Annotated in this window: 41 protein-coding genes and 2 pseudogenes; 22 read left to right on the forward strand and 21 right to left on the reverse strand. The window is 44.8% G+C overall.

The features are described from left to right. The 3 genes and pseudogenes from QUA33_RS17525 to QUA33_RS17535 form a co-directional block, all read right to left on the reverse strand. Positions 1-267: pseudogene (locus tag QUA33_RS17525) on the reverse strand (hydrolase); the annotation flags it as partial. 117 nt (positions 268-384) lie between these two features. Continuing rightward, entirely contained in the window at positions 385-591 is a 207-nt protein-coding gene (locus tag QUA33_RS17530) for a ribbon-helix-helix domain-containing protein (protein ID WP_006633396.1), read from the reverse strand. Positions 592-597: 6 nt separating this feature from the next. Beyond that, complete coding sequence (locus tag QUA33_RS17535; protein WP_333149833.1) at positions 598-801, reverse strand: ribbon-helix-helix domain-containing protein; 204 nt, start codon at positions 799-801, stop codon at positions 598-600. Positions 802-989: 188 nt separating this feature from the next. On the opposite strand from QUA33_RS17535, the gene QUA33_RS17540 reads away from it, so the two are divergent. The 3 genes from QUA33_RS17540 to QUA33_RS17550 all read left to right on the forward strand — a co-directional run bounded on the left by QUA33_RS17540 (position 990) and on the right by QUA33_RS17550 (position 2,044). Beyond that, complete coding sequence (locus QUA33_RS17540) at positions 990-1,223, forward strand: hypothetical protein (protein WP_190733091.1); 234 nt, start codon at positions 990-992, stop codon at positions 1,221-1,223. A gap of 348 nt (positions 1,224-1,571) precedes the next feature. Beyond that, positions 1,572-1,781: a hypothetical protein gene (locus QUA33_RS17545; protein ID WP_006633400.1), complete on the forward strand. Its 210-nt coding sequence runs from the start codon at positions 1,572-1,574 to the stop codon at positions 1,779-1,781. Beyond that, positions 1,778-2,044: a type II toxin-antitoxin system RelE/ParE family toxin gene (locus QUA33_RS17550; protein WP_333149835.1), complete on the forward strand. Its 267-nt coding sequence runs from the start codon at positions 1,778-1,780 to the stop codon at positions 2,042-2,044. The genes QUA33_RS17545 and QUA33_RS17550 overlap by 4 nt, the downstream gene beginning before the upstream one ends. A 52-nt stretch (positions 2,045-2,096) precedes the next feature. Here QUA33_RS17550 and vapC read toward each other — a convergent pair whose 3' ends face one another. From vapC to QUA33_RS17575, 5 genes are all read right to left on the reverse strand, one after another. After that, positions 2,097-2,537, reverse strand: a complete 441-nt coding sequence (gene vapC, locus QUA33_RS17555) for a type II toxin-antitoxin system VapC family toxin (RefSeq protein WP_333149890.1) — start codon at positions 2,535-2,537, stop codon at positions 2,097-2,099. Next, on the reverse strand, positions 2,488-2,700 hold the full coding sequence (locus tag QUA33_RS17560) for a type II toxin-antitoxin system VapB family antitoxin (protein WP_333149837.1): 213 nt from the start codon (positions 2,698-2,700) through the stop codon (positions 2,488-2,490). Before QUA33_RS17560 ends, vapC begins: the two co-directional genes overlap by 50 nt. 229 nt (positions 2,701-2,929) lie before the next feature. Next, a complete protein-coding gene (gene aspS, locus QUA33_RS17565) occupies positions 2,930-4,717 on the reverse strand; it encodes an aspartate--tRNA ligase (protein WP_333149839.1) in 1,788 nt (595 codons plus the stop codon). Between the two features lie 163 nt (positions 4,718-4,880). Beyond that, entirely contained in the window at positions 4,881-5,486 is a 606-nt protein-coding gene (locus tag QUA33_RS17570) for a hypothetical protein (RefSeq protein ID WP_333149842.1), read from the reverse strand. Between the two features lie 372 nt (positions 5,487-5,858). Further along, entirely contained in the window at positions 5,859-6,497 is a 639-nt protein-coding gene (locus QUA33_RS17575; protein WP_333149844.1) for a macro domain-containing protein, read from the reverse strand. A 128-nt stretch (positions 6,498-6,625) separates the two neighbouring features. Between QUA33_RS17575 and crcB the strand changes: the two genes are divergently transcribed. Then, positions 6,626-7,024, forward strand: a complete 399-nt coding sequence (gene crcB / locus QUA33_RS17580; RefSeq protein ID WP_333100375.1) for a fluoride efflux transporter CrcB — start codon at positions 6,626-6,628, stop codon at positions 7,022-7,024. A gap of 332 nt (positions 7,025-7,356) precedes the next feature. Here the strand turns inward: crcB and QUA33_RS17585 are convergent, their stop codons facing one another. The 4 genes from QUA33_RS17585 to QUA33_RS17600 form a co-directional block, all read right to left on the reverse strand. Continuing rightward, entirely contained in the window at positions 7,357-8,331 is a 975-nt protein-coding gene (locus tag QUA33_RS17585) for a diguanylate cyclase (protein WP_333100374.1), read from the reverse strand. A 10-nt stretch (positions 8,332-8,341) separates the two neighbouring features. Continuing rightward, the gene (locus tag QUA33_RS17590; RefSeq protein ID WP_333149846.1) at positions 8,342-11,437 is read right to left on the reverse strand and encodes a response regulator; all 3,096 of its coding nucleotides are present in this window, start codon (positions 11,435-11,437) and stop codon (positions 8,342-8,344) included. Positions 11,438-11,561: 124 nt separating this feature from the next. Continuing rightward, entirely contained in the window at positions 11,562-17,054 is a 5,493-nt protein-coding gene (locus tag QUA33_RS17595) for a PAS domain S-box protein (RefSeq protein ID WP_333149848.1), read from the reverse strand. Between the two features lie 1,321 nt (positions 17,055-18,375). Continuing rightward, entirely contained in the window at positions 18,376-18,690 is a 315-nt protein-coding gene (locus tag QUA33_RS17600) for a hypothetical protein (protein ID WP_333100371.1), read from the reverse strand. Between the two features lie 400 nt (positions 18,691-19,090). Between QUA33_RS17600 and QUA33_RS17605 the strand changes: the two genes are divergently transcribed. From QUA33_RS17605 to QUA33_RS17620, 4 genes are all read left to right on the forward strand, one after another. Continuing rightward, positions 19,091-20,455 (forward strand): nitrate/sulfonate/bicarbonate ABC transporter ATP-binding protein, encoded by a 1,365-nt coding sequence (locus tag QUA33_RS17605; protein ID WP_333100370.1) that lies wholly within the window; start codon positions 19,091-19,093, stop codon positions 20,453-20,455. A gap of 151 nt (positions 20,456-20,606) precedes the next feature. Beyond that, positions 20,607-22,343, forward strand: coding sequence for an ABC transporter permease subunit (locus tag QUA33_RS17610; RefSeq protein WP_333149850.1), 1,737 nt, complete (start codon positions 20,607-20,609; stop codon positions 22,341-22,343). A gap of 193 nt (positions 22,344-22,536) precedes the next feature. Beyond that, positions 22,537-23,934: a magnesium transporter gene (mgtE, locus tag QUA33_RS17615; protein WP_333068369.1), complete on the forward strand. Its 1,398-nt coding sequence runs from the start codon at positions 22,537-22,539 to the stop codon at positions 23,932-23,934. Between the two features lie 240 nt (positions 23,935-24,174). Beyond that, positions 24,175-25,098: a hypothetical protein gene (locus QUA33_RS17620; RefSeq protein WP_333149852.1), complete on the forward strand. Its 924-nt coding sequence runs from the start codon at positions 24,175-24,177 to the stop codon at positions 25,096-25,098. A 239-nt stretch (positions 25,099-25,337) separates the two neighbouring features. Here QUA33_RS17620 and QUA33_RS17625 read toward each other — a convergent pair whose 3' ends face one another. After that, the gene (locus QUA33_RS17625; protein WP_333068371.1) at positions 25,338-25,856 is read right to left on the reverse strand and encodes a hypothetical protein; all 519 of its coding nucleotides are present in this window, start codon (positions 25,854-25,856) and stop codon (positions 25,338-25,340) included. A 20-nt stretch (positions 25,857-25,876) separates the two neighbouring features. Next, positions 25,877-26,959 (reverse strand): ParM/StbA family protein, encoded by a 1,083-nt coding sequence (locus QUA33_RS17630; protein WP_333041971.1) that lies wholly within the window; start codon positions 26,957-26,959, stop codon positions 25,877-25,879. Between the two features lie 323 nt (positions 26,960-27,282). Here QUA33_RS17630 and ftsH2 point away from each other — a divergent pair, with 323 nt between their 5' ends. The 6 genes from ftsH2 to QUA33_RS17660 all read left to right on the forward strand — a co-directional run bounded on the left by ftsH2 (position 27,283) and on the right by QUA33_RS17660 (position 35,029). Continuing rightward, positions 27,283-29,169 (forward strand): ATP-dependent zinc metalloprotease FtsH2, encoded by a 1,887-nt coding sequence (gene ftsH2 / locus QUA33_RS17635; protein ID WP_333149854.1) that lies wholly within the window; start codon positions 27,283-27,285, stop codon positions 29,167-29,169. Between the two features lie 133 nt (positions 29,170-29,302). Further along, the gene (locus QUA33_RS17640) at positions 29,303-29,452 is read left to right on the forward strand and encodes a hypothetical protein (protein WP_333149856.1); all 150 of its coding nucleotides are present in this window, start codon (positions 29,303-29,305) and stop codon (positions 29,450-29,452) included. Between the two features lie 90 nt (positions 29,453-29,542). Further along, positions 29,543-29,686 (forward strand): hypothetical protein, encoded by a 144-nt coding sequence (locus QUA33_RS17645; RefSeq protein ID WP_333149858.1) that lies wholly within the window; start codon positions 29,543-29,545, stop codon positions 29,684-29,686. A gap of 142 nt (positions 29,687-29,828) precedes the next feature. Continuing rightward, positions 29,829-31,118: an aminopeptidase P N-terminal domain-containing protein gene (locus tag QUA33_RS17650; protein ID WP_333149860.1), complete on the forward strand. Its 1,290-nt coding sequence runs from the start codon at positions 29,829-29,831 to the stop codon at positions 31,116-31,118. Positions 31,119-31,246: 128 nt separating this feature from the next. Then, a complete protein-coding gene (locus tag QUA33_RS17655) occupies positions 31,247-33,793 on the forward strand; it encodes a PAS domain S-box protein (protein WP_333149862.1) in 2,547 nt (848 codons plus the stop codon). A 6-nt stretch (positions 33,794-33,799) separates the two neighbouring features. Next, entirely contained in the window at positions 33,800-35,029 is a 1,230-nt protein-coding gene (locus QUA33_RS17660; protein ID WP_333149864.1) for an ATP-binding protein, read from the forward strand. 15 nt (positions 35,030-35,044) lie between these two features. Here the strand turns inward: QUA33_RS17660 and QUA33_RS17665 are convergent, their stop codons facing one another. From QUA33_RS17665 to QUA33_RS17685, 5 genes are all read right to left on the reverse strand, one after another. Beyond that, positions 35,045-35,626: an HAD family hydrolase gene (locus QUA33_RS17665; protein WP_333149866.1), complete on the reverse strand. Its 582-nt coding sequence runs from the start codon at positions 35,624-35,626 to the stop codon at positions 35,045-35,047. Positions 35,627-35,908: 282 nt separating this feature from the next. Continuing rightward, positions 35,909-37,033: an ATP-binding protein gene (locus QUA33_RS17670; RefSeq protein ID WP_333149867.1), complete on the reverse strand. Its 1,125-nt coding sequence runs from the start codon at positions 37,031-37,033 to the stop codon at positions 35,909-35,911. Then, positions 37,030-39,252: a WD40 repeat domain-containing protein gene (locus tag QUA33_RS17675; protein WP_333149869.1), complete on the reverse strand. Its 2,223-nt coding sequence runs from the start codon at positions 39,250-39,252 to the stop codon at positions 37,030-37,032. Before QUA33_RS17675 ends, QUA33_RS17670 begins: the two co-directional genes overlap by 4 nt. A gap of 1 nt (position 39,253) precedes the next feature. Next, positions 39,254-41,497 carry a WD40 repeat domain-containing protein gene (locus QUA33_RS17680; protein ID WP_333149871.1) on the reverse strand — a complete coding sequence of 748 codons (2,244 nt, stop codon included), beginning with the start codon at positions 41,495-41,497 and terminating at the stop codon, positions 39,254-39,256. A 1-nt stretch (position 41,498) separates the two neighbouring features. Beyond that, a complete protein-coding gene (locus tag QUA33_RS17685; RefSeq protein ID WP_333149873.1) occupies positions 41,499-42,935 on the reverse strand; it encodes an NACHT domain-containing protein in 1,437 nt (478 codons plus the stop codon). 293 nt (positions 42,936-43,228) lie between these two features. On the opposite strand from QUA33_RS17685, the gene QUA33_RS17690 reads away from it, so the two are divergent. The 3 genes and pseudogenes from QUA33_RS17690 to QUA33_RS17700 form a co-directional block, all read left to right on the forward strand. Continuing rightward, positions 43,229-43,855 carry an ATP-binding protein gene (locus QUA33_RS17690; RefSeq protein WP_333149875.1) on the forward strand — a complete coding sequence of 209 codons (627 nt, stop codon included), beginning with the start codon at positions 43,229-43,231 and terminating at the stop codon, positions 43,853-43,855. A gap of 205 nt (positions 43,856-44,060) precedes the next feature. Next, on the forward strand, positions 44,061-44,696 hold the full coding sequence (locus tag QUA33_RS17695) for an ATP-binding protein (protein ID WP_333149877.1): 636 nt from the start codon (positions 44,061-44,063) through the stop codon (positions 44,694-44,696). Positions 44,697-44,750: 54 nt separating this feature from the next. Further along, a pseudogene (locus QUA33_RS17700) lies at positions 44,751-44,939 on the forward strand (response regulator transcription factor); the annotation flags it as partial. A 247-nt stretch (positions 44,940-45,186) separates the two neighbouring features. Here QUA33_RS17700 and QUA33_RS17705 read toward each other — a convergent pair. After that, positions 45,187-46,149, reverse strand: coding sequence for a glycosyltransferase family 9 protein (locus QUA33_RS17705; protein WP_333149892.1), 963 nt, complete (start codon positions 46,147-46,149; stop codon positions 45,187-45,189). 170 nt (positions 46,150-46,319) lie between these two features. Between QUA33_RS17705 and ispD the strand changes: the two genes are divergently transcribed. The 3 genes from ispD (at position 46,320) to QUA33_RS17720 (ending at position 48,185) form a co-directional block, all read left to right on the forward strand. Next, entirely contained in the window at positions 46,320-47,012 is a 693-nt protein-coding gene (gene ispD, locus QUA33_RS17710; protein WP_333149879.1) for a 2-C-methyl-D-erythritol 4-phosphate cytidylyltransferase, read from the forward strand. 178 nt (positions 47,013-47,190) lie between these two features. Beyond that, on the forward strand, positions 47,191-47,856 hold the full coding sequence (locus QUA33_RS17715; RefSeq protein WP_333149881.1) for a Uma2 family endonuclease: 666 nt from the start codon (positions 47,191-47,193) through the stop codon (positions 47,854-47,856). After that, on the forward strand, positions 47,853-48,185 hold the full coding sequence (locus tag QUA33_RS17720) for a hypothetical protein (protein ID WP_333149882.1): 333 nt from the start codon (positions 47,853-47,855) through the stop codon (positions 48,183-48,185). The genes QUA33_RS17715 and QUA33_RS17720 overlap by 4 nt, the downstream gene beginning before the upstream one ends. A 132-nt stretch (positions 48,186-48,317) precedes the next feature. On the opposite strand, the gene QUA33_RS17725 is transcribed toward QUA33_RS17720, so the two are convergent. Beyond that, a complete protein-coding gene (locus QUA33_RS17725; protein WP_333149884.1) occupies positions 48,318-49,250 on the reverse strand; it encodes a LysR family transcriptional regulator in 933 nt (310 codons plus the stop codon). Between the two features lie 300 nt (positions 49,251-49,550). Here QUA33_RS17725 and QUA33_RS17730 point away from each other — a divergent pair, with 300 nt between their 5' ends. Both QUA33_RS17730 and QUA33_RS17735 read left to right on the forward strand, forming a co-directional pair. Next, positions 49,551-49,808 carry a hypothetical protein gene (locus tag QUA33_RS17730; RefSeq protein ID WP_333149886.1) on the forward strand — a complete coding sequence of 86 codons (258 nt, stop codon included), beginning with the start codon at positions 49,551-49,553 and terminating at the stop codon, positions 49,806-49,808. 105 nt (positions 49,809-49,913) lie between these two features. After that, a partial coding sequence (locus tag QUA33_RS17735) for a hypothetical protein (RefSeq protein WP_333149888.1) occupies positions 49,914-50,259 on the forward strand: 346 nt, incomplete at its 3' end.

A 50,259-nucleotide genomic window follows, 5' to 3' on the forward strand; every position in this document is an offset into this window, starting at 1 on the left:
TGTGCGTTCTTGAATCGGCAAAGCGTCCATATCGGTGCGAATTGCCAGCCACCGGGACTCGCTGCTGTGGCCTTTGATTTCGCCGAGCACCCCTGTTTTGCCGATTCCTTCGATCGCGCGGACTCCGCTGGAAGCGAGAACTCCGGCTACGTAGGCGGCGGTTTGATATTCTTGGCCGCTGAGTTCGGGGTGGGAGTGGATGTGGCGGCGAATTTCGATTAAGCGGGGTGCTAGGGTGGCGGCTAATTCTTTGATGCGGGAAAGCATGAATTTAGTTGGGGAGTGCGGTACAAGCTGTAGTCAACTAGGTTAACGCATATGTTTGGGGGTGAACCCACATCAAGCACCATTTTCCAGAACAGGCATCCTGCCTGTTCCAGCGGCTCAATCGTCTTTGGATTCATTGAACCTCCCTTCCTTCTGCGCTCTTTCGAGCCCTTCCTCCACCAAAAGTAATGCCATTTGGGACATCGAACGACGCTCAATGCTCGCCAGCTTCTCTAATTTCTCCTTAATTTCGGGCGGCGGGTAAAAGGCAACTCTGGGAGATTTTGCAGGACTCACATTGTTTGGGGGTAGCGTGTTCACCATGTCATTTTACTCGTCGCTGTCGATTTTCTGTGGTGGCGATCGATCTTCGCTGGGAATTCTTCCCTCAGATTTAGCCTCATCTACTGCTTCTTGAATTAATGTCAACACCATATTCGAGACCGGTCGATAATGCGATTTGGCTAACCGCTCTAGGTCTGCTTTAAGTTCTTCTGGAAGGTACACAACAATTCTGGGAAGTTTGGCTGGCAAGGCTGTTCTTTGTGCTTTGACTGCCCTATTGTACCTTTTTTGACCTCTACAGTATCAAGTTCACCCTCAAGGGTTGACTCGGAGTGCCTACCGTGATACTTTAGAGTTGACACAAAACCAAACCCCCACCGCTCAGACTCACGATCGTTCGGTGGGGGCTTGAACTCCCATATTTAGGAGGAAACTCTATGATATCACCGCCAAAGTCGGTTCCCGAACTGCTCCGGGAAGAAATTCCTGACGTACCTCAAGGTAAGCAACCGATTCGTTTGCTGTTGTGTGGCGTTCCCAAAGCGGTAGACAGTATCGTTAATCTGTTGCACGTTTTAGGTTTTGCAGAAGTTGGGGAATGGAGCCCGCCTCTACCATCGCCTCTAGCGGGTGAGGTAATTCGGATTTTAACCCGTTACTGGAAAGAGTAATTGTTGAGGGCGATCGCACTTTTTTTGTGAAGTGCGATCGGCCTTTCTGTCTCATTTAGGGCTTACCCATAAATACCAAAGAAACCGGGTTTTTCACGACTGTTAAAGGCGCGGATGCAATATTTCGGTGAAAAACCCGGTTTCTGACTACCCGCAAACCAAAGAAACCGGGTTTTTGGCCGCTTCTACAAGGTGTAGCGAAGTATTCTCGAAAAAACCCGGTTTCTGACTACCCGCAAACCAAAGTTAGCTAGAATAAATTTAATTAAATTTAACCTCAAAATCAAAATGAATCTGCTTTATTTCGTGATATAATGAAAACCTTAAGTAAATACCACAAAAAAAGCAATGTCGGAAATTACTCTAGACGAAACCAAACTTAAAGAATTGCTCAAAGCAGCGATTTTTGAGTTATTAAAAGAACAAAAAGAAGTATTTTCTGAAATTTTAACAGAAGCCCTAGAAGATATAGGGATGGAAAATGCTATCAAAGAAGGCGAAAATACTGAAACAGTCAGCCGCGAGCAAATTTTCAAAATCCTGAAGAGACAACCATGAATGTGGAGTTTAAAAAGAGCTTTGAAAAGGATTTACTCAAGATTCTTGATGCCGACTTGTTCCAAAGAATTCAGGAAGCGATAGAAGAAGTTGAGAACGCCGAAAAATTAAATGAAGTCAGCAATGTTAAAAAACTAAAAGGTGATGCAGACTACTATCGCCTGAGAGTGGGTGATTACCGAATCGGTATTAAAGTTAATGATGCCGTAGTCTATTTCGTCAGGATACTCCACCGCAAAGAGATTTACAGATACTTTCCGTAATCATTTCAGCCTTCAACCCATCCTCACCAACTCAAACTCAAATTAATCTTCATTAATTTTCAGGCCGGAAGCGCAAGCAATTGAGCGATCGCACTCTCTGAATAGTTTCAAAATCGCGATCGTTATGAACTAAAATAAGTTGGTGTTCGATCGCCAGTTGGGCAATGCAGCAGTCGATACTACTTCTAACCGTTAACCCCTGTCGTTGCAAATCGTAATAAATCCGAGCAGCCGCTACCCAAGTATTAGGCGTAGACTCGATATAGTCTTGTTCTTGGAGATAAGTTTCTAATAGTGTCCACTCCCGTTCATCTCGACAACCTTGCAAAAGTTCCATCTGAGTAAATCGGTTCAGAAAAATACTTTCATCATTGATTATTGCTTCCAGGGATTGGCGTACTACACCTGTCCTGTCACGGAAAACGCTGCTCCAAACTGATGTATCAATCAGAAAGATTTCGGTTTTCCCGCAAAGCTTTGTAGTCGTACTCAGTCGAAAATTGAATTTGTCCGCTTAAATCAAGTAAGTTCCGCTTTTTCCGAGTGCGAATTAATTCTTGCAAAGCAAAGTCAATCAGTTCTTTTTCTGTCTTGAAATTGGTTAAGCGAAAGGCTTCTTTAACCAATTCTTCGTTAAGTTCAACGGTGGTTGTCATGGTTAATGGTTGATCTCATTCTCTCATTCATTATGGCATAGCCACACCCAACCCTTAACCTAGCCCAACTTCCCCCAATCCAGGTTTCCCCAACTCACCGAAACCAACCTCAACCAAACTCTCCAACTCCTCTGCATCAACGACACCAAACTCGAACTACCCAGATTCCCGACTTCTTAAAGAAGTCAGGAATTTACAAATGGTTAAATTGTCAAGGTATTTTACATAATTATGACTTGGGCGTATAAGTCGATCGCACTTGCAACTCCTTCAACTGCTTCTCATCCACACCAGCCGGCGCATTAGTCAGCAAACAACCAGCCTGCTGCGTCTTCGGAAACGCAATCACATCGCGAATAGATTCCTCACCAGCCAACAGCATCACCAAGCGATCCAAACCGTAAGCAATACCTCCGTGGGGCGGAGTTCCATACTCAAACGCATCCAACAAAAAGCCAAACTTATTGTAAGCTTCCTCAGTCGATAAGCCGATCGCCTCAAACACCTTTTCCTGAACTTCCCGCTGATAAATCCGCAGAGAACCGCCGCCGACTTCTGTACCGTTTAACACCAAATCGTAAGCTTGAGCTCTCGCAGTTTTCAAATCGTTAATATCGTCGGGATGCGGCGCAGTAAACGGGTGGTGCAATGCTTCCAAACGCTTCTCGTCAGCGTTCCATTCAAACATGGGGAAATCTGTCACCCACAGCAGATTCATCTTGTCTTTATCAATCAATCCCAATTCGTTACCCACAAACAAACGCAATCTATCTAAAGTCTTATTGACAGTTGTCGCGTCAGCCGCAGCGAATAACAACAAATGACCTGGTTGCGCGCCCGTGCGATCGAGCAATTCCTGTTTTTGCGCTTCCGTCAAATTATCCTTAATAGCGCCGATCGTATCAATTTCGCCGTTATCCCGCACCCGAATGTAAGCCAATCCCTTCGCACCCGCTTCGCTGGCTTCCTTAAACAAATCGCCGCCCGGTTTAATCCGCACGTTAGAAATCGCATCATTCCCGCCGGGAATCGGCAAAACTTTCACAATTCCGCCCGCAGCAACCGCCCCGGAAAATACTTTAAATCCCGAATCTTTCATCAAATCGGAAACATCGACTAATTCCATACCGAAGCGAGTATCCGGTTTGTCGCTACCGTAGCGATCCATTGCTTCAGCGTAAGTCAAGCGCGGAAAAGGACGAGGTAATTCTACGCCTTTGACACTTTGGAAAATCTGGGAGACTAAACCTTCGTTTAATTCAATAACTTCTTCTAAAGACATGAAACTCATTTCCATGTCTAATTGTGTGAATTCCGGCTGTCTGTCCGCACGCAAATCTTCATCGCGGAAACAGCGGGCAATTTGATAATATCTGTCTAAACCCGAAACCATTAACAATTGTTTGAACAACTGCGGCGACTGCGGCAAAGCGTACCATTCGCCCAAATTGACGCGGCTGGGCACTAAATAATCTCTCGCACCTTCAGGAGTCGATCGCGTTAAAATCGGTGTTTCAACTTCAATAAAACCTCCCACATCTTCCAGGTGGCGGCGCATAGCTTTCACTACTTGGTGGCGAAGCTGCAAATTCCGACTCATGCGATCGCGCCGCAAGTCCAAATAGCGATATTTCAGCCGCAAATCTTCCCGCACACTTTCATTTTCCGCCGTCGCCACCTGAAACGGTAACTGTTTGCGAACCGCATTTAACAACTCAATTTCGTCAGCATAAATTTCTACTTCACCCGTAGGCAATTTCGGGTTGAGGGAATCTGCAGGGCGGCTGGTGACTCGCCCGGTAATTTTAACCACGTATTCGCTGCGTAAAGCCTCAGCCCCGTGATAGGAATCGGGGGTGCGTTCAGGATCGCTGACAATTTGCACGATACCCGATCGATCGCGCACATCGAGAAAAATCACCCCGCCATGATCGCGGCGGCGATCCACCCAGCCGTAAAGGGTGACAGTCTCTCCGATGTGTTCGCTTCGCAGTTCGCCGCAGTAGTAACTTCTCATAATTGGGGGTTGTGGACTAAAAATAAAGCTTTTTAATTATGCAGTATGCCTGAAACTTCTGCTGAATGCAAATGCACGCACGATCGGCATTAGCTTTGGAATTAATTCCAAAGCTAACTACCCTAACAACCCGCTGGGAGTTCCAAACCCCCGGCTGGCCATTCTAGGAATCTGGGCGATCGCTGTGAGACTTGTCAAAAAACGCCGTCAGCGCGTTCCATGCAGACTTAGCCGCATCCGTCAAGCGAGTGCCGATCGACTCAATTTGCTTGACAATAACGTGCCAATTCTTTTCAGCTTCCGTCTGAATGTGGTCAACAGCTTGTTCGATGCGATCGCGTTCGATCAATTTATTTTGTTCCACCGCTTCTCGCGCTTGTCGCACTGCTTTCAAATAAGCTTCGCGACTGACTTCGCCGGCATCTTGCACCTGCGCTTGCGCCCGCGTTTTAATCGCATCTACCACCAGCCAGTTTTTCTCAGTTTCTTGTTTAATCAGCTTGACTGCTTCTGTGAATCTCTCGTGGGCGAGATCCTTATTTTGTTCGATCGCCCCGGAGGCCTTATTCACAGCTTTTAAATAAGCTTCGCGGGTGAGTTCGCCCGCTGCTTGCACTTCGGCGGTGGCGCGTTTTTTAATTGCTTCAAACAGCGCCGCAGTTTCTGCGATCGCCTCATCAGTCGCGTCGGGCATCTCTTTTTTGACGAGCTCCGTCGTTTCGACAGTTGCCTCTAAAATTGGTTCCTCGGTTACTTTTGGATCTGTCATATCAATCTTCTCCTGTGGTAGTAAACATTTTCAAAAAATCTCACAGTCCCTGGATGCAGACTTTGTAGGTGTAGCGCCAGAAGAATTGTGGTCTTTTATACCGACTTTGTACGTGTAGCGCCAGAAGGAATTCTGGCATTTAATAAGAACTAGGCAATTCTTGTTCCAGCTTTATCAACTTTTGTATCCGCGCTTACCTAGTTGGAATGATCTCAGTTCTATTACATTATATCTACCAAACTTGCTCTCATGTGTAGGATACCGCCAATTTGTAGGTACGGTTTAGCGCACTTAAATTTGTGATAAGTCTCTATACCTAAAAAAAACACACATTAATAAAGTTGGTTTCTGAATACTATAAAACGGACAAATTTAGTAGTTTCCATTTTCCAACTCCAAATCTTCGCTTTCGTCTCTATATAACAAGTGGTGACATCTTTGAGCGTGCAGTAAAGATTGAGGAAATTCGTATTGAGATAACAGTATCTCTTCGAGCGCAACTTTCATTTGAGTGGCGCAGATATGTGGCGGCACTTTGCCCGTTCCCATACCCATGCCTGGAATAGCGATAGTTTCAATGATATGTTTGACTGGAGTTCCATCTGGGACTGAGCCAAATTTTACGAGATTCAAAATAGCGCGGGTTGCTAGATAAACATTTACTGTTTCTCTTAAAACTGTGGGAACCCGCATGATTGGTGCAGCTATTAAATAGGGAATTTCAGCATGATCGGTGTCTACAATTTCTGCCAGTCCTACTAAGAGTTCGCCGTGATGTCGAGCCTGAATTAGTTTTTGCAAGCGTTCAAGAACCTGCCCTCCAAAATATTCCGAAATTTCTAAATCTAAGCCGTCGTCCATGAAACCAAAACTATTCCCCGGACTAACAATAGCATCGCATTTTACATCAAATATTGAACCGTGATGTATCTTTACATTTTCCATACTGCCGCAAGTGCTTTCCCACGCTCTAACTAAACTATCGTCTAAGGTAGCCAGCACAATTTGCATAAATACTCTCTCTTAATTTTAATTGCGAACAGCTAGAGCGATCGCCAATTTAATCCTACAATACTTTACATAAGTCCGCTGAATCTAAAATTCATCTCTATATCAAGTAGCAAATATTTAATAGCTGTATGCTGCAAGACCCGAATCTTCGCAATCCGATCGCAATTAGTTTAGGTGCCGTTGCCGGCGCTTTGAGTCGGTATTATATCACCTTGTGGTTTGCCAATCGTTTCGGGACGGCTTTTCCCTACGGAACTTTTTTTATTAACATCACGGGTTGCTTGGCTATGGGATTTTTTATCACCCTCGCTTTTGAACGGGTGGTGACTATTCCGTCGGAAGTCCGGTTAATTGTAGCAACGGGCTTTTTGGGTGCTTATACTACTTTTTCAACTTACGGTTTAGAAACGAATGTCTTGTGGCGCGATCGAGCTTACAGCATCGCCGCTTTTTACTGGGCAGGCAGTGCCATACTCGGAGTAATCGCTGTTCAGCTTGGTGTCATTTTAGCACGAATTGGTAAATAGATAACATCGATTTATGAAAATAATACCACTTAAAAAGAATGCCATTGTAGGCAAACACCGAACCCATACAGCATCAGTCAGTCGATTTTAGCTCAGGATTGTGGACAATACCTACGACATCTTTTTCTCACACCCTTAACCTAATACAGGCACAGATTTTAACTGGGTTGCTACCCTGTCAGGTTTAGGTGTAATGATGTGTACTGCATCGTGTTTTCTGGCTGACGGGCTAAACTTTTCAAGCTGTTTCCCTACCTTGTTTTCAGTTTACTCTTTCTCGGTTGAACTCGCGTTTAATAAATAATGCTTATGGCGCTCCGATACCGTTGTTCTCAAAAGAACGGTTGAGGATTTAAACAGCGTTTGTTGCGTTTATGCTCGTACATGAGTTTGTCAGCCTTTGCCAGCAATTGTTCTAATAAAACTTCATTCTTTAAATCCCCCAACTCTACACCAAGACTTATTGATATATAAGCTCGCTCCGACTGTTGATTAAAGCGATCTATATTTTCTTGCAGTCGAAAATGAAAATTAGTAGATGAAGCACCTAAAAAATTAGGAATAAATAAAGCGAATTCATCTCCTCCCAGTCGAGCTATAATATCGGCATCACGAAAGGTTTGCTTCAATATTTTAGCTGCGTCAACTATTACTCTGTCTCCCATTTCGTGTCCTAAAGTATCGTTAATCTTTTTCAAACCATCTAAATCAGCGAACAAAATAAAATAGGATGTTTGCGTGCGAAGAGCAATTTTTAGTTGTTGTTCTGCTAGTAAAAAGAAGCCGCGTCGGTTATATAATCCAGTTAATTCATCGGTCACTGAGAGCTGCCTTACTTCTGCTTCTGCCCTCAGACGTTCCTGGATTTCGTGTTCTAAACGTTGATTTTGTTCGATCAGTTGTTGGCGTTGCTGTTGGATGAGTAATTGATTTTTTACTCGCATCAGCACTTCCTGCTCTTGAAAGGGTTTGGTAATATAGTCTACACCACCGAGCTCAAAGGCTCGTACCTTGTTTTCCAGTCGTTCGAGCGCACTGATAAAAATAACCGGTATCTGAGCACTGGCTTCAGATGCTTTTAACTTTTGGCAGACTTCGTACCCATTCATATCTGGCATATTAATGTCAAGTAAAATCAGAGCAGGTGGGTCGCGATGAATACCTTGGAGTGCCATCCTGCCGTTGAGGGCTTTACGCACAATATAGCCCTGTGACTCTAAAATTTTGGCTAACAAGCGCAGATTGTCTGGGGTATCATCCACGATGAGAATATTCCTTTCGGCCGCAAGTTTGAATAGAGTTGTCATGGGCTTGTTCCTAAATCTGGGTGAGAGTTGCGATCGTTTCAAGCTGAAAGTTATCGACCAAAGATGTCATCGCAGCGATGAAATCTTGTTTCTCCTTGGGAATTTGAGCAATAAGTTCATAAAGCTTATTATCACTAAGATCTAGTGCTGCTTCATGAACTTCTGCAATCCACTTGGCTGGCATGGTTTTAAAGTCTGGAGTAAATATCTTTGGTGGCGAAGCTGATGATTTTGGCGGAAGTTTTTCGGCGTAGCAGTAGCGGACGCCCAAGTGATGAGCTATTTTCTCGAAAAGTGTGTCTTCAGTAAACGGCTTGGCAATGTAGTCATCGCAACCGACTTGCAGGCTGGCGATACGATCGTCTTCAAAAGCATAGGCAGTGAGGGCAATGATGCGTGTAATTTGTCTTTTGTCCTGTGACATTTGCCCTGAGTTATCTGCTGATGACTCATGACTCATGACTAATGACTGTTGTGATCGAATCTGTCTCGTCGCTTCATAACCATCCATGACAGGCATTTGAATGTCCATCAAAATCAGGTCAGGGTTCCATGTTTGCCAACGAGCGATCGCCTCTACTCCATTTTCCACCGCACACACATCAAACCCAAATGACTCCAGCAGTGTCACCAGCAGTTGCCGATTTTCTGGCACGTCTTCTACTACTAGAATTCGGTAGATAGGTTGCCCAGGTGCGAGTCCGATAATCCGATCGCTAATTTCAGGTTCCTCTAAATCAAGGGACTCTGGTAGTTCTAAAACAACTTGGCAGGTAAAAGTCGATCCTCGATTCAGGGTGCTTCGCACGGTGATATCGCCTCCCATCAGACGCGCAAACTCACGACTGATAGACAGTCCCAAACCTGTTCCTCGATCGTTGCGACCGCGATTGGTTTGCATGAAAGCGTCAAAAATTGATTCTAAATCAGAGGGAGAAATGCCAGATCCGGTATCCTCAACTTCGAGACACAGGGTAATAGTTGGTTTAATATCAGGTGGATTAGTGGCGCGATCGCGAACTGTACCGGATGGCATATCATCTGATGAAAAAGCTCGTCCGCGCAGGGCTATGCTTCCTGTTGTTGTAAATTTGATCGCATTCCCCAGCAGATTAATCAAGATTTGGCGAAGTTTTGCTTGATCCCCACAGACATAACGGGGAACAGCAGCATCCCACTCGCTGCTCAGATGTAACCCTTTCTCAGGCGCTTTGATGCTGAACATCTCGTTGATAGAACCCAGCAGTCGATGCAGATTAAAACAGCTTCGACTCAGTACCAATTGCCCTGCTTCAATCCTAGACATTTGCAAAACATCGTCGATCAATGTTAGCAGGTGTTCTCCACTACGGGTAATGATCCCTAAATGCTCTTGAAATTCTTCTGGGATATAGGGGCTGCGGTTCATAAGCTGGGTAAATCCCAGAATGGCGTTGAGAGGCGTTCTGAGTTCGTGGCTCATGTTCGCAAGGAACTGGCTTTTGGCACGGTTGGCTATTGCTGCCTTTTGTGCAGCGTGTTCTAGGGCAGCTTGCGAAAATTCTAACACCGCCAGCATGAGGATATGCCTCATTTCGGCGGCAGCTTCTAACTCTGCAATCTGCCACGGATAAGACATCTCCCGCACTGTCTCTTGCCACAGTTCAAAGGATTTGCGGGGACACAGGTGCATTTTTCCAATTTCGTCGATCGACACAGCATCGTGTGGATTTCCTGCCCAGTTTATGGTTTGAATTTGTTCTGGTCTGAACCAAAGGATGTGGTATGACTTTTGTATGGCGTAGGATAGGAAGATTGAGATTGCTAAAACACCGCTAGCTCGCTCTTTGAATTGCTTCGCTTGGGGATACAACTGAGACAAAGAAGCTGTTGCAAACACTCGTTCTTTGTTCTGTTGCAGCAACCATTGCAGGAGTTCGTCAACCTCAGCTTCAGATGGTGTTTGACCCACCAATGTCAGACGACCATCGAGCATAATTGCAGCTCCCTGAGCATGAACTAAATCTAGCAATTGAGAAGCATTTTCGGTCAATACTTGTTCGATAAAATTAGAATCTCGCCGGAACGCCTGCTGAAGTTGATCCTGAATAGTTTTCGCTTGCGATCGGTAAACGTTCAATTCTCGCTCTTGCTGATGCAGCAGTTCGATCGAGGCAAATTGTCCTAGAAATTCACAGGTTTTGCGAGTTTCGTAATCTAGCAATCGCGGGCTGTAATGGTGACAGGCAATTAATCCCCAGAGACGCCGATCGTCAATTAACGAAATCGTCAGTGTCCCAGCAACTCCCATATTCTGCAAATATTCAATGTGGCAGGGAGATACTCCCCTTAACACACAAGCACTTAGATCCAGGGGTGTATCGGTTAGGGGATGGTTGGTGGGAATTAGGCGGGCCGGGGTGTAATTGATATTGGGAATTTGGCGCACCCACTTGCTGTAAAACAATTTGCGGGCGGGTACGGGAATATCGATCGCCGGGTAATGCAATCCCAGGTAGCTTTCTAGAGAACTTTCTTTCTCTTCGGCAATCACCACCCCATGGTCATCGGCTTCAAAGCGATAGACCATTACGCGATCGAACCCGGTCATGGCTTTCACTTCTCTAGCAATGGTTTGAGCTAAATCCGAAATATCGATCGCACTGCGAAAGTTGAGGATAACTGTTTGCAGACGCTGATAAAAATCGATTGAATGATTATTTTCAATAGTCAAGTGGGGTTCCAGCTCCAGAATCAACTCATCTGGTAGCTGATGCAGCGTGCTTCTATATCTTTGAATCGTGCCGTCTTTGAGAGGGATTTCTAGATCGAAAACCTTATGAATTTCTAGTTGTTCTCGCTCTAGACACCTAACAATTTCTTGTACTCGATCGTGACCCAATAACCCTGGCAATGGCTGACCTAGCAATTCTTCTGCCGAAATGCCAAATAACTGTTCTACATTTTCACTTACTTGTAAAATATTGAGGCTTTTTTCTTGCATCAATAAAACGATTCCGTGTGGCTGAATATGACCGGGAGCATACACTGATTCTTCGCTGCATTCCTCTAAATTATTTAAACTAACAGGAGTAAACTGGTCAACTTTGGGTGTTTTATTAGGCATCTTATAGCAGTAATTATCAATAAAAATTAAGAAGGTTTTGCACTAATTACCAACAATTAAATTTAATTACTGTTGGCTGTTTCTAATTCCCTAGTCATAATTAAACGTTTAACTGCACAACAGCTTATAAATCCAATGGAGGAATTCCAATTGGAAAATGGTCTTGAATTAGATTAAGAATTTTTTCAAATTGATACTGGTTGGCGAGTTCCGTCAGATAAGTACCGAATTGAGCGAGTTCTGAGGAAAGTTGAGCTACCAGTTCAATTATCGCAAAATCATCCCCACATAAAGCAGCATCTTCCAACTGAACAACCCATACTCTTGGTAATGTCGCCAAAAGCATTGGATCGAAGGAATCTGAAACGGAAGAGGCAACAGAACAGAGGTAAGAAGGAAAACAATCTGTTCCCCGTTCCCCCTTTTCTATTTCCTTTTCCTCATATACATACTCTAACCCCAGGTATTCGGCCATCTTAAGAAATAGGGTTTGTTCCCGGAAGGGCTTGCTGATGTAGTCGTTGCAGCCAGCAGCCAAGGCGAGGGCGCGATCGCTCTGGGAAGCCTGGGCCGTAAGTGCAATAATGATACTGTTGTGTCCGTCTTCCATTGCCCGAATTTGCTTCGTAGCCTCGTATCCATCTAACACGGGCATCCGAATGTCCATCCAGGTTAGGTCGGGTTGCCATTGTTGCCAAATCTGCACAGCTTGCTGTCCGTTGGTAGCTTCTTTTACCTCTAATCCTAATTGTGTCAGTAATCTGACCATTAGCAAGCGATTTTCTGCTTGATCGTCAACCACCAAAATGCGACGATCCCCTTGACTTGGAGCCAGCCCAATCACGAGGCGATTATTCTCTTCGGGTGTAACATTAACTCCACTGATGGGGCTGACGGGAAGGGTAAATGTGAAGGTACTCCCCTGTCCCACAGTGCTGCTGACAGAAATTTTTCCGCCCATGAGTTCCAACAATTTGCGGCTAATGGTTAGACCTAGCCCCGTACCGCCGATCGATCGCTTCCCAGCTTGAGCTTGCACAAACGCATCGAAGATGGTATTGAGTTCGACCGATGCAATCCCTACACCTGTGTCAGCGACTACAAACTGGAGAATCGGCCGAGTTGTGCTTAATGTCCCTGTACCGTCCGCCTCAATGCTGACTTGCAAAGTAATGCTTCCCCGACGATCGGTAAATTTGATGGCATTACTCAGCAGATTCAGCAAAACCTGGCGCAGTTTTTGAGCATCGGCAAGCATAAATTGGGGAACTTCTGGCGCAATCTCGAAACAAAGGTCAAGTCCTTTAGAACTTGCTCGTTCCGCCAACATATTTCGGAGGGAATGCAGCAGCGCAATTAAGTCCAATCCGCTTTGTTCAACTGTGCAGTGTCCCGATTCAATTTTCGAGAGATCCAGCACATCGTTAATCAAACTCAAAAGGTGATCCCCACTGCGTTGAATTGTTTGCAGGTCTTGTTTTTGGTTGGGAGTTAGGGAGGGGTCATGGGTCATCACTTGGGCAAATCCTAGAATTACGTTGAGAGGAGTGCGTAATTCGTGGCTCATATTGGCGAGGAAGGTACTTTTTGCCAAGTTCGCTGCTTCTGCTGCTTCCATGGCGTGCTGCAGTGCCAGTTCTTTACGTTTGCGATCGCTGATGTCTTTGTGCGTTCCAATCATCCGTAAAGGCTTACCATCTTCATCGTAGGTAACGACTTTCCCGTAGTTAGCGATCCACTTCCACTCACCTGACTTGCAACGCACGCGATAGTCAAAGGCATATTTAAGAGAGCTATCTTGCAAGTTACTATTGAGAGCCTCAAAAACCCACAATGTATCATCAGGATGAATCATCTGTTCCCAGAGGTTCACATCCATCACCAACTCACCGGGCTTGTAGCCCAGCATCTCCTGGTAGTAGGAATTCAGGTAAACTTTTCCAGTTTCAATGTCCCAATCCCACAGTCCATCTCCAGAAGCTTCTAGTGCCAGTTTCAAGCGTTCCTCACTCATTTGTAAAGCGGTTTCAGCTTCATGTTGTCGTGTCACATCGATCGCCACACCACCTACTAGCATTTGCCCAGATAAGTCGGGGATGAGAAATTTGTAAACCAGAAACTCACCCAGGGTTCCATCTCGACGGGACGCAATCTCAATCGTTTCAATTAGCTCGTTGGTGTGAGAAACGGTTTGGATATTGTCTAGATATTGTTGGGCGAAGGCGGCGGGGTAAAGTTCAAAAATGGATTTTCCAATCACATTTTCAGTGGGTAGCTCGAAGGTATTGAGATAAGTCTGGCTGGCATAGAGCATTACACCATTTTCATCGGTAATCCAGGCAGGGGCAGGGCTGTGATTCATGAAGGCTTGGAAGCGAGTTTCACTCTCTCGGAGTGCCTGTTCTGCTTGTTGGCGTTCCGCTTCGTTGCGTTTGCGATCGCTAATATCTCGGCAGATACAGAAGTTCATCATCTCATCTTGTAATTCCACCCGGTTCCAGCTAATTTCCACGTCATATACAGAACCATCCTGGCGGCGATGTCGCGTTTCAAACAGCGGAATAACCTCCTCTCTCTGGAGCATAAGTTGTAGTTCTTCCCTCGTCCATTCAGCATCCCAATCAAACACACTCAGATTCAGGGTTTCTTCTAGGGTGTAGCCCAGCATTTGAGCAAAACTGGGACTAGCTTCGACAACATTTCCGACCCAATCCATGACAACAACACCGTCCAGTGAAGTATTGAAGAAGGCTTTACTCCGCAGGAGTTCCTGTTCTAGTGCAAGTTCGGCTTTTTTGCGATCGCTAATATCTTTCATGAAGCAGTAATGCCCCATAAATTGGTGCTGTGCGTCGTAAGTTGAAATCATCACCAATTGGTTATAAAAAACCGAACCGTCTTTACGAATCCCTCTGGTTTCAATTTCAACTCTGCCCTCTTGCACCATCAGCCAATAGGCTGCAACCAGTTTTTTCAACTCATCGGGGTGTACGGTTTTTTCCCAGGACATCCGGATCATTTCTTCTGGCTGATAGCCTGTCATGTCAGCATAAGCTTTATTCACATAGAGGTAGTGTCCTTGTACATCCAGTTTGGAGATGCCGGACACCGCATTTTGCATTACCTCACTCATTTCTCTACGCTCTGCTTCTGCGTGTTTGCGATCGGTGATATCTTCTGAAAAACAAAGTAGGTACTGGGGCTGATGCTGCTCGTCGTAAATGGGAATCTTCACCGTATGCAGCCAACGTTTTCCCAGACGATGACTGTCAATGATTTCTTCAGCAATATCCTCAGTCTTACCTTTTTCAAAAGCTTCTCTATCCTTTTGATCGAAAAAGATAGCCTGTTCTCTTGGGAAAAAATCATAGCCACTTTTGCCGATCGCATTTTCGGCTGAGATGCCAAATAACCGTTCGCTGGTTTTATTCCAAAACTGAAATACGCCAAATCGTTTAGGCTCTGCGTCCTTAACAAAAATTGCGAGCGGTAGATGATCCAGCAGTGCTTGTAAGAAATTGCGAGTTTTCTGGATTTCCAGCTCTACTTTTTTGCGATTGCTAATATCAATAAACGTAACTACAACTTGTATGATTTTAGTTTTTTGATCGAACTCGGGGTAGGCATTAACTAATACCCAAACACAACTATCAATTTCTTTTTTAATTCCTAAAACATAATTTTTGAGGGAACTTCCACGGGATAAAACCTGATTTACCGGATATTCCTCTAGGGGCATCACGCTGCCATCTTCCCGCACAAAATGCCAGGCCGGAGATATCGCAGTTTTTCCCAGCATTTGATCCATTGAAAGCCCTAGTAATTCACCAGCTCTTTCATTACATAATTGAATGCTGGTATCTGTCGCATGAATCACAAAACCTGCATTTAAGTTATCGATTAATTGCCGATACCTGGCTTCGCTGACCTGTAAAGCAACTTCAGCTTGCTTGCGCTCGGTAATGTCGGTGTGAGAGCCAGCCATCCGAATTACGTTACCTGCATCATCCCAAAGTGCCTGACCGCGATCCAAAATCCATTTGTAGGAACCATCTTTGCAGCGAAGGCGATATTCTGTGAGATAGAAAGGAGTTTTCTTGGCAAAATGGTCTTGAACGGCTTGCATCACCCATCCCAAATCATCAGGATGTACCAGATTAGCCCATTCGTCTAGAATGTTTTGGATTTCCCGGTCTTCATACCCCAGCATTTGCTTCCAGCGACTAGAAAAAAAGACATCATGGGTTTGAATATTCCAATCCCAAATGCCATCGTTATTGCCGCGTACAGAAAGTTCCCAGCGTTCTTCACTTTCACGTAGTGCTGCTTCTGCTTGTTTGCGGTCAGCAATATTCCGGGCAATCTTTGAGACTCCAATTATATTCCCTGTTTTGTCTTTAATGGGGGAGACACTCATCGAGACATCGATTAATGTTCCATCTTTCCTCAGCCTTTTTGTATCGTAGTGTTCGGTGCGTTCTCCTCGCTGGATTTTGGTGAAAATTTCGTTTTCCTCATCTCGATAGTCTGGGGGAATCAGTTTTTTCCCTGATTGCCCTACTATTTCGGCCGCTGTATAGCCAAAAATTGTTTCTGCTCCTACATTCCAACTTGTAACTACACCCTCTAAATCTTTACTGAGAATGGCATCTTCCGAAGATTCAACGATCGCAGCTAGTCGAGCGATCGCAATTTCTGCCTGTTGTCGCTGGTGAATTTCCCATTGCAACTGGCGATTGGCTTTTTTGAATTTATCGACTTTGCAATAACTAACTTGTGCCAGATACATGACCCACATCAGCAGGAAAACTAAAAATAAGCCACCAATTAATACAACTCTCGGCCAATAAAAGTTTACTCTTTCTACTAAATCTAAAGTTGGATAAACATCTATTCTCCAGTCTACCCCATAGGCTTTCAATACCACTGTTTTCGGAACTGATTTTTGAGACACAAACTCTTGACCGTAGAGCAAATTTGTGCCAGCATAGATAGCCACTTTGTACCCTGGTGACACTTTTAAAATACTTTCAAATAAAGTTTGAAACTGAAAAATTCCGACAATCCACCCATCAAAACGTTCACCTACAAACAAAGGAAAAGTTGCTAAAAATTCTTGACCCCCTTGAACGAGTGAAAGATTGCGAGTTAACATAGGTTGACGCAAATCACGAGCCACTTGCAAAGTAATTTTGCGACGCAGTTCCCCATTAACATCTAGGTTTTGTGCTGCCTCATTCCCTGCCAGTGGCACAACCCATCGCACTTTAAATGATGGATCGACTAATTCGATCGCCTGATAACCGTAGAAATCCTTTACATAAGCCTCAGCATCGGCTTCCCAAAGAGCCTTTGGTGTACCGCCATTAGCTTCCCAGCGATTCGCCATTTGCCGAAGTGTCAACACCCGAATGGATAATCCTTCGGTCAGTTGTGACTGAATCGCATTGGCTTCCTGCTGAATTAACTGCTCGATGTGAATTTGTCCGTTGATGGTTAGCTGTTGCCACGTAAATAAAACAGCAAGAGAGACCACCACACCAAGCAAAAGAGGTAGCAATCGTTTAAATGGTGTTTGGTCTAAACTTATAATTACTTTGCGTCGAGGGATTACCATAAATTAAGCGATAGATGAATAGAGCAGACTTCAAATTTTTTGGCTATACTTGGGTAATTTAATAATGCAATGAAACTAAGTCTTGAGCAGGAAAACCAGTTAGCGATAAGGTATTCTCTAAACTTTATACCCCTAAGTTTGTTTGTTTGTTAAATACATCGGTCAAGAATAATGTTGGTACTTAACCCCTAGCCCTTTAACTAGATTTATAGAGATCGATGAGCCACATCTGTTCAAATTGTAAATAGGTATTGTTTGCCAACATAGGGGAGAAGACCAGTAGATTTGATGCTTGCTAACGTGAGGCAGCATTTGATTCGAGCAGCAGGGGCAGTGTGGCATAAAAACCTCTTTTGTAACTAAAACTCAAGGGTATTTCACTCTTTTGCAAAGTGCTGTAAGCTCGCTTGAAGCAACCATAACCAGACCATAGAGAAAAAAATAAAGATTTGGTAAAGAATATAAAACGGTTAAGGAAAAGATACAAGTTTAAACATTACGTAATAAAATTAAGAGCGCAGAGAATTTTTATCCCACAATACGCATCTTGTAATGTCCCATCTGGTTTGTTATAATTGTACACTATTCAGATGCAGCTTTTGAGATCCATTCCTACAGAAAATTGTTTTCCTGTTCCCTGTTCCTTGATTTGATCTGAGAGTCTAAATCCCAGCCCAACAAATTGGCAGTTTGAACAGGAAGCATAATTGGAGCGAGGGGATTCACTATCACTGCTGGCAGGTAATATTGACAGTTTTAATTGATTGTTAATGCTCGCAAGGTAAGAAGGTGTCAAACCAATTATTGTCCAAAATTTATTTGTGTATATAACCCGTGAAGGTGAAGAAGAAAGGATTTAGATAGTTAACATTTCGCGATCGATCTAGTCCGACGATCAACTGCACGGTATCAAATAGCGATCGCCAGCGTCGTTATTGATGATAGCCGATCGCACGCGCAAAGCAATTGGGTTATCGGTTAGGCTTTGCGATTTTGGCTGTGGCAGCTTTTTTTGGGGCTGACAGTGCTTTTGGTACTTCAGCGAACTTATCTCAATCCCCTCGATTTTGAAGCAGGAGGGTTAAAAATTAAAGCGGAAGGATGGCGGGGCTGTTTAGGGTTTATTGAGATACTTTAGGGCTGATTAGTTATGGCTATGATGATTTTCCCTTCATTGCCTTGAACCCTACCTAAAAACGAATATAAGCCTCCGACTTGTTTGGTGGAGAGATAAAAATTTTAGACTCTTGTTGCTCCCAGATTCATCTTTGGAGTAAATCTAAAATCTCAAATCCTTCGACTGATCGCTCACACCGAAGTTTCACATCTCAAATTGACTGATTTTCACAGAAGCGCGATCGCATTTGACACCTCGATTCCTATATTTTACCCTTGGGCGATGGGGAGTGACGCGATCGCAGCCCTGATTTTTGAGAGGTAAGTTCGATCGCCTCGGCATCTTAACCCTGATGTTTGCAGTGATTTTTTCTTCACTGTTTGCCCCATTGGTATTGTTGGGAAATGGCCAGGGGGGATTGCTAGGAATGACTTTATAGGGTATAGCTATGGGAGTCCAGGAATCAATTTTGAAAGCCGCCTTAGCTCGACTCGTGCCTGCAAACAAGAGAGGTTCCACCTATGGGATTTTTAACACAGGCTATGGCTGATCGTGCTTTCTGGGCAGTTGGGCGATGATAATTGTTTACGATCGCTCAATTACTTGGCTGGTTATATTTTCAGTTGCGCTCCAACTCGCTGTTTTTCCAGTCTTGTTGCTGGTGAAAAAGCGCTCGCCTGTCACAAAAAATTGACTAAATGCTCGGCAGTCATACCATTTTTAATTTTCGATTGAGAATGACAGACTGCATCATGGTTAGGGCTGGTCTGCAGTTGCTTATTTTACGAAACTGGTATCAATTAGCCATTATCAGTTGTCAGTTTGCCAGAGTTTATAACTACTGACTACTGCTTAATAACTACCGACTAATAACTACTGCCTAATAACTAAATTCAAACAAAACATAGGAGGTTTAATTGTGGTAGCTCAAACAGCAACAGAGGGTCTCATCACCTTACAAGGAGTTAGCAAGGCTTACCCGCAGCCCAACGGTCAAAAAATATCTATTTTAGAGTCAATTAATTTAGATATCCGAGCCGGAGAAATAGTAGCTTTACTCGGCCCATCCGGTTCAGGCAAATCAACATTAATGCGAATGATTGCCGGACTTATCCCGCCCAGTAACGGTCAAGTTATCTATCACAATCGTCCTTTAGTCGGCTTAAATCCTGGGGTGGCAATTGTATTTCAAAACTTTGCCCTTTATCCCTGGCTGACCGTACTAGAAAATGTAGAATTAGGCTTAAAAGCTAAAGGAGAATTGCCCGAAGCGTGCCGCAAAAAAGCTTTACGGATGATAGACATTATCGGTTTAGACGGATTTGAAAATGCTTATCCGAAAGAACTTTCGGGCGGAATGCGGCAGCGGGTGGGATTTGCTAGAGCTTTGGCGGTAGAACCCGAATTGCTTTGCATGGATGAACCGTTTTCAGCTTTAGACGTGCTGACGGCAGAAAACTTGCGGTTTGAGTTATTAGATTTGTGGCTAGAAAAAAAGATTCCGACTCAAGCTGTGTTAATCGTAACTCACGGGATTGAGGAAGCGGTAATTTTAGCCGATCGCGTTGTAGTCTTGGGTCGCAACCCGGGGCGAATTCGCGCCGAGTTAACAGTGACTTTGCCGCACTACCGCGATCGTAAAACTCCCGAATTTCAAGCTCTCGTAGACCAAGTTTACAAAATTCTCACCAATCCCGAATTGAGCTGCGAAACAGTGACAGCACCTGCTGAAAGTGTCGCTGCTGTGTCTCAACCTCAACCCGCTCAAAGCGCTAAATACCAATCTCTGCCACAGGTGCGAACCGGTGCGATCGCAGGTCTGTTGGAACTCTTGGAAGACCGCAAGGAGAAAGACCTCTACCGCCTCGGTCAAGAATTAATGTTAGAGGTTGACGACATTTTGCCGATCGTGGAAGCAGCAAAGTTAATGGAATTTCTGGTAATCCAAGAAGGCGACCTCCTTTTAACTCCAGTTGGCATTCAGTTTATTGCCGGCGGCATTGACCAGCGCAAACAAATTGTTCGTACCCAAATTCTCAACAATATTCGCCTGGTACAGCAAATTTCTCGAATGCTTCAGGCCAAACGCAATCACCGCATTTCTGAAGAGTTGATTTTGGATATTCTAGAAGCCCACTTTAGCCCCCAAGAAGCAATGCGGCAATTGAAAACTGCTATTGACTGGGGTCGCTATGCAGAGTTATACAGTTACGATCAACCGGGCGGCGAAATCTTCTTAGAATCTGAAGTCAGTAGTCAGTGGTCAGTAGCCAGTAGTCAGTAGTCATTAGTCCGCAGTCATCAGTAATTAGTTATTAGTTATTTACTAGCAATGAGCAATTAACAATTACCCGATGCCCTAGCCGTCCGCTCCCCCAAATTCTAACTTCCAAATTTCCAATTACCTTTTTCCCGATTACCAATAACTACTTCGTATGACCAGACCTCTAACACCGGCAAATAAAACTTTAGAAAGGTCAGCTTGGACTTGGCAAGACGGTTTGCTGATTCTAGCCATCTTCTCTCTAATTTTGGTAATTGTCCAAACAGCTTCTCAATTCAGCAGTGAGTACAACCCAAATTTCAAAATTGAGACTACCCTAAATGTCTTGCCAGCATATACAGCCCAGAGTCTCTTACGCATAGTAGCAGCCTATTTTTTATCGCTGCTGTTTACCCTAGTTTATGCTTATTCTGCTTACCGCTTTCCCTTAGCCGCAAAAATTTTAATTCCCTTGTTAGATATTTTGCAATCGATTCCAGTTTTATCTTTTTTGCCGGGAGTTGTTTTAGCGCTAGTTACCTTATTTCCCGGTCAAACAATCGGCGTAGAAATCGCCTCGATTATCTTAATATTTACTGGAATGACTTGGAATATGACCTTTAGTTTCTATCAGTCGCTGTCCGGGATTCCGCGAGAACTTAAGGAAGCTGCTCAAGTTTATCGGCTGAATGCTTGGCAGCAGTTCTGGACGTTAGAATTGCCTGCTGGGGCGATCGGACTGGTGTGGAATAGCGTCATGTCAGTGGCGGGCGGCTGGTTCTTTTTGATTGCGATCGAATCTTTTACCTTGGGGGACAAAAACTTTAATTTGCCCGGACTCGGTTCCTATTTGGGCAAGGCAGCCAATGAAGGAAATTTTGGGGCGATAGGCTGGGGTTTAGCAGTCTTAATTGGGGTAATTATAGCCATAGACTTTTTCATCTGGCAGCCTTTGATTGCTTGGGTAGAAAAGTTTAAATATCAAGCGGTGGAAGCTACAAATGTACCGCAGTCAAATGTGTTAGATTTTTTAAGGCGCTCGGCGACTCTGCGGGTTTTGAAGTCGCGTATTTCGCCGATCGGCGATAGTTTCGATCGTGGTTTGGCAAGAGCTTTTGCATCGGTGGATTTACCAGCAAATCATCGCCAAGGAAGCCGCATCGGAAATTGGATAAATTGGATATTTGTTAGCGGGTTTGCCGTCATTGTGCTTTGGGGAACTTGGGAAGCGTTGCTGCTGCTGCGGTTGCTGAATTCGTCTGACTGGCAAAAAGTCATGACAGGTGCATTTTTCACAGCTTTGCGCGTCATTTCCGCGCTATTTTTATCGCTGTTGTGGACAGTGCCTGTCGGAGTGGCGATCGGTCGAAATCCCCGTTTAGCTCAAATTTTGCAGCCATTAGTACAAATAGCAGCTTCTGTACCGGCAACTGCTTTATTCCCCGTATTACTACTAGCTTTAATTCACGCTGGAGGAGGCTTGCAAATTGGTTCAGTGGCGCTGATGATGTTGGGTACAATGTGGTATTTGCTGTTTAATGTTATTGCGGGCGCTCAAGCCATACCTTCGGAGTTATTTGAAGCAGCACAAGTTTACAAACTATCCCTAATCCAGCGCTGGCAAACTTTAATTTTACCGGGAATTTTTCCCTACTTAATCACAGGAATTATTACAGCAGTTGGGGGTGCTTGGAACGCAAGTATTGTCAGCGAGTACGTGCAGTTTCAAGGTCAAATTGTTACTACAGAGGGTTTGGGAGAAACTATTTCTCAGGCTACGGCATCTGGGAATTTTCCCTTGCTGTTGGCTGCTACTTCTGTAATGTCGTTGTTGGTTGTATTGACTAACCGTTTGGTCTGGCGGCCACTTTACCGTTTGGCACAAGAAAAATATCAATTGTTGGTTTAAGTAAATCAATATCAAAAACACCATACCCAAAAAACAGGTTTCGAGAATACATCTTGGTTTGGTGGTGAAGCCTCCACAAAGAAACTGGATTGCTAACCCCGCGGGTATAAATCGTATAACTGCAACCAGTGGCGTCAATAGGCTCTAAACTGGATTCAGGAAGGCGCGCAGCACAGGTTTAGGAGGGTCATCAGTGACAGAAAAAAATTATCAATCGTCTTCTCTACCCACCTACGCGCGAAAAGAACTGCGGGAATTAGTTCGATCGCAGTTAAGGGCCCTGTTGGAAGAAGGAGACTTTAAAGGAGCAAAAGCGATTTTGCACCCGGTGCAGGAAGCAGACATAGCTGAAGCTATCGAAGGTCTGCCAGAAACCATGCAAGTAATAGCTTTCCGCTTGCTTTCCAAAGACGAAGCAATCGCAGTTTACGAATATCTCGACTCCAGCGTTCAGCAGTCCCTCTGCGAAAAATTCAAACGCCAAGAAGTCATTGACATTGTAGACAAAATGTCCCCGGACGATCGAGCTAAACTCTTTGACGAACTGCCGGCAATATTAGTCCGTCGCCTGTTGGGTGAATTGAGCCCGACGGAACGGGAAGCTACGGCTCAACTTTTGGGTTACGAAGCCAGTACCGCCGGTCGGATCATGACCCCGGAATATATTTCTCTGAAAGAAAGCTTTACCGTCGCCCAAGCTTTAGACCGAATTCGCTCTTTGGCTAAAACTACCGAAACAATTTATTCTCTTTACGTCACCGACGCCGGACGCAGCTTGACCGGCATTTTATCTCTGCGGGATTTAGTCACTTCCCCCCTCGACAAAACTGTCGGCGAAATTATGACCCGCGACGTAGTTTCTGTTCAAACAGGAACGGATCAAGAAGAAGTAGCTAGGCTGATCCAGCGTTACGATTTTTTAGCTGTACCCGTTGTAGACCGCGAACAGCGGCTGGTCGGGATCATTACAGTTGACGACGCGATCGACATTTTAGAACAAGAAGCAGCAAAAGATATTTATACCTTGGGCGGCGTCCAGTCCGGCGGCGACAATTATTTCCAGACCGATTTAATCACCGTTGCCCGGAAAAGGGTCGTGTGGCTGTTTGTTCTGCTTTTAACTAATACTGTCACCGGCGCAATTATTAGAGCTCAAGAAGATATTTTGCACCAAGTAGTCGCCCTAGCAGCCTTTATTCCCCTGCTGACTGGCACTGGAGGCAATGTCGGAGCTCAGTCCTCAACAGTTGTAATTCGCGGTTTGAACACTGATGAAATTACAGCAATGGGGCCGTTTCAAGTAATTGTTCGCGAGGGGATGGCGGGAGCGCTGCTAGGAGCTATATTGGGGACTGTAGCGACGGGCTGGGCTTATACTCTGCAAGGGAGTTTAGCCGTGGCACTCGCGGTGGGAGTGAGTTTGTTTGCGATCGCAATTTTAGCTTCTATTGCCGGTTCAGCTCTGCCGTTTCTATTTCGTTCTTTGGGTTTAGACCCCGCTTTAATGTCTGCTCCCTTTATTACCACCGCAGTTGATGTCCTCGGGGTCTTGATTTATTTCACTTTAGCTCGACTAATTTTGCAGATTTAATATATTTAATTAGATGGCGGTCAATAAAAAACTTAATCTGTTTTTCACCACAAATAAATTCTGGGTCTGCGTGGGATTCCTTACGGGATAGCTCCGAAGAGCGCGTACTTTATTTTTACTGGGATACTTGTACCAGTTGAAAAAAATAATGCAACTATAGGCCATTGCTCCAAACTCCGATCTTCATCAGTCATTCCAAATCTAAAATCTAAAATCTAAAATCTAAAATGGTATTAGCCTATGTCATCATCCAATTCATCCACCAAAATCCAAAATCCCAAGTCCAGCAATTTGTTAGAAACTGCTGAAGTGGTATTTATTGCTGCCTCTGCTGTGGGATTGGCTGCTAGTTTGGTTTGGGGGCAGAGCGTTTATGCTCAAGTGCCTGTAGTGATTTCGTTGGTGTTGAATTTTGTGAACCGGCAGAAGTTGCACGGGCAAGTTAAAGCAAGTACGGCGGCCACGTTCGATCGCGTAAATCAACAAGCAGCTACTACCGATCGCGCGATCGAGCAATTGCAACTTGCTGTAAATGCTTTAGACGAAGCTGTTGCTCAAACATCTCGCGAAAATCTCAATGTTGCGCCTGGAGAAAACGTACACTCTCTAATTTCAGCAATTGAGAACCTGCGCCAGCGACTAATAATTTTAGAAAAAACTATTAAAATGATTCAAAGCGAGATCGAACTCACCAGCCGCCAATTCAAACAGCGGCCGGAGTTGCAACAAGTCGAAACTTTGACAACAATAATTCTGGACTTGCAGCAGTTTATCAACGAACTGCCGCAGTGGGGCAGTTTGCAGCAGCGGCAGCTAACAGAACTTCAGCAAAAAGTAGATAATGCTTTGGCTGAACTCTCAGAAGAAATTGCTGTCATTCCCAACCGCGTGCAAGAGGCGCTAGCTAGTCGCAGTGGGGAAATTAACCCACAGTTTGGTTCGGGTTTGAATGCCGCTCAAAAGAATGGTTATCGACCTAAAACCCAGAATGAGAAAATTCGCCAGAAATATCCTAGAGCTTACGTCAAGTGGAGTCAGGATGAAGACGAAAATTTGAAAAAAGAATATGCTAGCGGTCAACAAATTGACGAATTAGCTCAGAGATTTCAGCGACAGCCTAGTGCCATTCGTTCGCGATTACAAAAATTAGGATTAATAGAATAATTGTAATTGGTAATTGGTAATTGGTAACCCCAGAAAACAGTCAACTGACAAATAACAAATAACAAATAACAAATAACAAATAACAAATAACAAATAACAAATAACAAATAACAAATAACAAAGCGATCGCCCTTTTTTTTCAAAAGAGCGATCGCTTTGTTTCTGTATTCAGTACCGGCTGCCAACAGCGGGCCACTAACATTACATCTCAAGGCTTTGTAGCCTAGGTCTACCTCATTTTAGAAATCTTGCGGTAACAAAGAACTTAAACGCTCCAGCAAAGGATCGGATTCCCGACGAGGAGCAACCTCAGCGTCAGACACTACATTATCATCCGCCACAGACTCAGACTCAATGGGGTCAGGCTCTACTACTTTTGAAACTGGGGCAAAAGAAACTTGAGCAAACTTACTGTTAACACTCCCCTGCAATTGATCCAACTGCGCGCTGAGTTGAGTCAGGTGATGTTCCAGTCCCTCCAAACGGCTTAATTCCTCTGCCGAAACATTGTGCTCAAACTCAGCAAATTTGACCACAAGTTCAGCAATACGCTGTTCCAACCGCTGAAAGCTCTGTGTAGAGCTAGTAGACTCAGATACAGACAAAAACTGCCACAAAGCCTGCTTGCAGAGATTGCTGAAAGTCTGATACTTCGTGAAAGCCAACTCTTTTTCAATAGCGGCCAGCAAAGTTTGATCCGCAGCATCTTCCGTAAACGCCACCGAGAAATTCGCCTTATTTTTTGCCCACAGTGCCATAGGGTTCAAGCCTTAATGCGTTACTTAATCGTGGCTAGCTGAGCCTCAGCATAAATAAACTGTCCCAAAGCATTAGCTTTCCGGGAAGGCTGAGCCAAGTGAGCCTTAAGATTGGCGTCTTTAAGCAAAGGTTGCAAAACCTCCCAGAAAAACTCGCCGCCCCCGCCAGTCAGAACCACATCCGTCACACGTTCCGGCAGCCACTGCACCAAACGTTCGGACAGTTCGTTAGCGAAAGCCTCTCGCAAATCCTTAATAATCGGATCTAAATTAGTCGGCTTAGTCGCTCCTCTCGGACGGTAGAAACGCTGGCCTTCCGGTTTATTCACCGCTTCCAGTAAAGACAGAGATTGAGGGTCTGCTCCCGGAATCTTTGAGGCAACTTGTTCGTAGAACTTGTTCATTGCGAAGGAATCGCTCTTAGAAGCCGCCCGGGCGAACCGGAAACGATCGACCATTAACAAATCGGTAGTTTGGTGTCCAATATCAACAACCGCCACCGACAGTTCGGGCAACTCCGGCGTAAACTCCTTGTTATCTTGAGCCTCGCACCAAATCAGGCTGCCGAACCCTTCCGGCATCACCCAAACGTGACTGATATTAATATCCACACGCTCGCCCCGGTACACCACAACGTGGGGAGAGCGCAGTTGGCTGATAATCTCTTCCTTTTCTTTCTCAAACTGATCCTGCGAATAAAACGGCAAACCCAGCACAACTGCTATTTCGCCCTTCATCTGGAAATATCCAGCACAGGAAAAGACCTTAACCAAAGCATCTACTACTTTCGACTGGTCAGCGCCACCGAGATTAGCGCCAAAATCTGCCGCTAGTTGGCCTATAGCGTAACCCTTGCCCTGGTACTCCAGCCACATATCCAACAGAGGGTCTGTTGCTTTGGACTCAAAGCTGCCACCCCGCACCTTTTCCACGGGCATAGTAGCCACGTTGGCAGGGATGAAAACAACGCTACTCGGGTTGCGACTCACGCAAGCTTTAGTTGCCGTCCGACCCAAATCAGCACTAATAATCGATTTGTTAGAAGCGACTTTAGTCTGCTGGGTCAGCATAGCCGAATTAGGAACAAGCTGTCTAGTTGTCATTGAAATGTGTTACCTCACTGAGCCTCACCATTATCATGCCTTATCCCTTGACACTGCCACGCTTAAAGACAGTGGGTGAAAGCGACGATTCTTCTAACTCTACCTAGATCGGTATCGAAATCAGCACCAAACATTATATTCGGGACGATCGCCCTTACCCTAACTAACCTAACTTTTTCTGGAGCCATCGTCCTCAAAGCTCTGTTGCCTGAGAGTGCATTGTTAAGTTAAATTTAGTTAAGATTCTGAGTGTAAACTTTTGTCGCACTTCTCCGGCACCGCGATCTTACCCGATCTGTCCCCAATTCAAGGCATCCGCATTTATGAAAATTTCTTGGCGAACTATACTACTTTGGACTTTACCTGCCTTAGTCATCGGCTTTTTCTTGTGGCAGGGGGCCTTTGCCCCATCCCCCGCAGAAATGAGCAAGAACACCGCCAGCACCCGCCTGAGCTACGGTCGATTCTTAGATTACTTAAACGCCGGTCGAGTGACCAGCGTTGACCTTTACGACGGAGGTCGGACGGCTATTGTCCTAGCAGTCGATCCCGAACTGGACAATCACGAGCAGCGGTGGCGGGTAGATTTGCCCTCAAATGCCCCGGAACTGGTTTCTAGGCTCAGAGACTCCAAAATCAGCTTCGACACTCACCCACTACGCAATGACGGCGCTGTGTGGGGACTTTTAGGCAATCTAGTATTTCCCCTCTTGTTAGTAGGAGGGCTGTTTTTCCTCTTCCGCCGCGGTGGCAACGTTCCCGGCGGCCCGGGCCAAGCCATGAACTTTGGCAAATCCAAAGCTCGCTTTCAAATGGAAGCTAAAACAGGCGTACTGTTCGACGACGTAGCAGGCGTTGAGGAAGCCAAAGAAGAACTTCAAGAAGTGGTGACATTCCTCAAAAAACCCGAACGCTTCACCGCAGTCGGGGCGAAGATTCCCAAAGGCGTGCTGCTAGTTGGCCCTCCCGGAACCGGTAAAACCTTGCTGGCAAAAGCGATCGCAGGCGAAGCCGGCGTGCCTTTCTTCAGCATCTCCGGTTCAGAATTTGTCGAAATGTTCGTCGGTGTCGGCGCTTCCCGCGTCCGCGACTTGTTCAAGAAAGCTAAAGAAAATGCTCCTTGCATCATCTTCATCGATGAAATAGACGCCGTAGGAAGGCAGCGCGGCGCCGGTATCGGCGGCGGTAACGACGAACGGGAACAAACCCTGAACCAGTTGCTGACCGAAATGGACGGTTTTGAGGGCAATACTGGCATTATTATCATTGCTGCCACGAACCGCCCCGACGTGCTCGACTCAGCGCTGCTGCGTCCGGGACGTTTTGACCGCCAAGTTACGGTAGATACGCCGGATATCAAAGGCCGGTTGGAAATTTTGGAAGTTCACGCGCGCAACAAGAAGCTCTCTGCAGAGATTTCTTTGGACGCCATCGCCCGCCGCACTCCAGGCTTTACTGGCGCTGATTTGGCTAACTTGCTCAACGAAGCTGCTATTTTAACCGCCCGCCGCCGCAAAGAGGCGATTACGATGCTCGAAATTGACGATGCAGTCGATCGCGTGGTAGCAGGTATGGAAGGCACTCCCTTGGTGGACAGCAAGAGCAAGCGCTTGATTGCTTACCACGAAATCGGCCACGCGATCGTCGGTACAATCATTCAAGCCCACGATCCAGTTCAAAAAGTTACCTTAGTTCCTCGCGGACAGGCCCGCGGCTTGACTTGGTTCATGCCCAGCGAAGACCAAGGTTTGATTTCTCGATCGCAAATTTTAGCCCGGATTAGCGGTGCTTTAGGTGGCCGCGCAGCCGAAGAAGTAGTTTTCGGCGATGCCGAAGTAACCACCGGTGCCGGCAACGACTTGCAGCAAGTAAGCGGCATGGCGCGGCAAATGGTGACTCGCTACGGGATGTCTACCTTGGGCCCGATCGCCCTGGAAGCTCAGCAAAGCGAAATTTTCCTCGGCCGCGACTACACAGCGCGATCGGAATATTCCGAAGAAATAGCCTCTCGGATTGACGGACAAGTTCGATCGATTGTCGATCACTGCTACGACGACGCCCGCCGAATTATTCGCGAAAATCGCACCGTGATCGATCGCTTAGTCGATTTGTTGATCGAAAAAGAAACCATCGACGGCGAAGAGTTGCGCCTAATCGTCTCTGAATACACTTTTGTTCCTGAAAAAGAACAATACGTTCCTCAGCTTTAAGACTTGTTTAAAAATTAGGGACACGGCAATGCCGTGTCTTTAAAAAGTAGGGACGCAGCACTATTGCCACGACCCTACTTTTTTATTAAACTGTCAATAATATTAAACCGCCCCTAAACGCCAATTAACGCAGATGAATACTACATTTGCCATACATACTAATAATTTGTCATTTTTTTTAATAGCAACTTTTATTTTTGTTTGTGTCAATACTTTGAGCGCCCGCGCCGAAAAATTAAGATGTTTTGTAGATATTTGCATCGACCCCAGCAGCGTTGAATAGAGTAAATCGGATATTCCCGGTGTTCCCTCTGATCCAGTCAGAACTATTTTAGAAACTCAACAGTTTAGTAACCAGAAATTGTTGGCGCAAATGGAAGTTAACTGCCAGCAGCGACAGTTGAGAACTGTCAGAGTTAGCGAATATGGCGAAAATTGGTCGAATTTCGATCCGAGATGGACTTTAGTCGATCGCAACTCATCTTTGTCCATTGGCGATCGCAGAACAATAGAATAAATAACTAGACCCAGAAAAAAAACAGATCACCTATATCTTCAACCCTGGGCTTGCGGGTGCAAGTCTGACAAGCAGCGCTTGAAACCGCCGAGTGTTAATATTACACTCAATCTAAAATCTAAAATCTAAAATCTAAAATCGGATGACAAACCCCACCGAATACCGGCAAAGACGCGAACAGTTAATGGCAAAAATTGGCAGCGGGACGGCTATATTTCGCAGCGCGCCCGCTGCCGTCATGCACAACGATGTAGAATATGCCTACCGACAAGATAGCGATTTTTTCTACTTAACGGGTTTCAACGAAGCTGCGGCGGTAGCAGTGCTCGCGCCGCACCACGAAGAACACAAATTTGTGTTGTTTGTGCAGCCAAAAGACTTGGAAAAAGAAACTTGGCACGGTTATCGCGCCGGAGTAGAAGGCGCTAAGGAATTGTACGGGGCGGATGAAGCTTTCCCGATTAATGAACTTGCGGAAAAACTGCCGAAATATTTAGAAAAGGCCGATCGCATATACTATCACTTCGGGCGCGATCGTAGTTTCGACCAAACAGTCCTCAATCACTGGCAGCGCTTGATGGCAACCTACCCGAAACGCGGCACGGGCCCGACAGCAATCGAAGATTCCAACATCATTTTACACCCGATGCGGCTGGTGAAAAGCGAAACTGAATTAGCATTAATGCGAAAAGCGGCTAATATCTCAGTTGCAGCCCACAACCGCGCCCAAGAATTCGCCAAACCGGGCAGGTACGAATATGAAATTCAAGCTGAAATAGAACATACTTTTGGCTTAAATGGCTGCACTCCGGCTTACCCTTCAATTGTTGCATCAGGTTACAATTCCTGCGTCCTCCACTACATCGAAAACAACCGGCAAATGCAGGAAAACGATTTGTTGCTAATAGATGCCGGTTGTGCTTGCGGGTACTACAACGCCGATATTACTCGTACCTTTCCTGTTAGCGGCAAATTTACAGCCGAACAACAGATAATCTATGACTTAGTTTTGCAAGCACAATTGCAGGCAATTAGTCAAGTATATCCGGGAAATCCTTACAGCAAAATTCACGAAACAGCGGTGCGCGTTTTGGTGGAAGGTTTAATGGATTTAAAACTTTTGGTGGGGGACATTGAAGAGATAATTAAAGAAGAGAAATACAAGCCATTTTATATGCACCGCACTGGTCATTGGCTGGGATTGGACGTGCACGATGTCGGTGTTTATCAGTACGGCGAAAATCCGCAAGTTTTGCAGGCCGGACAAGTGCTGACGGTGGAACCGGGGATTTATATTTCTCCTTATATTAAACCCGTTGAAGGACAGCCGGAGGTTCCTGAAAAATGGCGCGGTATTGGCGTGAGGATTGAAGATGATGTTTTGGTGACAGTGGATGGTCATGAAGTCTTGACGGCGGGAGTTCCTAAATAAAGGAAAAGTACGAGGTTTTTGGCAGAAGTCAAGAAAGATTGGCTAATTAAGTTGGCAGTAAAGGCTTGAGCTTTGTTAGTATTAACTTGAAAAAGATCAAGTCCGCAACTGCCAAACCTAGAGCAATTATGTGTATTGATCCTACCGAGACCTATCGACCTCTGGAAACCTGTGAAGCATTAGTAGCAGAGCAAACAGCAAAAATCCGGCAACTTGAAGAGAATTTGCAGCAGCAGGGAGAATTGTGTCAGAAATTAGAAGCACAACTCAAAGCAGTCGAAAATGCTGGCTTTTCTGCTTCTGCAACTGAATTTGAAATCGCTGAGGACGATCGCATTCAGTTAATCGCATCTCTGGAAAAAAGCCAGGAAATGTACCGAACTCTCATCAAACATTATCCGAATGGCTCGGTGTTTTTGTTCGATCGCGATTTGCGCTATACACTGGTTGACGGCCAAGGTTTGGCAGTAGTTGGTTTGTCCAAAGAACTGTTGGAAGGCAAAACATTGTGGGAAGTATCCCCACCTGAAGATTTGCCACTTTTTGAGACTACATATCGCGCTGCTTTGGCAGGAAAAGAGAATACTTTTGAATACAAATACGGCGGTCGCGTTTATTCAACAACAATTGCTCCAGTCAAAAATGACCGGGAAGAAATTTTTGCAGGAATGGTCGTTACTCAAGATATTACCGAAAAAAAACAGACCGAAATAGCGCTGGAAGAAATCAAAAATCAGCTAGAGATTAAATATCAAAAGCGCACTGAAGACTTGAAAACAGCTAACGATCAATTGCAGGAAGAAATTCTCTCTCGCTGGCGCGCCGAAAAAGCTCTGCGGGAAAGTCAGGAACAGCTAGAATTGTTTTTCTCTCAATCTTTAGATGGTTTTTTCTTTATGATGCTGGACAAACCAGTGTACTGGGACGATACAGTTGACAAAGAAAAAGTCTTGGATTACATATTTGCTAACGGGCGGGTAACGAAGGCCAATGATGCTTTGATAGCTCAATACGGAGGTACTAGGAAAGAGTTTATTGGCCGGACGCTTTACTCTTTATTTTCGCACAACTTGACTGGCGGCAGAGAGATAATAAGGCAATTTTTTGAGTTTGGCAGAATTCACATCGAAAATGAAAATCGCAAGTTTGACGGGGTTCCATTTTGGGTAGAAGGCGACTATATTTGCATTTACGATTCCCACCGCAGAATCGTAGGCTATTTTGGGGTACAGCGCGATATTAGCGATCGCAAAAAAACCGAAGCAGCGCTGAAAGAAAGTGAAGAAAGGTTCCGACAGCTAGCAGAAAACATTGAAAGCGTGTTTTGGATGGTCAACGTTCAACCCCATGAAATTATTTATATCAGTCCGGGTTACGAAAAAATTTGGGGCAGAAGCTGCGCTGATTTGTATGCTAACGGGCGCTTTTTTGCAGATTCCCTCCATCCAGAGGATCGCGAACGTGTTATTGCTAATTTAACGAGACAAATTGAGTCTGAAGACGAGATAGAATATCGAATTGTCAGACCGGATGGCAAAATTCGCTGGATTCGCGATCGGGCTTTTCCGATTATAAATCAATCTGGTAAAGTTTACCGCATCGTAGGCCTTGCAGTAGATATTACTGCCGGAAAACAGGCAGAAAAAACCATCCGCGAAAATGAAGAACGCTTCCGCCAACTAGCAGAAAATATCCAAGATTCCTTCTGGCTGATGTCTGCGGAATTCACCGATTTATTGTATCTGAGTCCAGCTTACGAACAAATCTGGGGGCGGAGTCGCGAAGAACTGTATGCCAATCCCTTAAAAATGATGGAGTGGCTGCATCCAGAAGATAAACTTTTGTTGGAAGAGGCAATGGGGCGAGTGTTGCAGGGCGAGTCCACCAATACCGAATATCGGATTTTTCTGCCAGACGGCACAATTCGCTGGCTGTGCGATCGAGCTTTTCCCATTTACGATGAATCGGGCAAAATTTACCGCATCGCGGGTATTGGTGAAGATATCAGCGATCGCAAATTTACCGAAGCCTGCATCCAAGCAGCACTCCGCGAAAAAGAAGTATTGCTCAAGGAAATTCACCACCGAGTCAAAAATAATATGCAGGTAATTTCCAGCCTGCTGCAACTTCAAGCTCAATATATTGAGGACGAACCGACGCTAACTTTATTTGAAGAAAGCCAGACTCGCATCCATTCCATGGCTCTGATTCACGAGCAACTCTATCAATCCGAACATCTCGATCGCATCGACCTCCCCCCCTATGTCGAAAACTTGGTTGCTAATTTGTATCAATCTTTTGGTTGTGGCAACACTTCTCTCCAATTTAATCTCAACGTTGACGCCATTAGTTTAAACATAGAAACTGCAATTCCTTGCGGTTTAATTATTAATGAATTGGTTTCAAATTCCTTAAAATATGCTTTTACTAAAAATTTAAGTGGTGAAATAAACATTGAGCTTCATGAAATAAATTTTCAGCAATTTCAATTGATTATTCAAGATAACGGTAGGGGATTTCCGCCAGGTTTCGACGTAGAAAATACTGAGACATTAGGATTGCGATTAGTAAGAATGTTGGTTTGCCAATTAGAAGGGACTATTGCCATTGACAGTAAGTCTGGAACCTGCTACACTCTGATTTTCCAAGAGTTAAATTATCGGCAGCGTATTTAACGAAAAATGAACCATATAAAAATTTTGGTGGTAGAAGACGAAGTTATTGTAGCCCAAGACATAGCAGGTCGATTAAAAAAACTCGGATATGCAGTAACAGCTACAGTTTCTTCAGGAGAAGAAGCTATTCAAAAAGCTCTAGAAAACCCGCCCGATTTAGTGTTGATGGACATCGTGCTTAAAGGTGACATGGACGGCGTAACAGCGGCCGAGAAAATCAAAAATAATAAAAATGTGCCGACAGTATTTTTAACAGCTTATGCCGACGATAAAACGCTGCAAAGAGCGAAACTTACAGACCCATTCGGTTATATTATCAAACCATTTCAACAAAATGATTTGCGGGTGGCGATCGAGATTGCCCTGCACAGACACGAAATCGAAACTAAGATGCGAGAATCTCTCAAAGCCTCGGAAGCAGCCAGAGAGTCGATGGAAGAAAAATCGCACCGCCAAAACCAGTATATTTCAATGGCAGCTCACGAATTGCGGAACCCGCTCAACGCGATTTTAATCTCTGCGGAACTGTTAAAGCTCGATCGAACTCGCAGCAGTGACGAATCCCAAGTTAGAACCCTGCGGCTGGTGCACTCAGCTACACAAAAGATGAACCAGCTAATCGACGATATGCTGTTGATGGGCAGAGCAGAATCAGGCCAACTCAAATGCAATCCATTACCGATAAATTTAGTCGAATTTTGTCAAGACTTGCTCGCTCAATTGCAGTTAGGAAATGAAGCAAGGCACAAACTAACATTAATCCCGTCAGATGTTACCAGTGCAATATTAGATCAACAATTGCTGCACGGCATTATTTCTAACTTAATCGTCAACGCTATCAAATATTCTCCTAACGGCGGGCAAGTAACCTTGGAATTGGAATTCCGTCCAGCAAGCGAAGGAGACAAAGAAGCTATTTTCTGCTTATCTCCTCACTCTTTCTTTTCTAATTCATACTTTACCAATATTAACTCTCCCTTACTAATTATCCGCATCCGAGACGAAGGGATCGGCATCCCGGAAACCGAAGTAGGGAAAATATTTGAAATGTTTTACCGCTGCAAGAATACTGGAAAGATTAAAGGTAACGGTTTGGGATTAACCATTGTTAAAAAAGCTGTGGAATTGCAAGGAGGGGCGATCGCCTGCGAAAGCAAAATGGGCGTGGGTACAACCTTCACAGTCGCGCTTCCTTACGTAGCACTTTCCTGTAAGACTCAACGAGAAATAACTTAAATACCACTACCAACACTAATCAAAGTGTTGCAAAATCCACTCCACCGCCGCGGCTAAATTTGCTGCAATCAAATCCGGTTTAGTATGGTGCTGATACTCCCCACTCAACACACTTTCTCCGTAACCAGTCTGCACCAAAATACCTGTACAGCCGGCATTGTGAGCCATATCAACATCAGTGGCTTTATCCCCGACCATAAAACTATTTCGCAAATCTAAATCCTGTTCCCAAGCCGCCGCTACTAACATCCCTGTATTCGGTTTTCGCCACGTTGTATACCGCGTGAATTCTGGGTTTGTTCCGCCTTCGGCTGCGCTTAAATAAGGACAGTAATAAAGAGCATCTAACTTGGCTCCGGCTTCATTTTCTAATAACTGACAAAGGCGTTTGTGCAAAGCTTCGACGTGGCTAACCGGATAATAACCCCTCGCTGGGCCGGATTGATTGGAAACCAAACAGCAAAATATTTCTTTGTCATTTAAACGGCGTACAGCTTGGGCGACTCCGGGGATTAAATGCAAATCTTCTACTTTGTGAATGTAGCCGGCTTCGATATTGAGAACGCCATCTCTGTCAAGAAATACTGCTCGTTTCATTGTTGTATTGTTGCTTGAAAATAGGGTTTAGGGTGAGGCTGCGGCAGTGTTCGTTGGTGTTAACTTAAGCCTAAAAACCTTTGTATCTATCGTTTATAGTCGAGTCTAGATCCCCCTAAATCCCCCTTAAGAAGGGGGACTTTGAGTGTTCCAGTCCTCCTCTTTTTCCGCTTGGGACTTTGACTACTCTTGTCCCCCCCTTATTAAGGGGGGTTAGGGGGGATCGGGAAGACTGGACAAGGAAGACTATAGGCTGGCACAGCGAAAATCTAGGTACGAGCGTCATTCTAAAATAGATTGTTTGCCTAACCATTCGCGGAAACTATTATGATACAAACTATAGCAAATTTCTCCTCCAATTTCCTGCTTATTTAAGAACTCGATCCAATTGTCTAACACTTTTTCAACATCGTATTCATCCCGATCAATTATATTGGATATCGCACTTACAGATAAACTTGCTGTTGATTGTACCAAAACATTCAGCACAGACAACTCGATCGCCGATAAAGCATCACCTCTCATCCGCAGCCAGTGGTTTTGATAATACGCTGCTAAACCGGGAGGAAGTTCAGAGACAAGTGAGGACTCCCCCAGAGTAGCATCGGGGTGGGGATTCTCGTTAATGGCAGGTAACATCTGACTCAGATACATGAAATTGTTTTCGCTGAGAGTTGCCAGTTGTTGGCCGAATTCGGGTTGAGTTAAATCCGGTGCGGTTGATAGGTATTGCTGAATGTAGTTCAGGGCATCCTCCCGATTTTGGGCGGGATAATCTCTTAAATCGAGAGTTTGAGATGGGGTTTCAATTAACAAACCTGATTTCTCTCTCAAAAACGGGCGGCGGGCGAGGATAAAATAAGTACGATCGCCCAAATATCTCGGCAGATAAAACAGATTTGTGCTGGGAGGCTGACTGGTGCGGGCGATCGCGTCTACAGAATCAATGACAATTATCAACTTTTGGCGATCGTTTAATTTATCGCTAATTTGCTGAAGCAACAAAGACAGAAACCAACTCCCATCATCGGATTCGAGATTTTGAAGTTGAGATCTTAGCTCGACAATTTCCGATGTTTCCCCATTGGCGGCAAGGTATTTGTCAATCAGTTGAGTGCAGACAGAAGCGAGAAAATCTTCAGCTCGATTTTTGCCCTCAACTGCAGCGTTGTAATAGATACTGCGAGGATGGGCGGTGACATATTGGGCGAGGATGGAACTTTTGCCGCAGCCGGGAGTGCCGACAATTGTGAAATAACCGCGGCTGTGGGAGTTTAGAAAGTCGGATATGGCAGAAAAAACAAACTTGCGGCCTGCAAAATTCTCGGTTTTTTCTCGCAGGAGTTGCTGAAATTCTTTTGGGTAAGAATCGGTAGAGATGGGAGTTGGCAGAGGTGAGGAATTCATGTTAGTTCCTCCCTCCCTTCTAGCCGCAGGAAATATATGCCGCTGGAACGACCGCCTGCGACAATTGTTACTCCATCGGGTGCAATAGCGCAAGACGCGATCGAACTTTCACCTGTGAAACTGGCAATCACATTTCCACTCGACAAATCCCAGACTTTGAGAGTTTTGTCATCTGAACCAGAAATCGCCCGTTTGCCGTCGGGGGTGATGGCTACTGCTTTTACCGATTTGCGATGGTCTTTGAGAGTAAACTCTTCCTTTCTAGTTATTAAACCCCAGACTTTAAGGGTGTTGTCTCTTGAACCAGAAATCGCCCGCTTGCCATCCTCCGTGACGGCAACTGCATTAACCGAGTCGCTGTGAAATTTTAAAGTAAACAATTCCTTTTGAGTTGTTAAATCCCAGACTTTGATGGTGGTGTCATCTGAACCAGAAATCGCCAGCTTGCCATCAGCAGTGATAGCAACTGCATTGACCGAATAGCTGGGGAGAGTAAACAATTCCTTTCGAGTTGTTAAATCCCAGACTGTGATGGTGTTGTCCCACGAACCGGAAACCGCCCTCTTCCCATCAGCAGTGACGGCTACTGCATTGACTGAGTTGCTGTGACCAGTGAGAGTAAACTGTTCCTTTCCTGTGGTTAAATCCCAGACTTTGAGGGTGTTGTCGAAAGAGCCAGAAATCGCCCGCTTGCCATCAGCAGTGACGGCTACTGTATTGACCAAGTAGCTGTGACCAGTGAGAGTAAACTGTTCCTTTCCTGTGGTTAAATCCCAGACTTTGATGGTCTTGTCCCACGAACCAGAAAGCGTCCGCTTCCCATCAGGAGTAACGGCTACCGCATATACTGAGTTGCTGTGACCTTCGACATTAAACTGTTCGTTTCCAGTTGTTAAATCCCAGACTTTAAGCGTCTTGTCATCTGAACCAGAAATTGCCCTCTTGCCATCAGTCGTGACGGCTACTGCATTGACTGAGTTTCTGTGACCTTTGAGAGTAAACAGTTGCTTTCGAGTTATTAAATCCCAGACTTTGAGGGTCTTGTCAAAAGAACCAGAAATTGCCTGCTTGCCATCAACAGTGACAGCTACTGCATATACTGAGGTTTTGTGACCTTTGAGAGTAAATTCTTCTTTTCCACTTGTTAAATCCCACACTTTGAGGGTGGTGTCTCTTGAACCAGAAATTGCCCTTTTGCAATCAGCAGTGACCCCTACTGCTTTTACCGAGTAGCTGTGGCCTTTGAGAGTAAATAGTTCCTTTCCAGTAGTTAAATCCCACACTTTGAGGGTGTTGTCCGATGAACCAGAAATTGCCCTTTTGCCGTCGGGGGTGACGGCGACTGCATCTACTGAGTTGCTATGGCCAGTAAGAGTAAACTCTTCCTTTCCAGTTGTTAAATTCCAGACTTTTAGGGTGTTGTCCCACGAACCAGAAATTGCCTGTTTGCCATCGGGGGTGACGGCGACTGCATCTACTGAGTTGCTGTGACCAGTAAGAGTAAACTCTTCCTTTCCAGTTGTTAAATCCCAGACTTTTAGGGTGTTGTCTGTTGAGCCAGAAATCGCCCGCTTGCCATCAGCAGTGATGGCTACTGCATTTACCGAGTCGCTGTGACCTTTGAGACTAAATTCTTCCTTTCCAGTGGTTAAATCCCAGACTTTGATGGTGGTGTCTTTTGAACCAGAAATCGCCCGTTTGCCATCAGTAGTGACGGCTACTGCATTTACCCAGTTGCTGTGACCTTCGATAGTGCGTAGTAGTCCCCTGCGAGGCGGAGTTAAACAGGGTGTCAAAGGACGCAACCAAGGTGCTGCTTTCCACTGCTTTACTACCTCTAGCATTGTCTGAATCTCTAGCATTTCAAAGTAAAGTAAGCGCCCTAACAATTGCCCTGCCAGTTGTGTTTTATCTCGCTCCAAAATATCGGCTGACATCCACAGTACCGCTTGAATCAAGTTCAGGGCTTTCGCTTTTTCTGGGTTGTACTCTGGGTGAGTTACTGCTTCAGAATAGTCAACTAAATTAAAATCATCAATCAGTGCCTGCACTCCAAACTCAGGATGCTGAATTTTTGCCATCAGAAAGTTAAAATCAGTCAGTTTTTGATAATACTTTTCTAAATTCCCTGACTTGACATAATTTGGCAGTAAGCTGCCCAGATAAGCACGTTGATAGAAAAGTGGTTTAGCCGCTAATTTGTCAGCAAATTCTCCCATCTCACGCCATCCCCTTTTCTAAATACTCAGTAATCCCTTCTAGCCGCAGGAAATAGACGCGGCCCGATGCGTCGCCTGCCACAATTGTGACTCCATCGGGTGCAATAGCGCAACAGGCGATCGAACTTTCACCAGTGAAACTAGCAATGACATTTCCAGTGGTTAAATCCCAGACTTTGAGGGTTTTGTCTCTTGAGCCAGAAATCGCCTGTTGAGCATCGGGGGTGATGGCTACTGCTTTTACCGAGTCGCTGTGACCTTTGAGAGTAAACTGTTCCTTTCCAGTGGTTAAATCCCAGACTTTGAGGGTTTTGTCTCTTGAACCAGAAATCGCTCGCTTGCTATCAGGAGTGACAACAACTGCATTTACCGAGTAGCTGTGACCTTTGAGAGTAAATAGTTCATCTCCTGTTGTTAAACTCCAGACTTTGATGGTCTTGTCCGATGAACCAGAAATCGCCTGTTGACCATCGGGGGTGACGGCGACTGCTTTTACCCAGTCGCTGTGACCTTTGAGAATAAATAGTTCACCTCCAGTTGTTAAATCCCAGACTTTGAGGGTTTTGTCCAAAGAACCGGAAACTGCCCGCTTGCCATCAGCAGTTACGGCTACTGCTTTTACCCAGTCGCTGTGACCTTTGATAGTAAACAGTTCGTCTCTGATTATTAAATCCCAGACTTTGATCGTCTTGTCCCACGAACCAGAAATCGCCCGCTTGCCATCAGCAGTGACGGCGACTGCATTTACCGAGTTGCTGTGACCTTTGAGAGTAAACTCTTCCTTTCCAGTTGTTAAATTCCAGACTTTGAGGGTATGGTCATTTGAACCAGAAATCGCCCGTTTGTCATCAGCAGTGACGGCTACTGCATTTACCGAATTGTTGTGACCTTCAGAAGTAAACTCTTCCTTTCCAGTTGTTAAATTCCAGACTTTGATGGTTTTGTCCCACGAACCAGAAATCGCCCGCTTGCCATCAGCAGTGACAGCGACTGCATTTACCGAGTTGCTGTGACCTTCAGAAGTAAACTCTTCCTTTCCAATTGTTAAATTCCAGACTTTGATGGTTTTGTCTCTTGAACCAGAAATCGCCCGCTTGCCATCCTCCGTGACGGCGACTGCTTTTACCAAGAACCTGTGACCTTTGAGAGTAAACTGTTCCTTTCCAGTTGTTAAATCCCAGACTTTGAGGGTGTTGTCATCTGAACCAGAAATCGCCCGCTTGTCATCAGCAGTGACGGCTACTGCGTTTACCGAGTAACTGTGACCTTTGAGAGTAAATAGCTGCTTTCGAGTTGTTAAATCCCACACTTTGATGCTGTTATCCGATGAACCAGAAATCGCCCGTTTGCCATCCTCCGTGACGGCTACTGCGTTTACCGAGTTTCTGTGACCTTTTAAAGTAAACTGTTCGTTTCCAGTTGTTAAATCCCAGACTTTGAGAGTGTAGTCGCACGAACCAGAAATTGCCCGCTTGCCATCCTCCGTGACGGCGACTGCATTTACCGAGTGCCTGTGACCTTCGAGAGTAAACAGTTCCTTTCCAGTGGTTAAATCCCAGACTTTGAGGGTGTTGTCAGATGAACCAGAAATCGCCCGCTTGTCATCAGCAGTGACGGCTACTGCATTTATCGAGTCGCTGTGACCTTTTAAAGTAAATTGTTCATCTCCATTTGTTAAATCCCAGACTTTGAGAGTGTAGTCCCACGAACCAGAAATTGCCCTTTTGCCATCAACAGTGACGGCAACTGCACTTACTGAGTTGCTGTGACCTTCGAGGGTGCGTAGTAGTCCCCTGCGAGGCGGAGTTAAACAGGCTGTCAAAGGACGCAACCAAGGTGCTGCTTTCCACTGCTTGGCTACGTCTAGCATTGCTTGAATCTCAGGCATTTCAAAGTACAGTAAGCGCCCTAACAATTGTTCCGCCAGTTTGGTCTTATCTCCCTCCAAAATATCGGCTGACATCCACAGCGCCGCTTGAATCAAGTCCAGGGCTTTCGCTTTTTCTGGGTTGTACTCTCGGTGAGTTACTGCTTCTGAATCGTCAAGCAAATTGAAATCATCAACAAGTGCCTGCACCCCAAACTCAGAATGCTGAATCTTTGTCATCAGAAAGTTAAAGTCTGTCAGTTTTTGATAATACTTTTCTAAATTCCCTGACTTGACATAATTTGGCAGTAAGCTGCCCAGATAAGCACGTTGATAGAAAAGAGGTTTGGCAGCTAACTTGTCAGCAAATTCTCCCATCTCACGTCATCCCCTCTTCTAAATACTCAGCAATCCGTTGATTTACTTCTTTAAAAATCTTCCGCTTTGAATCCATCTCCCGTTTGCCTTTCAGAAAGTCAAGGAAACTAGCATGATAGATGGTGTAGCAGATTTCTCCCTCTACATTCTGCTTTTTCAAATACTCAACCCACTTATCTTCTAAAACCTTTCCCACATCGCATTCATCCACCTTGGCAATTCCAGCAATCATCTTGCAGGGAATCGGCGTGCCAATCTCTAGTAAAATATACAAGACATTCTCCATCAATTGCCCTGGCTTAGCTTCCATCCCCATCTTTACCCAATGGCTTTGATAATACTCTAGCAACCCGTCTGGCAATTGCTTTAAACTCAAGTCATTGTAAACGCCTTTAGCAATTGCCGGCAAAACATACCGCAAATACATAAAATTCTTTTCGCTCTTGTTTGCCACTTGCTCGATAAAAGTTTTATCGGGAATGTTGCGGGTTTGAATCCATTTTTTCAGTCCATTTTTATGGTCAGAATCGGTATTGATAACAAAGCGAATATATTCTTTGATATCATCGTGATTGAAATTAACATACTGGCTATCTCTTAAATCTAACTCTTCTTCGGGAACATCTACTAACAATCGCTTTTTATCGAGGCTATAGGGTCGCCTAGTCAGCAGAAAATATACGTTCTTTGGCAGATTCTTCGGTAAATGTAAAAGATTTCCTCCCGGTTCTTGTTCGACTTCATCCAGTGCATCAACTGCTATTACCAAACGTTCAGTACCAGTGAGTTTTGCCGCCGCCCTTGCCAGTAAAGTTGGTAAATCGGCGTCTTCTGAATTTTGCAATTGATAGCGGTCAATTAATTGCCGGCGAATGCTCTTCAAAAACAATTCTGGTCTGTTGCGACGTTCGACGAGAATATTGAAATAGCAGGGAGATTTATGTTCAGAGACGTATTTGGCAACGATCGAACTTTTGCCCATTCCCGCATCCCCGACGATTGTAAAATAACCGTGAGGATTGTCGGTGATAAATTGCTGAAACGTCTCAAAAACAAATTGGCGGCCGCAAAACCTGCGAATTTTTTCTTCTATTAAAGAGCGAAATTCTTCAGGGTAGGGAGATGAGTTAGAAGCTTGGGTGTCAACTACTGGTTGTGATAGTTGATAATACTTCTGTATTAATTTAGTCTGCAGAATCTTCAACTTTCCTGCACCTTGTTGGTCAGAAAGTTCAGGGAAACTCTTTGAAAATTTCTTGTAAATCTCTCCCAGTCGCTGTGTTACAGCAGCTTCTGATATGCTGAATTTTACTGAAAGCTGTGCCTGATTGAGGGGTGCTCTTTCAGGAGAGAAGAGTGCTGCTAATAATGTGTCTTTTTGTTCCATCGATAATCCATGTGTCCCAGATTCGCCTGTAAGCAATTCTTGCCAATCCATCTAGGTTAACCCCTCATTTAACTTTATTACAACTTACGTGTCATGCACTTAAATCATCCTGAGCCTTGTCAAGGAGCTCTGAGACGGCTGGAATGCTTCGCAGTCCTGAGCCTTGCGAAGGATAGGGACTCTGCATGACAGTAGTTTAATTATACCTTGACTATACTTTGATTATACCGGCCTCTAATAGACCTAAGTTTATACCTCTGGTCAACTTCACTCAATTAAAGTGATGCGATGATTTGATCAGAACACAGACAAGCAGTTATTGATAAACAAGAGAGGTCAGTCAAATGAATTTTAAATTATTGGGAAACTCACACGGTGACGAAGATTTTAGCAAAATGGATGAAATCCCGTCACTGGGGATAGGTATAAAAATTATTAGCCAAATTGCCGATGAGCTTAGTTATACCCACACTTCTGACCGTCGAAACTGTCTGTTAATTGTAAAATATTTTCAGCCTGTATTACCTCACCCTAGCACTCAAACTGGTTGTTTTAAGCGAGCGACCGATACTTTAAACATTTTCAACTGGCTGAAAGAGCAAAAAACTAGCCAATCCGATCGCACTTCTAACCAGCCACTGCAAAAAATTACTCTGCAACTCAATAGTGATGTCGCCACTGTCAATCAAGTTTTATGGTGGGTCGAACAGTTAGAGAATCTACCACTTCCCGAAGAAGTTTTGCAGCTTTGTAAACTGGCGACCGTGGAGGGGTTTATCAATGCTATTCACCACCACAAAAATATGCCATCAAACACTCCTATCGATCTGGCGATCGCAGTTTTTAACGAACGCATAGAAATTCAAATTTGGGATTGGGGAAAACCTCTTAATTTTCCAGAAAAAATTACAAGCAACCAATCGCAAGCAAAAGATACCTTCGGTTTAAAGGATCTGCAATTTATGTTTTAGCCAAGATGACTATATCTGCAATTCATTCTTTAATTAGTTGTGCCTGACTAGGGCCGATAGGTTTTAATCTCCTGCCCAATTTGCCATAAAAATCATGGCATATCGCAAAGTAAAACTCACCTTGTTGACCCTACATTCTTCCTTTTGGCTTCAGTAGGATATCTGTAGAAACAAAAAACTTCAATATTTAGCAGAGGAAACCGTTATGAACTATAACTTAGAAAATTCGCACCGTGACGAAGATTTTAGCGAAATCGATGAAATAGGAAAAATAGGTATAAAACTTATTGGCAAAATTGCCGATGAGCTAAGTTATACCCGCACGTCTGAGGGGCGAAACTGTCTGTTAATTGTAAAATATTTTCAGCCAGCTTTAGTACCACACAAACCTAGCACTCAAGCTAGTATTTTTAAGCGTGCGATCGACGTTTTACACAGCTTTAACTGGCTTCAAGAGCAACGAAATCCTCAATCCGAGCCAAGTTATAACCGGCCATCCCACAAATTCAAGGTTCAAATAAAGAGCGAACTCCAGGCGGTTACTCAACTTTTATGGTGGGTCGATGCAGTTTTTTTAGAGCCTCTACCCATTCCCGAAGCAGTTTGGCAGCTTTGCAAGCTTGCTGCGATCGAGGGTTTTGCCCATGCTGTTCGCCACGCCCACACAAATCGGTCATTGGAAACTCCGAAAATAGAACTGGCGATCGCAGTATTTAACGAACGCCTAGAGATCGAAATATGGGATTGGGGCAAGCCTTTTGACCTCAAGACCAAGCTGAAACAAGAATTGCCCGAAAAAACTCTGTTTAGTTGGAACGACCTAGCCTTTACTCTTCACTAAAGCTGTTCTGAAATTGCCAGTTGTCCAGTGACAACAGAAAGGAACTTTTTTGTGATGATTGCTGATACTACTCCCAAGATTCTCGTTGTGGATGATGACCCATACATCCGCAATTTAATTCATTGCTTTTTTAATCACAAATATCAAGTATATTTGGCAGCAGATGGCGAGACTGGTTTAGCATTGTTTGAGAAATTCAAGCCTGTGCTAGTAATTCTCGATTGGAATTTGCCGGATACTACTTTAGAACTTTATTGCTCGATCACAATAGTTAAAAACCGATGGTGAAAGTTGAGGGTGCGGAATGTGGGTTGCAGCAGATAATGGATGATTTGGAAGACTAACATCGAGTTTTAGATGCCCGACTTCTTTCCTCATCCCCCGGCTCCGCCTCCTGTGAAGCGCAGACAAGCGAGGCAGAGCCTCTAGATATGGGTTCCCAGGCAGAGCCTGGAAACCAGCTAAAAGTCCTTACTACGAACTTTTCTTCTTAGCCGCCCCAAACCTTCTTCAAAACATCTTGAGGAGAGATGTCTGCCATTTTGCCAGTAGGAGATTTAATGCCCAAAAATCGATCGCTCTTTGGCAACAATTTCGCCGGTTCAGTCGGGCCAAACAAAGCTATTGTATAAGTTTGAACCGCCACAGCTAAGTGCATCGGCGCACTGTCAGTACATATCATCAAATTAGCAGCAGCAATGGTGGCAGCCAACTTGCCGACATCATCCGGCGAGATAACTTTTACATTCGGACATGACTCGACTAACTTTGTCACGAAGTCTGCATCTTCGGGCCCTTTCACAACAACAACGGGCAAATTCGGCTGCCGCTGCTGACAATCTTCAATTATTTGCTTCCAGTTGTCTGTAGGGTAAATTTTGTCAATACCTTTAGACACAGCTAATTGACTCGAACCGCCGTGAATTAGAATGTAACCGCTTTCTTTGATTCCCAACCGCTGCTGTTCGGCTTCCGCCCACTGAATGTCCTGTTTAGGTACATTAATTGCGATCGCCGGACAAGGATTTGTAATGTTGAATCCTTGCAGCAAATCGTGGTACATTGAAGCCGCGTACTGTTCAGTTTTCAGCGGTACCGCAGCAGTGAGAAATCGAGCACCGTTGGTTCCCGAATAGCCAACTCTCTGCGGAATGCCGGTCAGCCACAGCAGCAGCCCTACAGTCCACCGCTGGCCGAGGGAAATAACTGCTTCGTATTCGCGATCGCGAATTACGCCCAGTAAATTGCCCAAATCTGCCATAGCGTTGCGGTCTTTGAAATTGTACGTCAAAACTTCTTTGACGGACTTGCAGACTCGGTAAGCGCCCTTCGCCCTCGGTTCCACGATGACATCAATTTGCGCCTCTGGATAAGACTGCTTGAGGTCATCGAGGGTGGGGAAAAATAAAATTTGGTCGCCAATCCCGCCAGGGACAAGTGCTAGTATTCGCATCATAAACGATCGGGCTATTATCTATCGAGGTAGCTCTCAGCGATCGGTCTTCAGCTATCAGCTTATAGTAATTCTAGACTTTAAAAGCTACTGGCTGACAGCTAAACAACTGACCCAAAAGTACAGGACGCTCTTAATATATACCTAGTTGGGTGAAGAAGGGTTACTTAATGCACTTATTAATTCCTGCAGCAGGTTCGGGGCGACGGATGGGGAGTCAGCGGAACAAACTGCTGCTGACTTTGCTCTCTAAACCTTTGCTGAGTTGGACTTTGGCTGCGGCTGAAGCTTCGCAGCACATTAGCTGGATTGGCATCATGGGCCAGCCAGACGATTTTCCGGATTTTAAAGCAATTCTGAGCGATTTATCTTTGGTCAAGCCCGTGGAACTGATTAAAGGAGGCGCCACCAGGCAAGAGTCAGTTTACAACGGTTTGCAGGCTTTGCCACCAAATGCCGATCGAGTGTTGATTCACGACGGCGCCAGGTGTTTGGCAACTGCTGAATTGTTCGATCGATCTGCCGAGGTTCTCTTGACCTGTCCGGGCTTGATTGTAGCCGTCCCGGTCAAGGATACGATTAAGGTCGTGGATGACCGTCGGATCGTGCGAGACACCCCAGACAGAAGCAATTTGTGGGCAGCCCAGACTCCCCAAGGATTTGAAGTGAAATTGTTAAAGCAGTGTCACGAAGAAGGGCGACAGAAAGGTTGGGAAGTTACCGACGATGCGGCTTTGTTTGAAAAATGCGGTTTACCAGTCCGAATTGTGGAAGGAGAAGAGACGAATTTGAAAGTCACAACGCCCGTTGATTTAGCACTAGCTGAATTTATTTTGCGGCAGAGAACAGATAAGAACAAATAGAATTTGTTGACTATTTTTAAGAACGGGCAAGATGCCAGTTCCACAATCAATAATTTTTTATTTGTGGAACAGGCAAGATGCCTGTTCCTTCCACAGCCAATAATTTTTTATTTGTGGAACAGGCAAGATGCCTGTTCCTTATGTTATCTTAGAAATCTCATAGCTGGAAGTAAAAAATATGATTTCTGTTGCGCCGATCGCACCACCGTTACCCATAGGCGAACAGCGAGTGGTGTTTAGAAATATTACTTGGCAGGGTTATCAACAACTGCTCAAAATTCTGGGCGATAAACGAGCAGCTAAATTGATATTCGATCGAGGGATTTTAGAAATAACCATGCCATTAGAAGAACACGAATTTTCAGCACGCTTAATCGAACTTTTGATTCGGATTTTGGTAGTAGAGCTAGGTTTGAAGATTAAAACAATGGGTTCGACAACCCTCGATCGATCGGACTTAGAGCGCGGTGCAGAACCAGATAATGCCTATTACATCCAAAATCAGCCCCTCGTAGCCGGTCGTACAGTAGATATAGCCACAGATCCAGCACCCGATTTAGTAGTGGAAATAGATATCACCCATACCGATATTAACAAGCTTGCTCTCTATGCCAGTATGGGAGTACCGGAGTTTTGGCGGTACAATGGTAGAGAATGGCGAATTTATAAGCTAGAGAACGATGAGTATTTGGAAGTATCTGTCAGCCCCACTTTTCCCATCGTCCCCAAGGAAAAGCTTTACGAATTCTTGGCAGCAGCGCAGCTAGATGAAGTAGAAGCGGAGGTGAATTTCCGCAACTGGGTGAGAGAGATGGCGAATATTAATAACACAAGTGGAGCATGAAAGCAATGGAATATAGCGGTACATGGCGGATCACAGAGATGGCAATGTGGGATAGTGATTATTTGGACATGGAAGTTGAAGCCTATATCGAGATTGATGAAACAGGTTCAGGAGAATTTCAATTCGGTTTAGTATCAGGTGAAATTGACGGCGAAGTCGTAAAAGATGGAAAGGACCAGCGATTTGAGTTTACATGGGACGGTAATGATGAGAACGATCCTGCGTCTGGTAGCGGTTGGCTCAAATTAAAGGATAAAAACTCGGTAGATGGTCGAATCAAATTCCACCAAGGCGACAGTTCTAGTCTTGTTGCAAAACGCATGAAATAGGCAATCAGCGATCGTACTATTTTATGCGATTTTTTTTACCGCAGATACAATCCCATCCGCGTTCATCTGTTGATATCTGCAGTAAAAAAAACCCAATCTAACCAATAACCAATAACAACTGACTTAGATTTCTCATGAAGGATTAATCGGAAAATCGCCCTCACTATCAACCTCTGGGGTACTTTTAACTAAATCCAAAAACGCAAACACGGCCGGAATCAACAACCCATCCCTCAAAACAGCCACCCCAATTACCCTTTCAAAATCCGCAGGCAAAGTGCAAACTTTCACCGACGTAGGTATCGGTTCCGCAGCCAAACGCGGAAGAATTGCTGTACCCAAACCTTGCATCACCATACTGACAATAGTTGAATCTTCGCTGAGTTCGTAAGCGATATTTAAGGGAAACCCCGAAGTTGTCAAATATTTTCGCAGCGGTATCGAACAAGGATTTTCCGCCGGCTGCAAAATCAACGGATAAGCTGCTAATTCTTCCCAGGTAATCTTATCACTTGACAATTTGGCAGTTGGCGGCAGCAACACAACATATTTATCCCGCAAAATTTCTCTAGTTTCAAATTCATCGGAGATGGGAAGAGATACAAAGCCGATGTCTGCTTTGCCCGATCGCAAAGCCTCTTCCACAGCTTGGGTATAATAAACTTCGGTAATGCTAACCGTAATTTTGGGAAAGCAACTGCGAAATTTAGCAATAATACCCGGTAGGATATGAGTTGCGACACTCCGAAAAGTAACTATCCGTACCTGGCCTCCCTGCAAACCTTTTTCTAAATCCGCTTCTTTGACCATCATTTCTAAGGCGCAGGCTATTTGACGCCCGTGACTCACTACCCTTTTCCCCACTGGCGTCAGTTGAGCACCGTGTCGCCCCCGGTGGAACAATTGCACTCCCAATTCTGTTTCTAAAGAGGCGATGGCGTGGCTGACGGCGGATTGGGACAGTTCCAATTGCAAAGCCGCCTCGCTAAAGTTTTCACAGTCTGCTACAGCTATCAAAGCTTGAATCTGAGAGAGTTTCATCCGCCGCGTATTGATTTCGTTCATAGCGTTTGTGCCAGTAGTACCCAAATTGTCACAAGGGCTTCGATATATCGATTTTATTCATACAACCTATGCAAGCAATGCTTTGATTGTCAATTGCCGCAGAGTTAAGGTTAATTTATCAGGTAACAGATAGACTTTTACAGGACTTGCACGACAACAATAATATTGTGCTTTAATTGCAAAAATTTTATTGCAGTTAAAAGCTATTTTTTGTAATTTTATTAGTGCAACTTTTGTAGAAATAATCACTTTAAGGTGTTGGCTATGTCTACTTACAAAAGTCTGATAAACCCCCGAATAATGATGTTTTTTCCGATAACATATCGAGCTAAAATATCCGCACAACAGAAAGGGCTATCTCTCTTTTCACCTATAAATAAAATTGGGCAGTTTTGGCTCTACCTCATTTCTAGTGAGGACGAACTGAGAATTTGGCAGACGTGCGATCGCTATGGTAACACTTGGTGGCACGGTTGCGATCGGGCGACGGGTCGTTCTACCTGCGTGGCAACGGATGATGAAATGCGCGCTTGGATCGATCGGCGTTATTGCCAATAGTAGTGTGTGGGTTGCGTGGAAAAGCAGTGAAATACAGTCGTCCATTAGCAATTAGCAATTACCAATTAGCAATTACCAATTACCAATTACCAAGTAGGAGATGCTATGCTTCAAATATCTTCCAAATGTGCAGCGCCCGTTAGCGGAGCCCTCGAAGAGGATCGCATTATTCTGATGGAAAACGAGGTATACAGATTGCCTCAAACTCATCGAGAAATTCAAGTTTTGTCAGGAATTGCTTGGATCACACTTGACCAACAGGACATCATCTTGCAAAGCTCTGAAAAAGCATCGCTTCCACCTAGCAAAAACTTTGCTATCATATCCGCTCTCAACAATATGCCGCTGATTCTGGCAGTCTGGCAAGACAAAAACGGCGTTGCTGAATTAGGGTATGATACGAGCAAAAATACGGGAGGGGAGTCGAAAATGATTTCCAGGATTTTGATGG

Source organism: Microcoleus sp. Pol14D4 (assembly GCF_036701245.1).
Lineage (GTDB): Bacteria > Cyanobacteriota > Cyanobacteriia > Cyanobacteriales > Microcoleaceae > Microcoleus.

Excerpts from the sequence above, each read along its gene's own strand:
- QUA33_RS17645 (WP_333149858.1), top strand. The coding sequence starts at position 29,543 with ATGGAAGTTAACTGCCAGCAGCGACAGTTGAGAACTGTCAGAGTTAGC.
- QUA33_RS17625 (WP_333068371.1), bottom strand. The coding sequence starts at position 25,856 with ATGGCACTGTGGGCAAAAAATAAGGCGAATTTCTCGGTGGCGTTTACG.
- QUA33_RS17705 (WP_333149892.1), bottom strand. The coding sequence starts at position 46,149 with ATGCGAATACTAGCACTTGTCCCTGGCGGGATTGGCGACCAAATTTTA.
- aspS (WP_333149839.1), bottom strand. The coding sequence starts at position 4,717 with ATGAGAAGTTACTACTGCGGCGAACTGCGAAGCGAACACATCGGAGAG.
- QUA33_RS17575 (WP_333149844.1), bottom strand. The coding sequence starts at position 6,497 with ATGCAAATTGTGCTGGCTACCTTAGACGATAGTTTAGTTAGAGCGTGG.
- crcB (WP_333100375.1), top strand. The coding sequence starts at position 6,626 with ATGCTGCAAGACCCGAATCTTCGCAATCCGATCGCAATTAGTTTAGGT.
- QUA33_RS17560 (WP_333149837.1), bottom strand. The coding sequence starts at position 2,700 with ATGACAACCACCGTTGAACTTAACGAAGAATTGGTTAAAGAAGCCTTT.
- QUA33_RS17585 (WP_333100374.1), bottom strand. The coding sequence starts at position 8,331 with ATGACAACTCTATTCAAACTTGCGGCCGAAAGGAATATTCTCATCGTG.
- QUA33_RS17670 (WP_333149867.1), bottom strand. The coding sequence starts at position 37,033 with ATGAATTCCTCACCTCTGCCAACTCCCATCTCTACCGATTCTTACCCA.
- QUA33_RS17725 (WP_333149884.1), bottom strand. The coding sequence starts at position 49,250 with ATGAACGAAATCAATACGCGGCGGATGAAACTCTCTCAGATTCAAGCT.
- QUA33_RS17610 (WP_333149850.1), top strand. The coding sequence starts at position 20,607 with ATGACCAGACCTCTAACACCGGCAAATAAAACTTTAGAAAGGTCAGCT.
- QUA33_RS17590 (WP_333149846.1), bottom strand. The coding sequence starts at position 11,437 with ATGCCTAATAAAACACCCAAAGTTGACCAGTTTACTCCTGTTAGTTTA.
- QUA33_RS17530 (WP_006633396.1), bottom strand. The coding sequence starts at position 591 with ATGGTGAACACGCTACCCCCAAACAATGTGAGTCCTGCAAAATCTCCC.
- QUA33_RS17545 (WP_006633400.1), top strand. The coding sequence starts at position 1,572 with ATGTCGGAAATTACTCTAGACGAAACCAAACTTAAAGAATTGCTCAAA.
- QUA33_RS17665 (WP_333149866.1), bottom strand. The coding sequence starts at position 35,626 with ATGAAACGAGCAGTATTTCTTGACAGAGATGGCGTTCTCAATATCGAA.
- QUA33_RS17540 (WP_190733091.1), top strand. The coding sequence starts at position 990 with ATGATATCACCGCCAAAGTCGGTTCCCGAACTGCTCCGGGAAGAAATT.
- QUA33_RS17630 (WP_333041971.1), bottom strand. The coding sequence starts at position 26,959 with ATGACAACTAGACAGCTTGTTCCTAATTCGGCTATGCTGACCCAGCAG.
- QUA33_RS17685 (WP_333149873.1), bottom strand. The coding sequence starts at position 42,935 with ATGGATTGGCAAGAATTGCTTACAGGCGAATCTGGGACACATGGATTA.
- QUA33_RS17680 (WP_333149871.1), bottom strand. The coding sequence starts at position 41,497 with ATGGGAGAATTTGCTGACAAGTTAGCTGCCAAACCTCTTTTCTATCAA.
- QUA33_RS17660 (WP_333149864.1), top strand. The coding sequence starts at position 33,800 with ATGAACCATATAAAAATTTTGGTGGTAGAAGACGAAGTTATTGTAGCC.
- QUA33_RS17640 (WP_333149856.1), top strand. The coding sequence starts at position 29,303 with ATGAATACTACATTTGCCATACATACTAATAATTTGTCATTTTTTTTA.
- QUA33_RS17550 (WP_333149835.1), top strand. The coding sequence starts at position 1,778 with ATGAATGTGGAGTTTAAAAAGAGCTTTGAAAAGGATTTACTCAAGATT.
- QUA33_RS17620 (WP_333149852.1), top strand. The coding sequence starts at position 24,175 with ATGTCATCATCCAATTCATCCACCAAAATCCAAAATCCCAAGTCCAGC.
- QUA33_RS17715 (WP_333149881.1), top strand. The coding sequence starts at position 47,191 with ATGATTTCTGTTGCGCCGATCGCACCACCGTTACCCATAGGCGAACAG.
- QUA33_RS17650 (WP_333149860.1), top strand. The coding sequence starts at position 29,829 with ATGACAAACCCCACCGAATACCGGCAAAGACGCGAACAGTTAATGGCA.
- QUA33_RS17570 (WP_333149842.1), bottom strand. The coding sequence starts at position 5,486 with ATGACAGATCCAAAAGTAACCGAGGAACCAATTTTAGAGGCAACTGTC.
- QUA33_RS17595 (WP_333149848.1), bottom strand. The coding sequence starts at position 17,054 with ATGGTAATCCCTCGACGCAAAGTAATTATAAGTTTAGACCAAACACCA.
- ftsH2 (WP_333149854.1), top strand. The coding sequence starts at position 27,283 with ATGAAAATTTCTTGGCGAACTATACTACTTTGGACTTTACCTGCCTTA.
- QUA33_RS17675 (WP_333149869.1), bottom strand. The coding sequence starts at position 39,252 with ATGGGAGAATTTGCTGACAAATTAGCGGCTAAACCACTTTTCTATCAA.
- QUA33_RS17690 (WP_333149875.1), top strand. The coding sequence starts at position 43,229 with ATGAATTTTAAATTATTGGGAAACTCACACGGTGACGAAGATTTTAGC.
- QUA33_RS17655 (WP_333149862.1), top strand. The coding sequence starts at position 31,247 with ATGTGTATTGATCCTACCGAGACCTATCGACCTCTGGAAACCTGTGAA.
- QUA33_RS17720 (WP_333149882.1), top strand. The coding sequence starts at position 47,853 with ATGAAAGCAATGGAATATAGCGGTACATGGCGGATCACAGAGATGGCA.
- QUA33_RS17695 (WP_333149877.1), top strand. The coding sequence starts at position 44,061 with ATGAACTATAACTTAGAAAATTCGCACCGTGACGAAGATTTTAGCGAA.
- ispD (WP_333149879.1), top strand. The coding sequence starts at position 46,320 with ATGCACTTATTAATTCCTGCAGCAGGTTCGGGGCGACGGATGGGGAGT.
- QUA33_RS17730 (WP_333149886.1), top strand. The coding sequence starts at position 49,551 with ATGATGTTTTTTCCGATAACATATCGAGCTAAAATATCCGCACAACAG.